This is a genomic window from Carnobacterium sp. AT7 (genome assembly GCF_000171855.1).
Lineage (GTDB): Bacteria > Bacillota > Bacilli > Lactobacillales > Carnobacteriaceae > Carnobacterium_B > Carnobacterium_B jeotgali.
Genome location: NZ_ABHH01000010.1, coordinates 1 through 57671, shown reverse-complemented (window position 1 = coordinate 57671; position 57671 = coordinate 1). Strand labels below are relative to the sequence as shown.

Below are 57671 nucleotides of genomic sequence, written 5' to 3'. Positions count from 1 at the left end.
GAAGACATTAAAACAGGAAAACCAACACGCGATAAATACATTGAAAACTATAAAACAACGTTAACCAATTTAGGAGAAGCTGGAATTCCAGTTGTATGTTACAACTTCATGCCTGTTTTTGACTGGACTCGTTCTGATTTAGCTTTCCCACTTCCAGATGGTTCAAATGCCTTAATCTTTGATGAAGAGCAAGTAAACAAAATGGATCCTCGTACACTTTCTTTACCAGGTTGGGATGAAAGTTACAGTTCTGAAGAAATGAACAACTTAATGGATGAGTACAAATCAATCGATGATGAAAAACTTTGGGAAAACTTAGAGTACTTCATCAAAGCAATTATGCCAACAGCTGAAGCTGCAGGCGTTAAGATGGCTATTCACCCGGATGATCCTCCATACAGCATCTTTGGCTTACCACGTATCATTACTGGACAAGCTGCATTGGAGCGCTTCATTAAATTGTATGACAGCGAATATAACGGCGTTACGTTATGTGTAGGTTCATTTGCATCAGATCCTAAGAATGACGCAGTAGCAATCTTAGAAAGTATGTTAGAAAAAAATCGAGTTAACTTTGTTCACGCACGTAATGTTAAATTGATGGGCGGAAAATCATTCCAAGAATCAGCTCACTTATCTGAAATGGGTTCAATTGACATGTACCGTGTGGTTAAAGCGTTAAGCGACCACGACTTTAAAGGTGCTATCCGTCCAGACCACGGACGTATGATTTGGGGCGAAACGGGTAAACCAGGATACGGTTTGTTCGACCGTGCGTTAGGTGCAACTTACCTTAATGGTTTATATGAAGCAGCTCAAAAAGCTAAAGCTGACGCAAAATAAATAAAAGCTATTAGATAATAAATAAAAGCTATTAGATAATAAATAAAAGGAGGAAATAAAAATGACATCACCATTCACACATGACTTAACAGGTAAAGTAGCAGTAGTAACAGGAGCTGGTGGAGTACTATGTTCTTTCTTCGCTAAAGAATTAGCTCGAGCTGGGGCAAAAGTAGCATTATTAGATTTAAATGTTGAAGCAGCTCAAAAATACGCTGATGAAATCGTTGCTGCTGGAGGAGAAGCTAAAGGATACAAAGCAAACGTTTTAGAATTAGAAAGCTTACAAGAAGCACACGATGCAGTTGTTGCAGACTTCGGTGTTGCAGATATTCTAGTTAATGGAGCTGGTGGAAATAGTCCTAAAGCATCTACAGAAAATGAATTCCACGAAATGGAAGGAATGGAAGGCGTTAAATCATTCTTCGAATTAGACAAATCTGGAATCGAATTTGTATTCAATCTTAACTACCTTGGAACATTACTTCCAACTCAAGTATTTGCTAAAGATATGCTTGGAAAAGAAGGAGCTAATATCATTAACGTTTCAAGTATGAATGCTTATACTCCTTTAACAAAAATTCCTGCATACTCAGGCGCTAAAGCAGCAATCAGTAACTTTACAGAATGGTTAGCAGTATACTTCTCACATGTTGGTATCCGTGTAAATGCTATTGCTCCAGGATTCTTAGTAAGTAAACAAAACCAAGCATTATTGTTCAATGAAGATGGAACTCCAACTGCTCGTACACACAAAATCTTATCAAGCACACCAATGAACCGTTTTGGTGAACCTGAAGAATTGATTGGCGGATTGTTATTTTTAGCTGACGAAAAAGCTTCAAGTTTTGTTAATGGTGTTGTTTTACCAATTGATGGTGGATTCCACGCTTATTCAGGTGTATAATTAAAGCAATAAAACGATTACAATTCAAACTGAGAGAGGGACATAAGAATAGTTATATTCTAGTGTCCCTTCCTTGCTGTAAAGATTTTCACATTATAAAATGAGGAGTTTAATTATGGGAAAAAGTACATTTACTAAGAAAAAACAGTTTTTAATTTGCGTTGATTCAGATGGGTGCGCAATGGATACAATGAATATCAAACATGAAAAGTATTTTGGACCACTAGCTTCGGAAGTTTTTGGGATCAAAAATCGCGATGAATTCTTAGGAATCTGGAATCGTATCAATTTGTATTCAACAACTCGCGGAATCAATCGCTTTAAAGGATTGGTTTTAGGATTACAAGAAGCTGTTTCAAATGGAGAAGAAGTAGGCGATATTTCTAATCTAGTAAACTGGGCAGAAACAACTAAAGAACTGTCAAACAAATCTTTAGAAAAAGAAGTCGCAAAAAATCCAGTTGAAGATCTTAAGAAAGCTTTAAATTGGAGTCAAAAAGTAAATTCTGGAATTGAAGAGTTAGCTGGAAAAGATGCGCCATTTCCTAATGTGTTAGAAGTTTTAAATGAATTGCATGAAGTAGCGGATATTGCGATTGTAAGTTCTGCAAACAGTGAAGCTTTGTATAGCGAGTGGGAAAGACATCTTTTATTGCCACATGTTGATGTTGTTTATGGACAAGAAGCTGGAACAAAAGCTGCTTGTATCAATGAATTAAAAGCATATGGCTACGCTGAAGATGAAATTTTAATGGTAGGAGATGCTCCAGGAGATTTAAATGCTGCTCTTAAAAATGGTGTTTTATACTACCCAATTTTATTCGGTAAAGAAACATTTTCATGGAAACGTCTTTCAAAAGAAGGAGTTAAACACTTCACAGGTAAAACATATACTGGCGCTTATCAGGAAGCAGTTATTACTGAATTTGATGACTTGTTAAAACAATACTCATAAGAAAAATCCAAAAACCCGTGTAAACTAGTAATCGTTACACGGTTTTTTTTGTTGTTTATTAAATGACGGCTTAGATAATAGTGATAATGAAGAGGTGGACTATATACGAAAAATCACTATTTCTAGCAACAGAAAGATTATTGCTTTCTATATGAATAATATTGAATCTAGCATCAGTTCTAGCAAAGATCGCCACGTTTGTTTATCAATATATCCGTTATCAATTAAGATTACTTGTAATAGGTAATGATTTTTCAATAATATAATAGGAATAAATACTGTAAACCTTTATATAAAGAATTATGTTAATCTTCTAGTTTGACTGAAAGGCCCCATCCTGCTAAATTAAAAGAAATACTTCAACTGAAGCAAAGAGTAACATGGAGAAGCTAGAAGAAGTAGTTCTAGTTCTTTCATGAAAGATCGGCTTGGAAAGTATACGTTTGAACTAAAATAAACCAGAAAAATAATAGGTAATTAACTAATAGAAAGAAGAATGAACAATGAATACATTTCCTCAAGCAACGTCCATAGATCAAGTATTACGCTATATAAAAGAAAACAAGCTTACTTTTGTTTATATTTCAAAAGAAAATTGTGGTATCTGTCATGTTATTCAACCTCAAGTCCAAGAAATGTTAACAGAATTTCCAGCTATTAAGCCAATACAAGTTAGTGCAGATGATATTCCTGAGGTTGCCAGCCAATTCACCGTATTCACTGTTCCAGCTTTATTGTTATTTGTTGAAGGAAAAGAAGTAATCCGCGAAGCACGGTTCGTTGTGATGGAAGAGCTACACAGGAAATTTCAACGTGTGGTTGAGAATAGTTAAAGGTAATAAAAATAGCCTCACCTACTAAACTGCGCTAAGACAGCTGGAAGGTGAGGCTATTCTAGGTGACTAACCCATTAATTTTAGTTAGAACGAATCATGCCTCTTAATGTTTGAGGGTCAATCGGAGGATCACTTAGGATAGATCGAAGAGTATCTAAATCTGGCTCGATATTCCAAGTTAAAATACCTACTGGAAGATTATCATCTAAATAGTAAACAACTTTTCCGCCATCTACATCATCGATGAGTGTAGTTAATGAAGAATCTAATGTACCCATCGCCTTCCATGAAATAGAAAAGACGACAGAATAAAAGTAGGGAGTATACGTATAAGCCTCACCTGATCCAGCCATTGCTTTACCTGCTGCTTTACCAGATTTTCTGGCATGATCCACATGTTCTATCCGTGTTCTGCCTAAAATTTTATCCGGATAAAAGGCAATATCACCAGCAGCCCAAATATCGGGATCTTTTGTACGTAAGTATTCATCAACATATACACCATCTTCTATTTTAAGACCGCTTTGTTCAGCTAATGAAATACGAGGCGATACTCCTAAGCCGATAACAATTGCATCCCCTTCTACTGTAGACCCATCGTCTAGAAGAAGAGTGAATTTTTCATCCTCTTTTGTATAAGACTCTGCACGCCTGCCGTTTAAAAGTTCTACGCCAGCTTCTCGGAAAGATGCTTCATATTCTTTAGCAAGTTCACTAGGGAATTGGCTGCTACCTAAAATTTTATCTGGATAAATAAGGGTAACTTTAGTGTTGTTTTGAACCAGTCCAGCAGCTAATTCTGCGCCAATATAACCGCCACCTACAATAACGACATGTTGGTTGTTTCCTGAAAAATTACGTAAGCGTCTATAATCAGACCATTCTCTAAAGGCAATTACTTTTTCGTCTTCTGGGCCGTCAATTCTTTTTGGTTCTCCGCCGGTAACGAGCAGCAATTTTTTATACCCGATAGATGTGCCATCTTCCAACAAGACTCTATGATCTTCTCGCTCGATAGCTGTTACAGTCGTTTTTAATTTAAGTGTAGTATTTTTCGTTTCTTTTGTCGTATTGAGAGCGACTTGATCTTCTGTAAAGGTACTGTCCGTCCATAATTTTTTAGTTAAAGCCGGACGTGTATAAGGTTCATCGCTATCAGCAGAAAGAATGCCGATGCTGCCAAATGAATCTTGTTCACGAATACCTCTAGCAGCCGTATCTGCAGCCATTCCTCCGCCGATAATCAGATAATCATAATTGCTAGCCATAACTTGAGGATTTAATTTTTCGTTCATATAATCTGTCATTATATCGCACTCCCTTTTGGTTATTAAATTGTCGCAACGGAACCTGCATCTACGCGGTAATTCGAACCATTCACAAAAGAAGCTTTATCTGAGCAAAGAAAAGCAATTACTGCAGCTACCTCTTCTGCTTGACCACGGCGTTTCAATTCAAGATAAGGCCTTTTTTTATCTAAAAATGATTGGATAGCTTCCTCTTTTGAAACGTTCAATTCTTCAGCTCTTTTTTCCATCATCGCATCCGTCATTGGTGTTTCAATAAAGGCAGGTGAGACGGAATTGACTAGCAATCCTTCAAGGGCATAGGTTCTCGAAAGTACTTTTGACAATGCAAGAATACCGGCCTTTGCACAACAATAAGGGATCTCGTCATCATAAGGTTGTACAGCATCTTCAGAAGCGATAAAGACGATTCTGCCCCAGCCACCTGTTCTTAAATCAGGTAAAAATTCGTTTACCAAACGAACAGGACCAAGCAAATCTACTTCGATTGTATTTGTCCATCCTGCATCATCTAATTCGTGAAAAAGTCCTTGTGCACCGGTAATGCCTGCGGACTGAACTAAAATATCGATTTTTCCGACTTCTTTAGCAATTTTTTGATGAATCATTTTCAAATCATTTATACTGGTAATATCTGCTGGATAGTGAAAGACTTTATCTTTATAGCCTATTTTTTCAGCAGCTTGAGTTAATTTTTCTGGGTTTTTATCGGTAAGGACGACTGTAGCTCCTTCTTCTAAAAGAACACGTGCGGTCTCCCAACCAATACCCGAATCTGCTCCAGTAACTAATGCGATTTTTCCTGAAATGCCTAAATCCATGCTTATTCCTCTTTATAAATGGTAGTATAATATGTGTTTCATCATATTAATTTTAGTGGGATTAATAATTAACAAAGAACACCAATAGGGAAATTTCCATATTGATGCTCTTTTTTATTTATTCTGAATAGTGAATTTTGATAGTCTATACTGTTTTATTGTCTGTTAATGGGATCAGTTTTATCTATTGTGTCTAGTGTATCTGTTGTATCCAAAGTATCAGAAGGAAGAGGAGTAGCGTTGGTTTCCATTTTTCCTGATGGGGTGCTGTTGTCAAAGTCTTTTGCACCAGGTTCAACACCAAAATCATCTACTAGAACAACAATGGAACCGTTAGTTATGTCATCTTTAAAATCGCGTAAAACTGATTCATCAGCTTCGTATCCTTCGTCAGTTGAATTGACATCTTCATTATCATCGGCAGAAAAGATATGTTTCACTTTATCCATGAAAGACTCGTCATCTTGTCCATGCTTTTCAGAATGCTCTGTTGAAACACCAACATTTAAATCAGTAGGCAAAATATCAGCAGTTTCTCTGTTGGTGACAAGTGTGATCAATGTTCTATCATAGCCTTCAGCCACAACTTCATCAACAGCTGTTCTTGCTTCTTCTAACGTGAGGTAACTTCCTTTTACAAATTTCATAATATTCTATTCCTCCCTAAGATTTCTTTTGCTTGATTCATCTTTATTATAGAAGACATAAGAATTGTAAGCAAAAGAAAGGGTTTGAAAAAGGGCAATCACAATTTAGTCTGAGAAATTACTTTTCGGACTTCTTCAAGTGAATGGGTTGCAAAATCACCTGTTTTGAACATAACACTGACAAATAAAGCATCAATCAAACTTAGTTGTGTGATGCGAGACGTTAAGGCCTCAGATCGGTAGTCCGTTTCTTCAGCTGTTGATAACAACAATGCATCTGCAAACTTTGCTAAAGGAGAAAGTGAATAGCTTGTAATGATGATTATTTTTGCTTTTTTTTCTTTAATGATTTCAGCTAATTGAATAGTATCTTTGGTGATACCAGAATGAGAAATAATAATAGCGCAATCATTTTCAGTTAAGCGAGAAGCCTGCATCATTTGTATGTGAGAGTCTTGCATATACGTAGAATTTAATGGGGTGCGTAAAAATTTATGGTAAGCATCCATTGCAATGATGCTAGAGCCGCCAACGCCAAAGAAACCGACCGTTTGAGCACCAGTCAAGAACTGGACCGCTTTGATCAACTCTTGTTCATCCAATAATTTTTTTGTATCGTTTAATGACTTGATATTGGAGTCGAAAACTTTTTGAGCCATCAGTAGTTCGTTGTCTTCTTTAGAAATATTTTCATGAATAGATAGAGAGCTATTTACTTTTTCTGAAGCTAAAGCAATTTTGAAATCTTGAAAACCATTATATCCTAAGCGCTTACAAAAACGAAAAAAAGTAGCATCTGCGACTTGGATGGTATCTGAAATATTACTGATAGTCCCATGCATAACTTCTTCGGGATGTAAAAGAATAAAATCTGCAATCATTTTTTCTTTGCTGCTTAAGTCTCTATAAATAGATTTGATTTTCAAGTTGATATTTTGAGTCTTCATATTTTCCACCTGCTTAAAAGAGTTTATTTCAGTATACCATATATTCTATAAAGAAAAATATTTTTTTAAATAGTTGCAAAAAGAAAAAATATTTCATATACTGAAGTTATAAATACATAAGGAGTGGGAAAATTGGAAATTGGATTAGTTGGTTTAGGAAAAATGGGATATAATTTAGCCTTGAACTTACAAGAGAACGGACATCATGTTATAGGATATGACAGCTTTGAAACAGCTAGAAAACAAGCGGATGCAAACGGAATCGAAACGGTGAATGAGTTGAAAGAACTAGTTGCTAGCCTTAAAGAAACTAAAATTATTTGGATTATGGTTCCAGCGGGAGATCCATTAGAAAATGTTTTAAGTGAAGTCAATGAGTTATTAGGAGCAAATGATATCATCATTGATGGAGGAAACTCACACTACAAAGATTCTATGCGACATGCAGAAGTAGCTGCAACAAAAGGGATTCATTTCTTAGACATGGGAACATCGGGTGGTACGAGCGGTGCAAATGCAGGTGCTTGTTTAATGGTTGGCGGAAACTCAGAAGCATTTGCAGTAATTGAACCAATATTAAAAGGAATCTGTGTAGAAGACGGGTATCTGTATACTGGAAAATCCGGTAGCGGTCATTATTTGAAAATGATACACAACGGGATAGAATATGGCATGATGCAAGCCATGGCTGAAGGTTTTGAAGTGGTCGAAAAAAGTGAATTTGACTATGATTTGGCAGATGTGTCAAAAGTCTGGAATAATGGATCAGTTATCAGAAGCTGGTTAATGGAACTGGCAGAAAGTGCCTTCCAAAAAGACGCTCACCTTGATGAGATAAAAGGAATTATGCAATCTTCAGGTGAAGGGAAATGGACAGTAGAAGCAGCTTTGGATGCAAAAGTTCCTACGCCTGTAATAGCACTATCTTTAATGATGCGGTATCGTTCTTTAGAAGAAGATACATTTACTGGAAAAGTTGTTGCCGCACTTAGAAATGAATTCGGCGGCCATGAGGTCACAAAGAAATAAACGAATCAAAAAGAATTCCTATTTCAGATTTTGAGATAGGAATTCTTTTTAATTCAATAGTATTCAAAATAGGAAAAAAACTTGTCAATCTCCTTTTGACAAGTTTGTATTCAACAAATGTTGAAAGCGGAAACAAACACTTGTAAGATAATGCTATTAAGAAACAAAGGAATAAAAGGGGGAAATGAAAATGGAAGCTGTAAATAGTAAAGTAAGAATAAAAGAAAAAAAGAATATTAAAGTTGGTGCACAAAAAGTAGGGACTTTTTTAAGTAACATGGTTATCCCGAATATAGGTGCCTTTATAGCTTGGGGTATAGTAACCGCATTGTTTATTCCTAATGGTTATTTGCCAAATGAAAAGCTTGCTGAATTAGTAACACCAATGATTACTTATTTGTTGCCATTGTTAATTGGATATTCTGGTGGGAAAATGATTTCTGGGCACCGTGGAGGAGTGGTAGGAGCAGTTGCTTCAATCGGTGTTATCGTTGGAACAGATGTACCTATGTTTATTGGTGCAATGATTATGGGCCCGTTCGGAGGCTGGGCTATTAAAAAATTTGACGATATCTTTCAATCTAAGATAAAAGCTGGTTTCGAAATGTTAGTCAATAATTTTTCTAGTGGAATCATTGGTTTTCTATTAGCTGTTATAGGATTTTTAGGCATTGGGCCAGTTGTTTCAAATATAATGGTTTTTTTAGGAAATGGTATTGAATTCATGATTGATGCAAATTTATTACCATTAGTGAATCTTTTTACTGAACCTGGTAAAGTTATATTTTTAAATAATGCAATTAATCACGGAATTTTAGGACCACTGGGGGTTGAACAGGCGGCGGAAACAGGAAAATCAATCTTATTTATTCTATCTGGAAACCCTGGGCCTGGTTTTGGTGTTTTATTAGCTTATATGTTATTTGGTAAAGGAACGGCCAAAGCTTCTGCACCTGGTGCTGCAATCATCCAATTTATTGGAGGCATACATGAATTGTACTTTCCTTATGTATTGATGAAGCCTTTAATGATTTTGGCAGTCATGGCTGGTGGTGTAGCTGGAACCTTAACGTTCACACTATTTGATACCGGATTAGTTGCTACTGCATCTCCTGGTTCTATTCTTTCCGTTATTGCGATGACACCTAAAGGAGAATACTTGCAAATTTTAGCAGGTGTTTTAGCGTCAATTATAGCGTCATTTATTGTTGCCATGCTTATTTTAAAAGCAGATCATTCCGAAAATGAAGACTTTGAAAGTAATGTAGTCAAAATGCAAGATATGAAAGCTGAATCAAAAGGTACAGTTTTAAATCAAACGACTGTCAGTCCCCTAACTGAATCGAAAAACGTTGAACAAACAATTCGTTCAACAAATGTTAAACGAATTATATTTGCTTGTGATGCAGGAATGGGGTCCAGTGCCATGGGTGCCTCAATTTTAAGAAATAAAGCAAAAAAAGCTGGGTTGGAAATACCGATTACGAATGCAGCAATCAGTGATTTAGAAGATGAAGAAGGAACGTTAATTATTACGCAAATAGAATTAAATGCCAGAGCAAAACAAAAAACACCAAACGGAGTGCATGAAACAGTAGATAACTTCTTAAGTAGTCCTAAATACGATCAAGTTATTGAAAGTTTGCTTCATACTTGATGCTATAATGGCAGAGCAAGAAAAAAAGAGTGTAGGAACGAGGGAAAGAAGTGTATTTTTCAATCAAAGAAAAGCAACTATTAGAATTGCTTTTACTGAATAAAACAGGAATTTCTTTGGAGGTTTTGGCTAGAGAAATGGAAGTGAGCAGTCGAACCATTTATCGCGAACTTGCTATAGCTGAAGATACGTTGTCTCTTTATAAAATTGCTCTTAAAAAAAAGTTAGGCACAGGTTTTTATCTAAGTGGTGAAAGTGAACAATTAAAGCGATTGAAAAAAGACTTATTAAATACAGATCTGATCTTTGATTCGAAAGATCGTCAAAGTTATCTGATTTGTCAGTTGTTGCTGACAAAAGACAACGTTAAATTAGTAGGATTGGCACAAGATTTTAATGTCAGTCTAGGAACCATTACCAATGATTTAACCAAAATTTCTGAAATTATCGAAGAGTTTCAAATGACTTTACAACGCGGAAAAGGAAAGTCTGTTACTATCAAAAGTGATGAAGAATCTTTACGGCTGATAGTTAGCGGTATTATTACTAGCAAATTGAATGAATACGAGCTTCTTAATTTTTTTCAAAACGAATATGATGAAGAATATTTTGAGAAAGTAAAGAAATCTAGAATGCCTTTTTTATCACTACTAACGTATCGTTATTTTAAATTAGCCACTCAAGTTACCTTTCGAATGAAACAACACTTTTTTGAAGATATATCAAATAGTGGACTAATGCAATTTATCGTTATTTTAACATTGATTAGTATGCGTTTATCAGAAGAGAATCAACTAAACGATGTTCATTTTGAAGAAAAAGAAAATTCTGTTCTGACTAAAGAGATAACAGATTATGTGACTAAAGAGATTTCTCAAGAATCAGGGTTGCAATTTTCAATATTAGAGCGAAAATTTTTGAAAAAAGCTGTAAATGGTGTGCGTTTTTTCCAAAAACAAGATTTATTTTCAGCGGACTATAATATAGAACTCACTTATCAAGTTAAAGAATTTATTCAACTAGTTGAAACAGAAGTTCATTGGGAATTTAGCAAAGATCATACACTTTTTTCTGGTTTGTTGTCACATATGGAATCTTTACTGAATCGTACAAATACATCAGTTCTTCAAGTAGAAGACAGTTTGTACGCAACAATTCGGGAACGGTATCCTGAAATTTATAAAGGGGTTTTAAAGGGGCTAGCCAGTGGTTTTCCAAATAAACGTTTTTCAGAAAATGATTATATTTATCTCGTTATTCACTTTGCTTCTTCTTGGGAAAATGATAAGAAAATATATGGTCTAAAAGCAATGGTTATTTGCTCCAGTGGAATCGGAACTTCGAGGATATTAGAAAACCGATTGACTAAACATTTTAATGAGTTGAAAGAAATAACGATTGTTTCTCTTTCTGAGGTGAACGACTACCAGTTAACTGATTTCGACTTTATTTTTTCAACTATTTTCTTACCACAATTTTCGGTACATTACCATTTGATTACTCCAATGCTTTTGAGTGAAGAGTTAGTTAAAATTAAAGAATTAATAGATGAACGTATTGAGCAAAAAAAACAATATACATTAACCGATTCACTAAAAGAAATAAATCAAGTGAGTAATGACAAGGTACCTAAAGAAAAAACATTAAAAGAAATACATCATTTATCTAAAACAGCCTTAAGTATTTTAAATTATTTCTCAATTGAGACTGTTGTTGAAAATCGGCCTCTAGAAAAAACACTTTTATGGATTTGTCGTCAACTACAAGATATTGGCATTTTAACAGAAGCAGAAAATGTGCAACAAAAGTTAATCGAACGAGTAAATATGGCTCCGGTAGGAATACCGGGGACTCAAATGGGATTGTTTCATGTGAGGAATACGGCTGTGGCTTCCAGTTATTTTGGCATCTATGAATTAGAACGAGAGATACCTATCATAGGAATTGACAGGAAAGAGATGTGTTTGAAAAGATTATTGATAATGGTAGCACCTTACCCGTTAAATGTAGTTGAACGTGAATTGTTAGGCTTGGTTAGTAGTATGGTAATTGAAAATGACAGTACTACAGCTTTATTTGATAAAGGTGAGGAAGAAGAAGTTCGGAAGAAAATCGAAAAGGAATTTAAAGCCTATGTACTAAGAAAGACTCATTAAAATAGAGGAGTGAATGGAAATGGCAGAATTGACAAACGAATTGATTGAATTAGGAGCAACAGCCAAAAATAAAGAAGAAGCTATTCGTTTAGTAGGGAATTTATTGGTTAAAAGCGGAGCAGTAAATAAAGAGTATATTGAAAGCATGTTGGAAAGAGAAAAGACTGTATCTACTTACATGGGAAATTTTATCGCTATTCCTCATGGGACAGACAGTTCAAAAAAAGATATCTACAAAACCGCTATTTCGGTAGCTACTTTCCCATATGGGATCGATTTTAGTGAAACCAGTGATGAAAACAAAGTCTTTGTTTTATTTGGTATTGCAGGCAAAGGCAATGAACATTTAGACTTGTTGTCGTCTATTGCTATTTTTTGTTCAGAAATTGAAAATGTTCAAAAATTGATTGCAGCTAAGTCACCAGAAGAAGTGATTGAATTACTGCAAACAGCAAATGAATAAGGGTTAATAAAAAAGAATAATGAGATGAAATCCAGTAATTGAAAAATAAGATGTGAAAAGTGATGAGACGAGTTTAGTAAAACTCGCTTCATTGCTTTTTTTGTCGAGAATACAAAAAAAGTAATGAAATTAAATTATACTTCTAGTTGACTAAAGGAACGTATGTTCGTATAATTTAAAAGAGATGAGGTGATAAATATGGAAAAAGGAATATGCTTAAAAGGTTCAGTAGAAAAAATTAAAGTTTTGAAATTAGAAGAAGCTCCTTTGATACGGTTTACATTAACCGTTAACGAGGCATATAAGGAAAACTGTCTGATTAAGTCAAATGCATTAAATTTTCTATATCTTGTCACCGAAGGAAAAACAATTGTTCTATTTGGCAAGAGAAACAAACGAAATCAATTTGTAGTGCAAAAATACTATATAATGTAAAAGTTATATTTGAGAAATAAGGTGAGTATGATGAAAATTTTAAAAGAAGGTATGTGGAAAAGACCGATAGAAGCAGCTGATTTATTGGAAAGGAAAGGTTGTGATCATTTCACATTGCTAGAAAATGATGTGCAAATTAGTGGAAGGTTTTATGAATTGTGGTGGTACTCTTATCAAGATGAAAACCATATTTTAGCTAAAGGAAAACAGTATCCTTATTTTTTACATTTTTTTCTCTTAGAAGCAGGCGATGCATTTGAAGCGAATGATTTTACAACGTACATAAAAACGGGCGAACTAAAAGCACAACAACCAAATTTTTTTGAAGAAATTATATAATTATGGAGCAGTTTCAGAAGTGTGAAAGCAATTATTTTTTTTACTAGACCAGATAAAGTATACTGTTAACAAAGATAACAATTCAGTTGCTTATGCAAAAAAGTGCCAACTGATTATGGGGTGAAAAAAATGTTCACAGACAAACGGTTAACAGAAGCATACAAAAAGGCTAGAGTAGAAGAATTCGATGAGAATTCTAAATATATATTTTTTAGTGATAGTCATCGCGGAAATGGGAATATCTCAGATGAGTTTACAAGGAACCGCAATATTTTTCTGCATGCTTTAAAATATTACTATAAACATGGGTATACTTATGTAGAAGCAGGCGATGGAGATGAACTATTAGAGTATTCAGATTTTACGTATACAAAAAATGCCCATAATGAAGTATTTGATATAATTAAAAAATTTTTCGATGATAATCGCTTAATAAAATTATACGGCAACCATGATATTGCGTTAAAAAATCCTAAATTTGTTGAAGAGAATTACTATACAAATTACGATGAATACACAGAAGAGTTTTTTGATTTTTTAAAAGGTCTGCAACCTATTGAGGCACTTGTGCTGAGATACAAAAAAACAGGACAAGAAATTCTAACGGTACACGGACATCAAGGCGATGCTCCAAATGACCAGTTCGCCTTTTTTACGATGTTATCCTTAAAATTCTTTTGGCGTTTTCTTCATGGATTTGGTATTCGAAACCCGTCAAGTCCGGTAAAAAATGTCACCAAAAGACATAGAATTGAAAAAAACTTCAATAAATGGATTCAAAAAAATAAAGTCATGCTTATCTGTGGTCATACTCATCGATTTAAGTACCCAAAAAACAAAGAGCTTCCCTATTTCAACACAGGTTGCTGTGTTTATCCTACAATTATTACAGGAATTGAAATAACTGAAGGTCAAGTCCGATTAGTACGTTGGGAAACTAAAGTGAGTAAAAAAGGTGTTTTGACGATTGAAAAAGATACTATGCGAGGACCAGAACCAATCGAAGAATTTGATATGCGGTTGGAAGGATGGAACAGAGATAATGATGTTTTATGAAACAAATTATACCTCAAGAAATGATAATGAAAACGTTTAGTTAGATGAAAACAGGAAAAGTCAATAAGAAAATAAAGTTTTTTTGATTTTTTCTGAAAATAGGAGTATACTGGCAAAATGAAACACAACGTATAAGGCAGAAGGGTCTTCCTTTCTCATACGTTGTGTTTATTATATTGTCTCAGACCACTTAATGTTAAGCGATTGAAGCATCGTAGATTTGTTTGATAGATTCTTTTAATAAAGCATTAAAATCCTCGTCTGATTGACTAACACTTAATCCCTCGGATAAAGCTCTTGAAAAACTAGCGATTAGTCCGTGGTTATGTGTTAAAGCTTCATTAGCTTTTTCACGGGTATAACCACCAGAAAGAGCGACTACTCTTATAACTCTAGGATGATCGATCAATTCTTTATAAAAATTATCAATCGTTGGGATTGATAGTTTTAACATGACGTTATCTGATTCGCTTAAGGCGTCTAGCTGAGTCAAGATTTCATCTTTTAAGAGAGATTCGGACTTCTCCTTATCGGTACTATTAATATCCACTTCTGGTTCAATAATTGGAACAAGCCCGGCTGCAATAATTTGTTTTCCAACTTCAAATTGTTGGTCAACAACTTTTTTTATAGCTTCAGGATTTGCTTCTTTAATCAATGAGCGCATTTTTGTTCCAAAAATATGGCGTTCATTTGCTCGTTTTAATAATTCATCTAAGTCTGGATTAGGTTTCATCAATTGAACACCGTTAGTTTCTTCTGCTAATCCTTTGTCAATCTTCAAGAAAGGAACAATACCTTTCTTTTCCCACAAATAATCAGCTGTATAAAGGTCTTCTACTTTGCGATCCATTGTTTGTTCGAATAAGATAGCACCTAAAATTGAATCAGAACTAAAAGCAGGAGAAGTCATAAGACGTGTTCTCATTTCATGAACGAGGTCATACATTTCTTCTTCACCAGAATACGTATCTGAGGCGATACCATAAAGCTGTAAAGCTGTTGGTGTGCTCCCGCCACTTTGGTCTAATGCTGCAATAAAACCTTGTCCATTTTTCATTCGTTCAAGTTGTTCTTTTTGCATAATTTCAGCTCCTTAGATTAGTTTTAAGAACAGTAAATAGGAAAGCTCAACCCAATGAAGGGTAATGAACCTTTCGTTAATAAGTATAGCACTTCATAAATTATATTGAAAAAATAAGCTATTATCGAGTACTTTTCCTTTGAGAATTTATATAGAGGAAAAAGAATAGGTTATAAAAATTGAATAAAGGGGAAAAAAACATGATTCAAGAAGAAAACCAAAATATGTCATTTGCACAAGTTATATCTATTTTAGGAGTTATTTTAATGGGGTCTTTTGTGACCATATTAAATCAAACACTAATGAGCACGGCTTTACCAAGTATTATGAGAGAATTTTCAATTACAGCAACTCAAGGGCAATGGTTAACAACAGCTTATATGCTGATTAATGGTATCATGGTACCTATTACAGCCTATCTGGTAAATCGATTTACCACCCGTCAGTTGTATCTCTTTTCAATGATTGTTTTCTCAATTGGTACATTTGTGGCAGCTACTTCTAGTGTCTATGGAGTACTGATTGCTGGGCGTATGATCCAAGCGGTAGGAGCAGGGATTATTTTGCCGTTGCAAATGATTGTTGTATTGTATATTTTCCCAATTGAAAAAAGAGGATCAGCAATGGGCTTAATTGGTTTAGCGATGAACTTCGCTCCAGCTATTGGACCGACCTTTTCCGGCTGGGTAGTACAAAATTACCATTGGAACATGTTGTTTTACTTTATCTTACCATTCGCTATTATAGATGTGATAGTGGCCATCTTTGTTTTGAAGAATGTTGGAAAAACAGGTCGTCCTAAACTAGATTTAATAAGTGTCATTTATTCCACATTAGGTTTTGGTGGCTTACTATTTGGTCTTAGCAATGCCTCTTCACATGATTTTATAAGTGTTAACGTAGCATTGCCTATAGTTGTGGGAATCATTTCTTTAATTCTATTGGTTAACCGTTCCAATCATTCAAAAGAACCGCTATTGAATTTCGGTATTTTTAAATACAGAGGCTACCGTTTAAATCTTATTATTTCTTTCGTACTAACGGCTGGAATGTATGGTGCTATTATGTTATTGCCAATCTATTTGCAAAATATACGTGAAATGACACCGATGGAATCAGGAATGACTTTGTTACCAGGAGCAATTGTAATGGCTGTTATGAGCCCAATTACTGGTAGAATGTTTGATAAATACGGATCAAAAAGATTAGCTATGAGTGGATTAACTTTGGTAACAATTGGAACGTTTATCATAGGACTAATTGATTTAAACACGCCAATAGTTTACATTGTTCTACTTCAAGTGGTTCGGTCATTAGGTTTTGCATTAACCTTAATGCCAATCCAAACAGCAGCTTTCAACGCGGTTCCACTAGAGCTTGCTTCACATGCATCCGCAATGTTTAATACTCAACGACAATTAGCTGGATCAATGGGAACAGCATTATTTGTAGTTGTGATGACGGTTGTTTCTCAAAATGGTGTATCACAACACTTGCCATCTGAGTTAGCTGATTTAGCAGGATTTCAAACAGTCTTCAAATTAGTGGGAGTATTCTCATTGGTAGCCTTTATTATGACGTTATTTATTAAAGAAAATCCTTATTTACCTAAAGCGAAATTAGCAGAAAATCATTAAAGACAAAAAGCTCGAAACCATTATATTAATGGCTTTGAGTTTTTTTATGAAACCTAATTTAGTGGATGACGTGAAAATTAGCAAATGTTTCAGGTTGGATATTTGAGTGGTTTTTAAAATAATCTGCAATAAGTTCAGTCATATCAACGGTGACTTCTTTAATAATTTTATCAGCGCTAAACATATCGTAATTTCCGCCGCCGACTGCTCGATACTGATTGATGACGACCTCTAATTCATCATTCGCTTGAATGGCTTTTCCATTGTAAGTGAATAGGCGAATGCGTTCACCAAGCGGAAGCGAAATATCAATTGTATACTCAATCCCCGCATACATATCGTAATTGTATTGCTGAGCTTTTGGGTACAGAAAAGCAGGACTAATCTCAAGTTGTTCATCTGCCGATAAACTGAAATAGTTGGCAGATTTTTCTAGCGCTTGTCGTAAATCTTCACCAGTTACACGTACTACTGCAAGAGTATTGGGGTAAATATAATTGGTGACAATATCACGCATAGTTACAGTCGGTCCAAAACCTTTGCTGTGATTTGTAAAAAGGGCAGTACCAGATATCGTTGTTCCAGTAGCCTCCATTTGAACTTTATGGATGAAATCAATATAAGGGTGACCGGTTAAGCGAACTTGAAAAGGGTCTTCTATCCACATGTTGCCGTCGATTGTGCCAATATTTTGATCTAGCCAATCTTCAATTTCTGCTTGAAAAGCATGATGGTTTTTGTCCAGAGTAGGGTCGATAGGCGTATCCGCAACAGAAATTAACTTAGCCTCTTTAGAAAGTATAGTTGCTTTTCCGTCCTGTTTTTCAAGAGTTAAGCGAACTTGTCCAAGATGATGACCCTTTTCACCAGGTTGAATAATGGCCACAGAAGACGCTACAGTGGCAATTTCTCGATGCTGGTGTCCAGTCAGTAAAACATCTATCCCAGGAATATTTTTTAAAAGTTCGTAACCTTCATTTTCACCAGTTAAAACTTCAGTTGGTTCTCCAGTTTCTAAGTCTTTTTCGAAACCACCATGGTAACTTACGATGACAACGTCAGCCAATTCTCGTAATTTAGGGACATATTCTTTTGCACAAGCAACAGCTGATTGAAAAGACAATCCATTAATAGAATTTGGTTGTTCCCAATTTGGAATGTATTGGGTAGTTAATCCAAGTACGGCTACAGTAAGGTCATTAAATTGAAAAAGCTCGTAAGCTTGTCCAAATGCAGGCTGTTCTTTAATATTTAAAATATTAGCACACAAAATGGGGTAGTTGAGCGTATCCACTGCTTTATTTAAATATTCTTTTCCGTAATTGAATTCGTGATTTCCTATTACTCCGACATCAAATCCAACATCATTTAGGATAGAAGTGTAAGGTGAAGGTTGCTGTATTTGCTTAGCAGTGTAGTAGGTAAAAGGGGAACCTTGTAAAAAGTCTCCATTATCAATCACTAGTACCGGATCGGTATTTTTTGCTTTAATTTTTTTGATAAGTGAGGCAACTTTTAACAATCCAAATGGCAAGTCTTGTTGCCTTTGTTTATAATCGGTGGGGTAAACATACCCATGAATATCGCTTGTTGATAAGATTGTTAAGTTCATTTGTAAAACTCCTTTTAAAATACTTTCGTTAACCTTTAACCAGTCTTGCTCTCATTTTATTAGAGAAGAACTCTACTAGCAAGATAAGAACAATCAAACCAACGAGAATAGAACCTACTTCGTTCCAACGATAGGAATTCATCGCAAAAATTAAAGGTGCGCCAATTCCTCCAGCGCCAACCAACCCCAGTATGGTAGCATCACGTAAGTTCATATCAAAACGATAAATGGTAATGGATAAGAAATTAGAAAAAAGCTGAGGAATAATCCCAAAGCGAATTTTCTCAAAGGTCGTGCACCCCATTGAAGTCAATGACTCTAAAATACTAATATCTAAATCTTCGATAATATCTACATATAATTTTGAGACCATACCGATAGATGTAATAGACATCGTCAATACACCGGCAAATGGCCCTGGACCAGTCACGCGGATAAACATCAGACCGTAGACTAAAGCAGGAACAGTACGGATAACAATGACAACTAAGCGAACAATGTAAGCAATGGGTGCTGGTACTACACTTGGAGCCATAAGAAAGGCAATCGGGATAGCCAAAATTGCTCCGAATATAGTACCTAAAAAAGCAATACAAATGGTTTCAAATAACAAATAAAGCACACCACCAGTAGTTAAGCCGAATAATAATTCGAGGTCTGGATTCATAAGACCCCTAAAAATATTTGATGCGATGGTTAACCCACTTTCATTCAAACTTTGTACTTCAATAGAAGAAACGGACCAAATAAAAGCTACCAGTAAGATAGTAGCAATACTTATCCAGTAAAAACCTTTTTTTGGTTCATTTTCAAATTGATTTTCAATCATTTCAGACATTGGCTACACTCCTTATTGTAATTTCTTTCTAAAATATTCACTGATTCGTTCAATAATAAAAACAGTAATAGCCAAAATCACTAGGATCATGCCTACGCTAGAATAATCACGCCAGCCAAGTCTTTCATTTAAAAGCAAACCAAGTCCGCCAGCTCCAACATAGCCTAGTATAGAAGCGTAGCGAACATTTCCCTCGAAACAAAATAAAGAAGTTGAAAGATACGTTGGTAAAATTTCTGGAACGATAGCGTGGCGAAAAGACTGAAGTCTAGTTAAGCCCATAGATTCTAGCGCTTCAAAAGAACCCATATTAATGGTTTCAATTTGTTCGTACAGTAACTTTCCAATGTAAGATAAAGTGAATAAAAAAATGGCAATCGTTCCAGCCATGGTACCTAATCCAAAAACAAAAGTAGCAATCAAAGCGGTGACTAGAGTAGGCAATGTTCTCAAAACACTCAAAATAAATTTGAAAATACCTGCTGTAAATTTACTTTTGATGATATTGGAGGAAGCTAAAATAGCAAAAATTACGGCGACTAACGAGCCAAGCAACGAACCCACTAAGGACATCTTGATGGTATCCAACAATGGTTTCCATATATTAGGCAAATAATCGATGTTCGGTGGAATCATCTCTTTTAAAATAACAAAAAATTCTTGCCAACGATTTAAAAGAATACTGAAGCTAAAACCCGTTACATTTACCGAAATAACAAAGCCGATTATAATCAAAATAAAGATAAATGGTGTTTTGCTTCTTTTTTCTTCAACGACTTTATTATTAGCCAGTATAATTTTTTTAGGTGGAAATAATTTATCATAAATCATCATTTTTTAAGATCCTCCTAAGATTGTGGTTGTAGAGTGGGGTGTATGGTTAACTCATCTTGAGATTGGACATCACCATAAATGCTATCTAAAACAGACTGGGTAACTTCACTTGCTTTACCATCATAAACCACTTGTCCTTGTCGGATTCCAATAACTCGATCTGCATATTCCAAAGCTAATTCAACATGGTGAATATTCAAAAGAATCGACATATTTGTCTCTTTATTTATTTTTTTAAAATCATCCATTACTTGTTTAGCGGTCACAGGGTCTAATGATGCAACAGGTTCATCGGCTAAAATAATTTCTGGTGATTGGGCAAGAGTCCGAGCTAAAGCCACGCGTTGTTGTTGACCCCCTGAAAGTTGGTCAACACGCATGTAAGCTTTATCTAAAATACCGACTTTATCTAAAGCAGTCAAAGCAGTGAGTTTAGTTTCTTTAGGAAAAACCCCCAATATTTTTCTCCAATAAGGCAATTCAGGAACAGATGATAGCAATACATTATTTAAGACGGTTGTTCTAGTCACTAAATTAAATGATTGGAAGATCATCCCAACTCTTCGACGGTATTGTCGAATCTCTTTTCCTCTTAAGGCGCTGACATCGATAGTATTAACGATTAATTTGCCGCTATTGATGTCATGCATCCGGTTGACGCAACGAATAAGAGTTGATTTACCAGCACCAGATAAGCCAATAATAGCTACAAATTCTCCTTGTTCGATTTTTAAGTTTACGTTCTTTAAAGCCGTTACTCCATTCGGGTATGTTTTATTCACATCAATAAATTCGATCACTGTTATCACTAGTCCTTTCCAAAAATAAAACTATGAAAAAGCAGAATGACCTACTTTTTTCACAGTTTCATTTGGTTTATTTTAAGTTAATAAAGCTAATAGGGATTATTGAATGCCTAAATCTTGGACGATTTTTTGAGCGGCTCTTTCATCATCATAATCAGCATCTTCCGTTACTTGATAACCTTCATGACTATAAACAGAAATCACCTTTTTACCTTCGTCCGTATCAGCGATGTTAATAAAGGCTTCTTGTAAAGCAGTTTTCAATTCTGAATCCATTTTCTCAGAGTTTTTGCTGACACTAATCGTATCATTGTAGATGCCAGGAGTTACGCCTACTACAGCTGTTTCATCCCAGATGCTTTCTGTTCTACCATATTCTGAAGTCCACGTATCTTCGTAATCTCTTCTGCCATCAGCAAAGGTAACCAAAAGGTCAACTTGTTCAGAAGCAAGACGGGCAAATGAACTTCCATATGAATCAGCTTGAACGACTTTATCTAAGTCTGTAATTGATTTTTTAAAGTGTTCATTTAACCATAATGTTGGGTAAATATAACCTGCTGAAGAAGAAGAAGACATTACACTCCAAGAAGCACTGTTCATATCTTCAAAAGTTAATTCCTCGCCACTATTGATTTTAGCAGCTAATTCTTGTCCTTTTTCAGAAGGGCCTGCGATAATCAATGAACGGTAAGAGGTAACTTGTTCATCCGTTGGTTCAGTAGGAGCATTTTCATTCCAGTCAGCTGGATTATCAGAATCAATGCTTAATCCGGCTCTAGTAGAAGTTAAAATTACCTCAGCACCGTCATCGTATAGTACATATGTGCCACCTGGTATAAATCCAACGTCTAACGTTCCAGCTGAAAGAGATTCCCCAACAGCCTCATAGTTGGTCCCAACTGTGATGTCAACTTCTCCGATGTCATAACCTAGATTGGCCATTTCGTTAATCAACAAATCTTTTAGCGGCTCTGTTGCAGTAACGATTTCTTCAGGATCTCGTGAAGGAACAAATCCAACTGAAAGTGTATCGATTTTGATTGTTCCATCTGTATTTGAAGCTGACGTTTCGCTACTAGCTGCTTCATTTCCACATCCAACCAATAGTCCCGCTAGTAAAGCTGCGCCTATGTACTTACCAAACTTCTTGTGCATGTAATTGAATCCCCCTATGATTTTTGTTTTTACAAACATTTAACACATTTAACATTGTATCATTCGTGTTATTTAAAAGATAGCCTTTTTTTAAAATATATAAAATAGAAACGTTCGGTTATTACACTATTTTATTAAAAGATATCAGTCATTTGAATTTGAAATAGTGATTTGCCGTTGAAGTTAGTATAAAATACGAACGTTAATTTAAAATGGATTTTTTATATTATTTGTGTAAATGATTATTTAATGATTGTAGTATACGAGTGATATTCTTGACAACTTTGTAGCAAGAGTATATAGTTAAGAAACAGAACGATTACAAACGTAAACGAAAAATGAAAAGGAGAGGATAACATGGATAAGCATCAAGATCATAATAAGATGGACCACAATAACAAAAATCACAGCAAAATGGATCATAGCAGTATGAATCATGCTGGTGGACATGCAGGACATCACGCAATGATGATAAAAGATTTTAAAAAAAGATTTTGGGTTTCCTTGATTTTAGCAATTCCTATTTCCCTATTATCTCCAATGGTGCAAATGCTTTTTGGATATGAGATTAATTTTTTGGGAGATGACCTCCTTTTGTTTGTTCTTTCAACGGTTCTTTTTTTCTACGGAGGGAAACCTTTCTTGACTGGAGCATGGGGTGAACTGAAATCACGCACACCAGCAATGATGATGCTTATCTCGTTAGCCATTATTACAGCATATGTTTATAGTACATTGACCACTTTTTTTATCTCTGGTAGTGATTTTTTCTTTGAACTTGCTACTTTAATTGTCATTATGCTTCTAGGCCATTGGATCGAAATGAGATCAGTGATGGGAGCTTCAAAAGCTTTAGAAGCGTTAATAAAATTAATGCCAAAAGAAGCACATAAAATTGATGAATCTGGAAATATTATGGAAGTTACAATAGAAGATTTAAAACCTGGTGATAGAATTCTCGTTAAGTCAGGTGAAAAAATTCCTTTAGATGGCACCATTTACGAAGGTACATCGACTGTTGATGAATCTATGTTGACTGGAGAATCTGTACCAATAGAAAAAAATCCTGGAATGAATGCAATCGGTGCATCAGTGAATGGAGAAGGGGTATTAAAAATCAAGGTCAATAAAGTTGGGAACGACACCTATCTTGCTCAAGTTATTCAGTTGGTTCGAGATGCTGAAACAACAAAATCTAAAGCTCAAGGATTTGCTGATATTGCGGCAAAATGGCTCTTTTATGTAGCCGTTATTGTAGGACTACTGACGATTGTTTATTGGTCCGTCACAGGCGATTTTGATTTTGCTTTAGAACGGATGGTAACCGTATTGATTATTGCTTGTCCACATGCATTAGGATTAGCAGGTCCTTTAGTTACTTCAAGATCCACTTCAATTGCAGCTAGTAAAGGATTATTGATCCGCAATCGTATTGCTTTTGAAGGAGCACATAAAATAGATAAAATCGTTTTTGATAAAACGGGTACCTTAACAGAAGGCAATTTTGGTGTAACCGATATTCAACCTGCTAATGGTATAAGCAAATTAGAGTTACTAGCTTTGGCTTATTCTGTTGAAACACAATCGGATCATCCTATTGCTAAAGGCATTGTTAAAGAAGGAAAAGAACAGAGATTAGAAATCGATGATGTGAAAAATTACCGTAACCTAGCAGGTAAAGGGTTGACGGCTACTATCAATGGTGCCGAAATTTCAATTATCAGTCCGGGAGCGATGAAGAATAATCAATTCTATTTTGATGAAAAAGAATATGAAACATTGGCTCAACAAGGAAAGACAGTAGTATTTATTTTGAAAAATTACGAATTACAAGGGATGATCGCATTGGCCGATATCATTAGAGAATCCTCTTATAAAGTGATCAAAGAATTGAACGATTTAGGCGTTGAAACAATTATGATGACCGGAGACAACAAACGAGTAGCCAATTATGTAGGCGGAAAATTAGGACTCTCACAAGTAATTGCTGAAGTTCTTCCTCATGAGAAGTCCAAGTATGTGTCAGAATTGAAAAAAAATGGTAAAAGAGTTGCCATGATTGGAGACGGAATCAATGATGCTCCAGCGTTAGCAGAATCTGATGTTGGAATTGCGATTGGAGCAGGTACAGATGTTGCTCTTGAAACAGCCGATATTGTTTTAGTGGACAGTGATCCAGCAGATGTCTTGGCTATCATTAAACTATCTAAAGCTAGTTACAAAAAAACGATTGAAAACTTTATATGGGCAGCCGGATACAATATCATTGCTCTTCCGCTAGCTGCAGGTGTTTTGATCAATCAAGGCATTTTAATTACACCGGCAATTGGAGCAGTTGTGATGTCTTTAAGTACCATTATTGTGGCGATCAATGCTCAAATGCTGAAAGTTGATTAAGAAAAGATGCAATTAAACCTCATTAGTCTAGGAAAAGATGGAATAATTGTTTTCAACTCCTATTCGCCTTAAACTTAACTAATAGAAAGCAATTTTCGATTAAAAAATCATAGTAACAACAAGTAAGATAGATTGAAACTTGAAAGGATGGGAAATGAATGAAGAACAGAAAAATTTATTTAACGGTTGCAACTTTAGCTACAGCGTTAACCTTAGCAGCATGTGGAACAGGAAATGAAGAAACCGATACGGCTTCTTCAGAATCAAGCAGTTCAACAAGCATGAACATGGAGGGTATGATGCATAACGATTCTGGTGAAATACCAGCGGATCTTGAGAAAGCTGAAGATCCAAAATATGAAGTAGGTAGTACAGTGGTCATTCAAGCTGACCACATGGAAGGAATGAAAGGTGCTGAAGCTACGATTGTAGGGGCTTTTAATACAACTGTATACGAAGTTTCCTATCAACCAACGACTGGTTCAGAAAGAGTTGAAAATCATAAATGGGTCACACAAGAAGAAATTGAAGAGGCTCAAGATGAAGTGATCGCAAATGGTACTGAAGTAACATTAAAAGCGGATCATATGGAAGGAATGGACGATGCGCCGGCAACGATTGAAGCTTCAGAGACAACAACCATTTATATGATTGATTATGAACCTACAACAGGTGGCGATACAGTTAAAAATCACAAATGGGTAACAGAAAAAGAACTTTCTGAAGACTAAACAGTTGAAAAGTTGATTTTTCAACTAAAATTAGAAAAAGAGCTTTAAATCGAGATGATTCATCTTTGATTTAAAGCTCTTTTTTGAGTGATACTTTTGAAATAAGTGACTGTCGCAATCCCAATTTTGGGTGGGAAATTTCCCGGGAAATGGAAAAAATACCCATTAAGGAACGCTGAGTTTTTTAACGGGTTGAGTATTGAACCTAAAAAAACCAAATGCTATAGTTTGTTTATGGAAGCGATTTCATAAAAATGATAAGGAGATGAAAAGAACATGATGCAAAAATTACAGCGATTTGGTGGCGCGATGTTTACTCCAGTGTTATTATTTGCCTTCTCAGGTATTATATTAGCTATTGCTATTATGCTTCAAAACACACTGATTGTAGGAAGCATCGCAAATTCGGGTACGATGTGGGCAAACTTTTGGTCAATTGTTGAATCCGGTGGTTGGACTGTATTCAATCAAATGGAGTTACTATTTGTTATTGGTTTACCTCTTGGATTAGCTAAAAAAGCTAGTGGAAGAGCAGCTTTGGAATCTGTCGTAGTTTATATGACATTTAACAACTTTGTTGGAAAAATTCTTGATTTGATGGGGCCAACATTTGGCGTAGACTTCACTCAAGAAGCCGGCGGAAACAGCGGAATAAAAATGATTGCTGGAATTAAAACATTAGATACCAATTTAATTGGTGCCATTCTAGTTGCTGCAATTGTTGTCTGGTTACATAACCGCTTCTTTGAAACTAAATTACCAGATTTCTTAGGTATTTTCCAAGGGTCTTCGTTAGTGGTTATGATAGGATTTTTCCTCATGCTTCCTTTAGCCTTTTTAACAGCGTGGGGCTGGCCTATTATTCAAGGATTAATTAGTTCAATGCAAGGTTTCTTAGCCTCATCAGGAACACTAGGTGTCTGGTTATACGTATTCTTGGAACGATTATTGATCCCAACTGGAATGCATCATTTCATTTATCAACCATTCATTTATGGTCCAGCAGTTGTTGAAGGTGGGATTACAGCTTATTGGCTGAATAATTTAAGCGATTTTGCTTCCTCAACTGTTCCACTTAAAGAACTATTCCCAGCTGGTGGATTCGGATTGCACAATGTTTCGAAAATCTTTGCTCCTCTTGGGATAGCAGCAGCATTTTACGCAACAGCGGATTCTGCTAAAAAGAAAAAAACATTGGCTTTATTAATCCCAACAGCTTTAACAGCTGTACTTGCAGGAATCACTGAACCATTTGAATTTACTTTCTTATTTATTGCACCACAATTGTTCTTAATTCATGCGGCTTTAGCAGCAACTTTGGGAGCAACTGTTTATGCCTTTGGTGTTGTGGGCGATGTAGGTAGCGGATTGATTACAATGGTGACACAATTCATCATTCCCATGTCAATCAATCATCTTGGGACAGTCTTAACGTTGATTGGAACAGGACTAGCATTCAGTGTTATTTACTTCTTTGTCTTCCGTTTTGTTATCTTAAAGTTTGATATTAAAACACCAGGTAGAGAATTAGAAGAAGAAGTTAAGATGTATTCTAAAAAAGACTACCGTGAAAGACAGGCAAATGGAAAAACAGCTCCAGCAGGCGGTGCTTATGCAAATAGTGCAGCTCACTATTTAGTAGGACTTGGCGGTACAGCTAATATTGCCGATGTAACTAATTGTGCTACGAGATTAAGAGTATCCGTTAAAGACGAAAACCTTGTTAAAGAAGATGGCTTCTTTAAAGCAGCAGGCGCTCATGGAGTTGTTCGTAAAGGTAAAGCGTTCCAAGTGATTGTTGGATTAGATGTTCCCCAAGTAAGAGACGCTTTTGAAGATGAAATGAAAAGAGATCCAATCGTAGTAGATACTGATAGTCAAACAGAACCAAGCGTTTAAAAATAGGAAATATAAAGGAGTAGATAAAGATGACTTTAAAAAAACAATCTATTTTAGTAGCAGGTGGCGGAAGCACATTTACACCAGGAATCATTATGATGTTGTTAGAAAACTTGGAAATATTCCCGATTCGCCAAATCAAGTTTTATGATAATGATGAAGAAAGACAAAAACAAATCGCAGATGCTGTAGAGATCGTTTTGAAAGAACGTGCTCCTCAAATTGAGTTTTTAGCTACTACTGACCCAGAAACAGCTTTTACAGATATTGATTTTGTAATGGCGCATATTCGTGTAGGAAAATACGCGATGCGTGAACAAGATGAAAAAATTCCTTTGAAATATGGCGTGATTGGTCAAGAAACATGTGGACCAGGCGGAATCTCTTATGGCATGCGTTCAATTGGAGGAGTATTAGAACTGATTGATTACATGGAAAAATACTCACCAGATGCGTGGATGCTGAATTATTCGAATCCAGCAGCAATCGTTGCAGAAGCGACTCGAAAATTAAGACCCAACAGCAAAATCATTAATATTTGTGATATGCCCGTTGGAATTGAACACCGTATGGCTGAAATTTTAGGGTTGAAGAGCCGTAAAGAAATTACGGTTCGTTATTATGGCTTAAATCACTTTGGTTGGTGGACCGATATTCGCGATAAAGACGGCAATGATTTGATGCCAGCGATCAAAAAACACGTTGCAGAACATGGTTATGTTACTCCAGGAGAATTAGAAGGTGTTCCAGGTGAAGACATTGAACCAAGCTGGATGCATACTTACGGCAAAGCAAAAGAAACGTTTGCTTTGGATCCGAATACTTTACCAAATACGTACTTGAAGTACTACTTGTTCTCACAAGATGAAGCTGAAAAAGCTAATCCTGAATACACTCGTGCAAATGAAGTGATGGATCACCGTGAAAAACAAGTATTCTCTGAATGTAATCGTATTGCAAATATTAAAACAGCTGAAGATGCAAAATTAGTTACTGATGATCATGCTTCTTATATCGTTGATTTAGCTAGAGCAATTGCATACAACACCCGTGAAAGAATGTTACTAATCGTACCAAATAATGGTGCAATTGTTAACTTTGATCCAACAGCTATGGTAGAAATTCCTTGTATTGTTGGTTCGAATGGTCCTGAAATGATCAATCAAGGAGAAATCCCTCGTTTCCAAAAAGGATTGATGGAACAACAAGTAGCCGTTGAAAAATTAGTCGTTGAAGCATGGGAAGAAAAGTCTTACCAAAAATTATGGCAAGCACTAACTGTCTCTAAGGTTGTGCCGAATGCTCGTGTAGCTCGACAAATACTAGATGACTTAATTGTAGCTAACAAAGACTTCTGGCCTGAATTAAAATAATCATATGCTATAATAATGTATACAAAAAAATGGAGAGATAACCGACTCCATTTTTTTGTACATTGTTAATAGTAGGGAGAGATTTAGTTGGACTTAGAAGTACTTGTTAATCAACACTACCATGAACTAAATGAAAACGATTTACAAATCATATCTTATATTATGAAGCATAAAAATGAGTGTCAAACGATGCCGATTGTTGAATTGGGTCAAAAAACTCATACTTCGAAATCATCCATTGTAAGATTGGCAAAAAAATTAGGCTTTTCAGGATTTAGTGAGTTTAAATACAGTTTGAAAAATGATTCCGAACAAGTGCAAAGGAATGAGACACAAGTGAATTTCAGCTCAATGCAAAGTTTGGATAGTCAGGCAACTTCAAAGTTATTCAATCAAACCGAATTAACGCCGATTTTAAAAGAAATTCATGGTGCTAAACGTATTTTTTGTTATGGAACAGGTTGGGGTCAAAGAGATGTTTTGTCTGATTTCAGACGCAATTTTGTACCGTTAGAAAAGTTTTTTATTCTTCTTTCTGCTCAAAGAGAATTGCAAATGGCTGTAGCATCAACAATCACAGAAGATGATTTGTTGATTGTTTTATCATTAAGCGGCGATATCCAAGAAGCTAAAGACGAGATGAATATGCTTAAATTGAAAGGGGTTCCGATTTTGTCGATCACTAATTTAAGAAACAACAAATTAGCGTCTATGGCGACCCATAATCTTTATTTTCAAGCAACATCAATCCCATTGAATGGAGAAGATATTTTTTCGTTTTTACCGCTTTTTCAAGTCACTGATTCTTTATTTAGAGCCTATTTTGATTATTATCAACAAAATAAAGATGAAAGGTAGGAACACTAAGATGAAACAAAGTTTAGCTAGTTTGCAAAGTAAGTTTGAGCCATTTTTCTTTCTACGTAGTTATTTGATTTTAGCACCGGTTATCTTTTTTGTGTACTTTGCTGTGAATGCTAATTTAAGTGGAGAAGCTTTCTCAGTTTACTTGACGAGTCAACCTATGAACCCTGTAATGTTGTTAATGGCATTGCTGTCACTATTTTGGTTTGTTATTTTATCAGCTGCACAAAATCAGATTAGTCAGAAAGTTTGGCGAGGAACCATGCTTATTTTTATCTGCAGCAATGTATTGACTGGAAATATTATGGCCATTATTTTAGGTATTATGACGATGAAGCAAAATGTGGAGCTGAAAGCTGCTGAAGAAGGAACAACTCCTCACTTAGCGGTTATCCTTTTTAGTATTAGCGGCTTTTTAGCAGTATTGTCGGCATTTGTTTGTTTTGCTTTTATTCGGTTGACTCTGATTTAACATTCAAAGAACAAAGAGACTGGAGTTAAGGTAGCAATCTGTCCCAAAAAGTTCATTGCAAAAATGCAATGAACTTTTTTGGCTTTAGACAACTGCTCGGGCGCATTTTCGTCTAATAGCGATTCCTTTGTTTCTTTTTATGACAACTAACGTCCGTTGGTTGCATGAACAAGTGAAGCGCAAAATGAGTCTCACTGTATCATGCAACGGTTCTGGACGATACAGTGAGAGATGAAAAGGACTTCACTGTATCGTCCAAGCTAGTTGCACGTTAAAGTGGAGCAGGAAATGGGACTCACTGTATCATGCACGGTACAAGAACGAGGATAAAAGTATGTTGTTTTGTTTGGAAAGGTCATAAAAAGGGTTGAATATGTAAACGAGTTAATTAAGTGTTATAATAAGTTTCGTAATAAGTTATCAGCTTCAAAAAGAGGAGGATATTAGATGATTTATACCATTACATTAAACCCAACTATCGACCGGTTATTATACCTTGAAGAGATATTGACTAAAGAGAAAAACAACCGCTTGGAGAGCGTTGCTTATGACTTAGGCGGTAAAGGGCATCATGGTTCTTATGCTATGAGTAAATTAGAAGTAGAAAATCAAGCATTAGGTTTTTGTGGAACAACAAATAAAAGGCAACTAGAAAAAATATTGGAACAAAAAAATATTAACCATGACCTAGTGGATGTTTACGGTAAACCAACTAGAGAAAGTTATGTAATAGTAGAAAAAGGCGTTAGCGGCAGCATTCTTATCACTGAAAGAGGATACGAAGTTTCAAGTTACGATAAATCGTTGTTAGTAGATAAAGTTGAAGAAAAAGTAAAACCTGAGGACACTGTATTGATTGCAGGTTCCATGCCTCCAGGGTTTGAGATTAAGGATTTAGAACAGCTAATAACTTTACTAAATAAAATAGGCTGTTTTATTGCGTGTGATCTCTCGGGTGAAGCATTAAAAGCTGCCGTAAAAGCAGGTGTGAATTTCATTAAACCGAATCGATTTGAAATACTAGAACTTGCCAATCATGGGCAATCGTTGTTGGATACTGTAAAAGAATTAACAAAAACGATTGATTACGTCATCGTTTCGCAAGGTGGTTCAGGCAGTTTATGTGGACATGGAAACGAGTTTTACCAAATTAGTCCTCCGACTATCGTTGTTAAAAATGATACAGGAGCTGGGGATTGTTTTGTAGGTTCTTTTTTAGCCAGTTTAACGCAGAAAAAAAGTTTTGTAGACTCTCTAACGTTTGCTACCGCGTGTTCAGCGAGCAAAGTTCAGCACATTGATAGTACGTCATTTAGTGTAAAAGACGCTCAAAACTTGCAAAAAAAGGTACTAGTAGAAAAAGTGTAGCAAGAAGGTTTAAAGCCCCAAAAAATGGTCTACTGAATGTAGTCAACGAAAAGCTGGTCCAAAGTAAACGGTTGACATTCATTTTTCACATTGTTACAATGAATTCACTTTAAGAGGTGAGCGCTCACCATTAAAGAAATAAAAAAAATTAAAAGGAGGAAGCTAGAATGAAAAAGATGAACTGTTTAAACATGTTGTGTTGTCCATGTTGTATGAACCACTCATGTTATCAGTCATCATCTTTCTTAGAGCTTCTTTCTGTCTAAACATATAAAGGTTAGCTCTATAATCAATTACAAGAGAAATAGTCTATTTTTTTAGGTATAGGACTCTCGTAATTTAGTCTAAAGATGAATCAACTGTGCATGAGTGTCTATCGCTCATGCACTTTTTTTGTGCAGATTATTCAATCAATTAGGAGGAAAATAAAAAATGTTAGCAAATAGTAAACGAATAAAAAGGCCAAGCCTCATGTTACAAGTTGTTATTGGAGGATTGGCGGGTATACTAATCGGTTATTTCAGTAAAACACTAGGTCTTCAATTAGAAATACTTGGCACAGTTTTTATGAACTTGATTCAAATGATTATTGTACCGCTTATTTTTCCGGTCATTATTTTAGCGATAGTTAATATTAGTGATGCAAAAACTTTTGGAAAAGTAGCAGGTAAATCATTTATCTATTTCTTCACGGTTACTACAGGGTTGATTATTCTTAGTATTTTGGCTGGAAAGTGGACTGGGATCGGCAGTAACTTTCAAACAGGGGCTATTTCTACTGAATCGCTGGATGGCATTGCAAGTGGAATCGACTTTCAAAGCTTTTTCTTGAGTATTGTACCGAGTAATATTTTTCAAGCTTTTGCAGAGGGAAATCTATTGCCAATCATATTTTTTGGTATCTTTCTTGGTTTGGCTTTAGTATCTATCGGTGAAAAAGGGCAACCGGTTATTTCATTTTTTGAATCGTGGTCTCAAGCGATGTTTAAGATGGTAGATTATGCGATTTCTTTCGCACCCATTGGGGTATTTGGATTTTTGGCCTATGATATAGCCGCATATGGGATAGAAAATCTATTTTCTTTAGGACAATTTGTCTTATTTACGTACCTAGCATTCATAATCATTATTTTGATTATCTTTCCAATCATTGCTTGGTTTTTCCATGTTCCTTACTTTACAATGCTAAAAGAAATTAGCGATTTAGTCGTAGTTGTATTTACGACAGGAAGTTCAAGCGTTGTCTTGCCTTCTTTAATTAATCGCTTAAAAAAATTTGGTGTATCGCCATCTGTTTCTGCTTTTGTAACACCACTGGGCTATTCATTTAATCTAGGTGGAGCATGTGTTTACATTAGCTTAGCGACCATGTTTATTGTTAATATTTATGATGTAACACTAGGATTTGGCGAAATAGTTGCGTTGGTTTTATTTTTAACAATCGTTACTAAAGGAATCGCGACAGTTCCTTCAGGAGCGGTAGTCGTATTATTGGCGGCAGCGACACAACTTGGTCTACCTGCTGAGGGAGTGGCATTGATGGTTTCAGTCGATTTCTTTATCAACATGGGCCGTTCTGCCGTCAACGTGGTAGGGAATGCTTTAGCCCCCGTTCTTATTGCTCAGTCAGAAGACGCATTTGGATATGATAAACAATCAGACTACAAAAAAGAAGTAGCTGAAGTAAGCAAATAAACAATGCAACTTAAAATGGATATGAGGAGAGAATAAAATGAAGAAAATTTATATTATTCATGAAAACAATGATTGGACGAGACATTTGACAGCGCGTTTAGACGAAATTAATGCACCTTATGAATTATGGGACTTATCTGATGGGTTGATTGATATTCAAGAAGAACCACCGGAAGGAATTTTTTATAATCGTATGAGTGCTTCATCTCATACTCGCGGACACCGTTATGCACCTGAGTTAACAGATAATCTTTTGACTTGGTTAGAAAGCCATAATGCTACTGTGTTTAATGGGACAAAAGCCATTGAGTTAGAAGTAAGCAAATTAAAACAGCATTTAGCCCTACAAAAACAAGGTATCCAAACTCCTGAGACATATGGGGCAGTTGGTAAAAAGCATATTCTTAAAGCAGCTGAAAAACTAAATAAATTTCCTTTTATTATCAAACACAACCGTGCAGGAAAAGGATTAGGAGTCCGGTTACTAAATTCTATTGAAGAATTAAAAACGTATGTTTATGGACCAGAATTTGAAGATTCAATTGATGGAATCAGTTTAATTCAAGAATACATTAAGCCAGCTGATGGAACGATTGTCCGTTCTGAATTTATTGGCGGGAAGTTCTTTTATGCGGTGAAAGTTGATTCAAGTGATGGATTTGAGTTGTGCCCAGCAGACAGCTGCCAAATTGGGGATGTGCCAGTAATCAATAAGTTTACGATTATTGATTCCCTACCGATTGACCAAATTAAGCTGTATGAACAGTTTCTAAAGGAACAAAAAATTGACGTTGCGGCTGTTGAATTTATTTTTGATGTTAATGGAGTAGCGTATGCATATGATGTAAATACAAATACCAACTATAATGCAGATGCTGAAAAAATGGCTGAAAAATATGCGATGTTAGAATTGGCAAAATTCTTAAAATCGGAACTTGAAAAAAGCTAAACACTAAAAAAGAGAATGACCTTTTTAAACACAGAAAACAACTACAACTTGAGGCTGATTTTTAGTCATTAAAAGCACATTTGTGTCAAAATTTGGTCTAATTTGGTATTATAGCAGTAAGGAGATGATACTATGAAAATGAAATTAAAAGTAGGAATGATTAGTGGAAGTGCACTTATTCTTTTGGCTGCATGTGGTGGCACAGATACGACAACGAATGATTCAGCAACTTCGACAAAAGAATCAACTGCTAATTCAATGGCAAGTTCATCAACAACAGAATCAGCTAGTTCTGAATCATCTGCATCTAAAAACTTTGAAGGGAAAAGTTTTTCAGTAACCTATGAACAAGCTATTGCTGATTTCCAAGAAGCTTATCCAAACGCTGCTATTTCTTCAATTGACTTTGACAAAGATTTTGGTAAATACACATTTGAAATTAATGGTTTCGATGATACGCAAGAAATTGAATGGGAAGTAAATGCTGAAGATGGAAAAGAAACAAAAAACAACACAGAAAAGAAAGATGCAGACTTTGATGATCAAGAATTGATGGTCGATGATTTAATGGCTATTGATGAATTAATTACCAAATCTGAGAAAGAAGCTCCAAATGCTGTACTTGTTTCTTGGAACTTAGAAGCAGATGATGACACTAAAACACCATTGTTTACAGGTGAATTTGAAGAAGGCAACAATGAAGTAGATGTGCATCTGAATGCTGAAACTGGTGAGTTCTTATCTGTCGAAAATGACTGATAGTAAGAAATGATTCCAATATAAGGTGAAAAAAATTTTAATAAAGCCTCAAAAAAACTAGATGAAATAGATTAGTTTTTTTGAGGCTTTTTCTTTGTTTTAAGGCTACCTTTCAATTTTTTTAGGATGAGAAGATGGGTGATGGAAAAAAACTTTTTGCCCGTCTAAAGTAAGCTATCAAGTGATAGCTAAAATGAAAAAATATGTTATAAATTATAAGATTATTCATTAAAATTACTCATTACCGAAATGACAAATAAAATGTCTATTTTACCTTTCTACCTTTATTACTATTGATTAATTTTTTCTGCTTTTTTCAATTCAGGACTAGCAATTATCGTTCTGTGAGTGTTTTAATCATCAGGTGGTTGTTATTTTCAGAAATAAAAAAAATGACGACTGAAATGATAGCTTGGAGGATAAAAGCTCATAAAGTAGAGAAGTATATTGGTCCTTCTAATTTATTATCCCAATCAGAATTTGCTAATCGAATAAAGTTTATTAGCACGAGTACTCAAAGAGGAATAAGACTCAGTAACTTAATAAGTAAAATAGTTGTTCTTTATCTACAGTAAAAGCCAATCCATTCCTATAAATTTAGGAATAGATTGGCTTTTACTATGGAATTAAATAGGCATTATTTTTCTAATAAAAACTGCACTGAAATGGCATCTGGACCAGCATGAGTCATTACACTAGGACAAGCATAAGACACCATGGGTTCAACATGTGGAAAAGTTGATTTTAACATAGCTAAAATAGTGGTTGAATAGTCGCTCATACCAATGTGAGTAAAACCAATGGCATGAACTTTTTTTGGAGCATCATGTAAAGTCTGACAGATTTCTTTATAGCGTTTTACGATAGATTTCGTTCCGCGTCCTTTTGAATCTGAATGCAGTTTCCCATTAGTCATTTGTAAAGTTGCTTTGATATCCATTAGCGAAGTCAATTTACCCATCGTTTTTCCGATACGACCGCCTTTTATCATGTTCTCAAGGTTGGCAATGCTGATATAGAGAATAGTTCTTGATTTGATATCTTCTAAATGAGTTAATAGTTCTTCCATTGTCGAAGCAGTGCTGGCAAATTCAGCTGCAGCAAGAACTTGAAACGCTTGTGCGCGAGCGCAAAATTCAGAGTCGATAACGGTTACTTTTCCATTTGATAAACCGGCAGCTTGATGAGCCGAATGAACAGTCCCACTTAACGTTTCAGTTACATGGATAGATAAAACTTCACTACCATCAGCCGTTAGATCGTTATACGCTTCCAAAAATTTCCCAACTGGAGGTTGAGAAGATTTTGGTAACTCAGATGATTGTTTCATTTTTTGTAAAAATTCTTCATTTGTTATTTCAATCTCATCATGATAAACCACATTATCAATCATAGAGGATAGTGGAACAATCGTAATACCATAGCGAGATACTTCTTCTTCAGTTAATTCAACAGTTGAATCGGTTACAATTTTTAATTTGATTTAATGTTCTCCTTAAAACTAGTTATAATCTGAGTATATCGTAAAATCTATAAGAATAATATCATTTATTCTCAGATAGTGAGTTATGTCAAAAAAACGCTCTTTTTCATTAAAATGAAAAGAGCGTTTTTTAAGATTGTTATCGTTTAATTTGTTTGAGTATCATCAATAGAAGCATATTTGAAGCTGCGACTACCGAAAACAGGACGGTAAATATCTTTTACAAAAGGTTTTTCAAGGTAAGCTTCTGCTGTTTGGTAGATTGGAACGTCAACATAATGTTCACCCAAGGCTACTTTTTCAATTTCAATCAGCGTGTTCCATCTTGCTAAGGCATCATCGTATTGTTGATTGCTTTGATCTACAAGTGCGTCGATGTCTTCAAATGAATAATTACCACGATTAATATCGGTATCAAAACGTTCAACAAAGTTAATTGGATCCGCGAAGTCAGCTAACCAATAAGAAGTAGCGATTTGGTAATTACCCGATTTGATATTATCTAGTCTTGAGTTATCAGGCATTTGACGAATGTCAATTGTTAATCCAGGTAAGTTATTTTGCAATTCACTTTGTAGGAATTCAGCTAACTTCTTACTGTCTTCAGAATCCGAAGTTGTTAACTCTAGTGTAACAGTGTCTACACCTAATTCCTCTAAGCCAGCTTGCCAAGCCGTTTGGGCTATATTGACGTCATATTGTACAACATCCCCAGCATCTTCACGGAAATCAGCACCTGTTTCAGGGTTCTTAGCCAAGCCGTTTGGAACATGTCCGAAAATAGAGTGAGACCCGTTTAAGAGTACATTATCAGTAAATCCCTGACGATCAATGGCATAAGTTAAAGCCTTACGAATATTCTCATTCGCTAATTCGGGAACATCATGATTGACCTCGATGTAATAGATCCAGGCTTTGTCATTCGTTTTAAAATCAGGATTTTCTGTGTATTGAGCGACAAAATCACCGGATAAATCAATAGAATCTAACTCGCCAGACTCATAAAGATTAAGTCCAGTTCCCACTTCTTTGACGACTTGAGTATTGATTTCGTCAAGTTGAACGGTATCTTTATCCCAATATTCATCATTTTTCATGTATTTCCAAGAATCTCCTGAAGCAGAATCCCAATCCGCCAATGTAAATGGTCCATTATAGATAGCATTTTCTGCATTTAAGCCATAGTTTTCACCTTTTTCGGTTACAAAAGCTTCATTTTGTGGGAAATAGCATGGAATTGTTAAGACATCGAGAAAATAAGGAACGGGTTTTTCTAATGTTACTTTTAATGTTTTATCGTCAAGTGCTTCAACACCCAATGTATCTACTTCTGCTTCACCATTTAGGATAGCTTCAGCATTTTTTACAATACCTGAAAACAAATAAGCATATCCGGATCCATTTTCTGGATTCACCATTCTTTTCCAAGCAAAGACAAAATCATCGGCTGTAACAGGTGTGCCATTTGACCAGTTCGCATCATCGCGTAGCGTAAAGGTGTACGTGACACCATCTTCAGAAACTTCAGGCATATTGGCTGCATTGCCTGGAACTAAATTGCCTTCTAAATCATACGTAACCAAACCTTCATAAACATTGTTCATCGGTGTAAAGTTTGTAGTGGATATAGTTGTATCCATTGTATCCATTTCTGATTCAGCTGCAAGTTGTAAAATTTGCTGTTCTTGACCAGTATTACCATTCCCTTTTTCATCATTTCCGCATGCGCTTAACACTGCAAATGACGTAAGGGCAACTAATCCAATTTTATTAAAATGTCTTCCCATATTCATTACCCCCTTAAAATCATTCCATTAATTTTTCTATACCAATTTGCTCTTGTTCTATTGTAGCACTTAAGAGCTTTTTTTGAATAGTAATTGAGACTGAAAGTGAGGAAAAAATAGAAAAACGTATTCTTTGGAAGCGGTTGTTTTATTTGATATGATTAGGACAAGCAAATAGCAAAAAAATTGAGAGGTGTGGAGTGATAATGAAAAAAATACAAGGAGCTTATCCAACGCTAGAAGAAACGGTAAGTAAAATTGATGAATTACTAAAAGAAGGACATAGAGGGGATAACATTACTGTAGTAGCAAAAAAAGAAAAAATAGAAGCCATTCATGCTGAAACATTGGCTGAAGTGGATGCTGTTCTAACCAATGAAAGTAAACCTTCAGTATGGGAAAAGGTGAAAAATATTTTTTCAAATGAAGATGAAGAGGATAATCCACTAAAAAAATACGGGTTTGATAAAAAATCGACTGAAACATATAACACAGCTATTAAAAATGGAGAATATGTGGTGCTGGTTGATGATGAAACCAATCATACGACATCAAATGAAGGAACCAAACCAATTGTAACTGTACCAGCGGGTAATACGATGGTTTCGGGGACTGACGGGAACCCTATCCTACCTGGAGTTGTGGTGAAACCTGAAGGAACAAATGCTACTTTTAGTGATTCAAACCAACCAAAAAATCACTAATGTTGGTTAAAACTGTACTAGTTACTAAAAAAGTTGCACAGCAGTGCGGCTTTTTTTAGTAACTAGATAAATAAATGGAGGAGATTGGATGTTGTTTGTCATTGATATGCAAAATGATTTTGTGGATAATGAAAAAGGCATTTTAGCGGTACCGAATGCCGCAAAGATTGTACCAAAAATTATTGAGGAAATTCATCGTCAAGAAGAAAAAGGGGAGCCTATTTATTACACAATAAACCAGCATGATTTAGAAAATGATCATCGTTCGGATGAAGAAAAAAAGTGGGGTATGGCATTATTTGGTCCGTTAAAAGCAGCTTTGAAAGAACATAAAGGCATTAACAAGAAATTTCATGCTATTTCACCTGAAGATGCAGAAAAATTAAGAAATATGTATGAAGATGATCCGGATAGAGTCATTGATTTTGTTGGAGTAGAAACCAATGTATGTGTATTGTCCAATGCCATCATGCTCCACAATTCTTTTCCGCTTGCAACTGTTAGAGTATTGGAAGATTTATGTATAGGAACGACTGAAAAATTGCATGAGGAAACATTGGATGTAATGAAAAGTTTAAAAATAGAAATCAACTAATGTGAGCATTAACGATGATATTTCTATTTTAAAAAAAGAATAATAGGTTCATTATGGTGGGATGAAAAAAAGATCTGTGGTAATCTTTTACTGTAATTAAAAGAACTGCAGACAGTAGACATAAACATATACCTTGTTAGAAAAGGTTTGGATGAGTAGGAGTGGTATCTGATGCTAGTGAAGTATAGAAATGCTTACAATAAAGTTGCCTTAGGTTTGGTGTCTTATATGCCAAAAGAGCATGATTTAAAGCAACTCCAAAGAACGATGCAACGCTATGAGCAAAATCCTAATTGGGAGATGTATTTATGGAAAGAAGCAGAAAAATATATTGGAGTAATCGGAATTAACGTTCAAGAAAATGAGTTCTTGATTCAACATTTAGCGGTTCTTCCTTCTTTTAGAGGAGAAGGAGTAGGCAAAGCCATGATAAATGAAATACAAAAGATACATGGTGGCTATAAAATGGCAGCTGTTGAAGAAATAGAAGCGTTCATAGAAGCTATTTATTAGAGGTAGAAAAATGATGAAAATAAATGTTTTCAGTAATAGGAGCGAATGTTTGAAAAGCCACTGTTTATTAGTCTAAATGATGGCTTTTTTGAATGGCGTAATTGATTATCTGAAAACCAATGAAAAGAACGAGCAGTACCAACTACATAGTAGTTTATCTTGACAATCCCAATCGAATAATTCATGCTGAAGAAAAAGAATCGGGTAGTTGGAAAGGGAAAAACAATGAATCCATTATTTAGAATTATCTTAAAGTTACTATCTTCACCAAAAATAGATATGCAAAAGGATTACGTTTGGGTACGAAGAATGCAGCAAATTTTTTCGGCGAAACCAAAAAAAGGGTACCGTATATTGGATAAGAAAATTTATTCAAAAGATCAAACGCATGATATTCCGGTGCGTATTTTTTATCCTAAAGAACCATTAAATGACGATGTTTTAGTTTTCTTTCATGGAGGAGGATGGGTGATTGGAGACATTGACACCTATACAACGGCGTGCATCAATATGGCAGATTTGACTGGAAGAGTTGTTTATTCAGTTGATTATCGATTAGCTCCTGAATATCCTTATCCATCAGGCTTAGAAGACTGTTACCGGGTAGCAGAGACGCTAATGACTCATTTGGAACTAAGTGGGATGATGGAAGCTTCGCAAATTACGTTAATTGGAGATTCAGCGGGTGGGAATTTAGCTGCTGCTGTTTCGTTAATGTTGAGAGACAAAGGAAAAATTGTTCCGACTAAACAAATTTTGCTTTACCCGGTTACTTATTGGAACCATACAGAAAGTTCTCCATTTGAATCTATTCGCACAAATGGGTATAAATATGGATTAACAGCTAAAAAGGTCCAAGAATACATGGAAATGTACGAACCTAATTTAGCGGAGCGTAAAAATTCTTATGTCGCACCCCTGATGACAAAAGACTTAACACATCAACCTAAAACATTGGTCATTACAGCTGAATTCGATCCGTTACGCGATGAAGGGGAAATGTATGGAATAGCGTTAAGAGAAGCAGGAAATGAGGTAGTAATCCAACGTATCGGTGGAGCCGTACATGGTTTTATTACTTATCCAAGATTTGCTGAATCGATGACAGCCACTTATGAAGCTATCAATATTTTTTTGAATGAAGATTAAACAGTAAGGGGAAATTTAGTAGAGCAAAGGAGAGGAGAATATGAAACGGAAAAATTGGGTTCGACTGGATAATGCGTCTAATATTTTTCTCGCAGCTATGACTGATTTTGACACAAAAGTCTTTCGACTAAGTGCAGCCATGGAAGAATCAGTTGATCCAAAACTGTTGCAAGAAGCATTAGAACTTACGTTAGAAGCTTATCCCCTATACCGTAGTGTTTTGCGACGTGGAGTATTTTGGTATTACTTAGAAGAAAGTGATCTTAAGCCTCAAGTCCTATTAGATGAACAACCTCCTTGTTCTCAGTTGTATCACTTTGATCGTAAAGAATTACTTTTTCGAGTAGTGTACTATCAAAATCGGATTCATTTAGAAGTTTTTCATGCTTTGTCAGATGGAACAGGAGCATTGTGGTTCTTTGAAGATTTACTGAGTGAATATGTTCTTCTGCAACAGGCTCAAGCACCTTCTGACATAAATAAGGAGAATTCTCGCTTAGAACGCACCAGAGAAAATGCAAATGTAGATAGTTTTATCCAGTATTTTCGTCATAAAGGGCAGCGCAGTTACACAGATGCTGCACAATCGGCTATTCGAAAGTTGGCGGGCGCAAGCAAGACCGTTGGTAAATTTGCACTGCGTTATGGAAAAAAGTTCATCCAAAATGAACCAACATCTTTAGAAAATAAAAAGAAAAAAAAGAAAGTGTATCAAATCAAAGGCAAACGAACCATTGATAACCGAACGCATGCCGTTGAATTAAATATGCCGGTCCAATCTGTTCTAACATTAGCACATGAACAGCAGGCTTCTCTTACGACTTATTTAACAGCTTTGTTTATTGAAGCAATTCGCAAAACAAATCCCGCTGTACAAGACGGGATGACGATTGCGGTTTCGGTTCCGGTCAATTTGAGGCAATTTTATTATTCAAATTCTGCCAGAAACTTTTTTAGCACGACACGTTTGGAATATACCTATGACCCTGCAGAGGAAATCAATTTAGCAGCTATTTGCAAAACGCTTAAGGAACAATTGCAACAACAGCTTAGTCCAAATAGTTTGGAAACCCGATTGAATAAGCTGATTTCCTATGAATTTAACCCTTTTACGCGTGTAATCATTCGTCCAATCAAAGATGGTCTGTTAAAAGTAATCAATTATTTTAACAACCGCGGGTTAACTTTTGCAATGTCTAATTTAGGAAAAGTTCAGTTGCCCCAAACCATTGATGAGAAAGTTCATCAAGTTTATTTTCAAACATCTGCCGTAAGACCGCAGTTCTGTGTCGTCAGTCATCGAGATCATTTATCCATTTGCCTAAATTCGCCATTTATTGATACAACGTTATATAAGCAATTCGTTAGAGATTTAACCGCTCTGGGAGTTCCAGTGACCATTTCAGCTAATAAAATAGCTGGTCCAGAATTGAGAGGTGAGGAAGAGTGAATTATTGTCAAGCATGTAAAGTGTCTGTTAATGGGGATTGGTTAAATTGCCCTCTTTGTCATCAGCCTTTGGAAAAGGGTTCTGAACCGCCATTGCCTAATCCTTATCCAGATATTCCTTTACGGTTTAATAAGAAACAAGTTATGAGGATCTTAACGATAATCTCTCTTGCGACTATCAGTATATCCTTAATCATTGAATTGTTCTTTTTACATTCGCCCAAAGGATTGAATATTGTTTCATTTGGTATAGTGAGTATGTGGCTCGTTGTTTTAATCATTATTCGCAAACGTCGAAATATCGCTAAAAGCATCGTTTATTTAATTATTTCGCTGTCGCTATTAAGTATTTATTGGGATTATGTAGAGGGGTGGTCCGCTTGGTCTACCACTCATGCTGTGCCAATGATCTGTATTTTTGCGCTTATTGCCATGTATATCGCTGTTCGTTTGGTGAAAGTAGAAGTAGAAGATTATATTGTGTATTTATTGTGTGCTGCGATGATTGGCTTGATTCCGGCTGTTTTCCTATTTTTCGATTGGGTAACGACTCCTTTACCAGCCTGGTTGTCAATTGGCTTCAGTACGGTCATGTTGATTGTGACTTTTATTTTCTATCGAGGAGAAGTATTGCGAGAGTTGGAGAAGAGAATGATGGTTTAAAATTTAAGGGAGCACGTTTTTTTCTGAAAAAGGAAAAAACGTGCTTTTATATTGGCATTTATTTTTGAAAAAAATGGAAAATAACCATAAATTTGAGAGCGGATTCTTTGAAGTGTAATAAAAAATAAGGTGACGGAGAAGAAATGATGGTAAGAAAAGATGTTCATTCATAAAAAAGAATTACAATATTATGCAAAATCTGACAAGTCGGATCCACTTATGGCTCGTAAGATGTAAGAAATTCTAGGCGGACAGTAGGGTGAAATTTCAGTAGCTATGCAATACTTGTTTCAAGGATGGAATACAAGGGGAAATGGTAAATACAAAGACTTGATTTTAGATACTGGTTCGGAAGAAATCGGACACGTGGAAATGATTGCAACAATGATTGCTCAATTACTAGATGATGCTCCAGTCGATCCTCAAGAAAACGCATTTGAAAGTGATCCTGCTATTGCAGCTGTTATGGGAGGCATGGATTTACAACATGCTATCGTAACAGGTCTTGGACCCACTGCAAAAGATTCAAATGGCGTTCCTTGTAATGGTTCATATATTACTGCAAGTGAAAATTTACTTGCTGATTTTCATTCAAATATTAATGCAGAATCCCAAGGACATCTTCAAATGGCGGAACATTTATCTATAAAGATGAGCCAGAAGTGTTGGGAGAAAAACCTGTTTTAAAACCCGCACAACCTAGCTTACACAATACAGTTGATAAGGATATTAAGAAATAATGGATTAAAGAGAATAACTTCTTCTAACAGGATCTTACTGAAATTTCTGTTAGAAGGAGTGATTTTTATAAAAAAATCACTCCATTAACGTTGTAGGCTAATGGAGTGAGCGTTATTTTTATGTGGTTGGACTATTAGTTTATAAGAAAAAAGATTCTTTTTCTGCTAAGTATAATAGTGATTTAAGAAATATGAGAAAGTTGTTTTTGCATTTCTAACAAATCGATGCGACGAACTTCTCTTGGCAAGAAACGACGGATGTCATCATCGTTGAATCCAATTTGCAATCTTTTTTCATCGATTAAAATAGGGCGACGAATCAAACTTGGTTCTGCTTGGATTAATTCTAATACTTCAGACAATGAAAGTTGATCTAATGGTACATCTAAATTTTGGAAAGCTTGTGAACGGTATGAGATAATATCTTCTGTTCCATTTTCTGTCAAACGTAAAATTGCTTTAAGTTCTGAAATAGTTAAACTTTCATTGAAAATATTTTTTTCAATAAAAGACAGGTTATTTTCCTCTAACCATGATTTTGCTTTACGACATGAAGCTGAGCTAGGTGTTGTATACAATGTAATCATTTTATTCACTCTCCTGTTTATAATTAAACTAATTAATAATTGCTAAATAAAATTGGAATTCGTTTACAAGTAGTATCTTACTATGTATTTGTACAAAAAGCAACAGCGTTTGTCACAATTAGTTCACAATTTTGTGACATTTAGACTAATTTACTGTAAATAATGGTAAACAAAAGGTTTTTAAAGACGAGAAATTTTGTTTAAAATGAACCCTGTGTTAATCTGATAAAAAGAAGGAATAAACTTTAGGGGGGGCAAAGAGATGAAAGTCGCCGTTATTGCAGCCACAGGAAGAGCGGGTAGTTTGATTGCAAAAGAAGCAAAAGATAGAGGTCATAAAGTAACTGCTATTGTAAGAAATGCAGAAAAGTTAGCAGATAAAGAGTTGAAAGTAGTTGAGAAAGATTTCTTTACATTAACTTCAGAAGATTTGAAAAAATATGATGTAGTAATTAATGCATTTGGTACAGGAATGGAACAGGAACAAGCTGTTAAACACGTACAATTTGGTCAAATTTTAATTGAAGCATTAAAAGGTGCCCCTGGAACAAGATTGATTGTAGTCGGCGGAGCAGGTAGTTTGTATGTAAATGAAGAACAAACGATTCGTGTGATGGATACGCCAGACTTACCAACTTTTTTTCAGCCGACAGCTATTAATCAAGCCAAAAACTTAGCAGATTTAGAAAAAACTGACGACATAACATGGACGTTTGTCAGTCCTGCTTTAGATTTTGATGCAACAGGTAAACGAACGGGCAGTTACCAAGTTGGAACTAACCAAGTTATCGTAAACTCAACAAATCAAAGCTACATCAGTTATGCAGATTTTGCGATTGCCATTGTGGATGAAATGGAACAAGTAACACATAAAAATGAACGATTTACCGTTGTTTCTGAAGCTGAATAAGAATGAATGTAAATAAGGCCTTGTTTTATAAAAAGTAAATTTTTTTTGAGTGAATCAGGTTTAGCCGACTATTTGAAAGTAAGTTAAACGAATCATCTTATTCCATATTCGCTTTTTCAACAGCGGTCATCATCGCTTCAGGTTTGTCTTGCCATTCCAAAAAATTCCATTCGATGACCGAAAAAGGCATCTGTGTAGAACCGACGAGCACCAGGAAAGTTATAATCCTATTCAAATGGAATAGCGTGTTCTTTTAGACGGTTTCTTTACAGTAAATGGAATCGTATCTTTTGAATAAGAAAGATAGATATGCCATAATGAGCTCAAAATGGAGGGATGCAATTATGGCTGACGAGCGTGATAAAGCTTTAAAAATTATTAAAAAAAATAATGTAGGAACGTTGTCTACTGTCTCAGAGGGTAAACCAGTATCTCGTTACATGACTTTTTTTAATGAAGGATTCATTCTTTATACACTGACGGATAAACGCACGCATAAAGTAGAAGATTTGGAAAAGAATCCTTATGCGTTTGTTTTATTGGGCTATGATACAGGGTTATTGAATAACAAATATGTCGAGATAGCTGGTCAAGTTTCCATTACTGAAGATCAAGCACTGATTGAACATCTTTGGAGTCCGTATATGAAACTCATTTTTGACGGAAAAGATGATCCAAATATCGTAGTCTTGAAGATCCAACCCGATACAGTTACTCTCAGAGGAACAAAAGATGCTGAAGTGCTATCAATTGATCTAAATTAAATAGAAAATAAAAAAGGAAGGTAAAAAGCAGCTGCTTTTTACCTTCCTTTTTTTGTTTAATTCAATTCAGCTAACTGGTAATCAATTGATTCAAGGCGATTGACCAATGAATCTTGCAAATCTGATGCGATAAAGTACAACTCATGCATAGCTCGACTACAAATAGTATACGCAGTCGATAAGTCGTTGGAAGAAGTAGGAGCCGAATAATGGAACAGGGCAAATACACTATCAAATTCCAATCCTTTAGCTAATTGTATGGGTATAACAATAACAGGATGATGAGTATTATCCGTATCTTTCAGTACTAAATTGCTGCCAATGCCAGCATGTGCTAATTCTTGGTAGAAGCGCTCAGCTTCTGCATAATTTTTACTGATAAAGGCCGTACGAAAACCGGCTTTTTTATTTTCAGCAACTTTTTCTTTTACATAGTCCAAATAATTCTCATGAGTGGCAGTTAAAATCATTTCGGGTTTTTTACCTTCGCGGAAATTGGCTTCTATAGCAGAATGATTTTCTAGAAAACGGTTTGAAAATTGGATAATCTCATTTGTTGACCGGTAACTTGTTAATAATTGATAGCGCTGAAAAGAGCTGCCAGTGAAAATGGTGTCTAAGTCGTTGAAAGAAAGTCGCTTCATTAAAATATTTTGATTGAGGTCACCGCTTAGAACAAAATGTGCTGTTGGGTAAAAGTCTTTTAACATTTGCAATTGGAATGGAGAGAAATCTTGTACTTCATCTAAACAAATGTATTTAAATTTAGTGCTGCTAATCGGTCCATGCATCAATTGGAACAAACTGTAAAAAGCATCCATATCTTCCAACGCTAATTCTTTATGAGCGATGTTCGTTACTACTTGTTGAATGTGGTCTGTCCACATGTCTTCAGTAATTGAAAATTCTGCTAAGGAAAGCAATTTTGGAACAGCTTTTAAGAAATGAACATATTGGTGTTGATAACGGATAAAACTTAACCGTTTAATTCTTTTGATAAGAGGTGAATAAGCGGTCTCTATAATCGAATCAATCAAGGTTTCTTCAGCCTTTTGTTCATTTTTCGATTCACTTTCGTGTAGGCGCAACTCACTATCAGACATTGAAAGTAAAACATCTTCCACCCATTTAGCTGTTCGTTGTGTCTGTTTAAGTTGCTCGATTTTTTGTAACAACAAGGTTTGCAGCAAGGCTAACTTGCTAGCTAAAGTACCGTTGCTTTCGGTGCTGTAAAATTGTTCTTTAATTTCTTCTTTTGAGATAATGATTTCACCTTGGAAAGATAGCGAAGAAAAACGCATGTAGTCCGTTTTCAATCGATCAGTATAGCGTTTTAACGCTTCTGAAAATTGCAGACTTCCTTTAAGTAAAGTGACTTTAGACAATTCTTCATCTTGGTTGGAGATGAGAGTGAATTTTGGAACTCTTTGATTCATAAATTCAGGGAACGTATGGCTGGTCACATTCATTTCACCTAATTCAGGCAATACTTGAGAAATATAGGTTTGGAAAATTTTATTGGGAGAGAATAAAATAATTTCAGAAGCTTTTAATTGATCTCTGAATGTGTAAAGTAAATAAGCAATTTTTTGCATCAAGACGACGGTTTTTCCAGAACCCGCAACGCCTTCAATCAAGGTGATTTTGGCAGAATTATCCCGTACGATTTGATTTTGTTGTTTTTGAAGAGTTGAAATAACAGCACCCATTTGATAAGTGGAGCGGTCTTCTAATGCTTCAAGCAAATAAGGATCGCCCATCACGTTATCGGTATCCAAGAGTTGAATAATTTTTGCCTGACGAATTAAAAATTGACGTTTTAATTCAATCAGAAGTGTTAACTTTTCTTCGCCAATTTTCAACGGAATCGTGTCGCCTACATTGCCTTCATAATAAAGCGAAGCAATAGGTGAGCGCCAATCCACCACTAAGTTATCGTATTCATCAAATACAGAGCTAATGCCGATATAGATAGTTTCTTGGCCCAATTCATCTTCATAATCGATTCGACCGAAGTAAGGATCGTCGACCATTTTTTCTAAAGCCATCACGCGATTTTGATTTTTAAGGAGTGTTTTGCTGCGGATCATTAGGTCTTGTTCAATTAAGCGTAATTCACCAGCTGATTCCCACATGCTTTCACTTGACCCTTGATTGATTTTAATTTCACCAGATTCTTTTAAGCGTTTTTTTTGTTCAGCACTATCGTGTACGACGGTTTTTTTTAATTGATCTAGTTCAGATTGAATTTTTTTGACAACGGTTTGAACACGTTGTTGTTCCATAGATAAGCTATCGGTCAATGAAATAAGCTCCTTTCAAAAGCTGGAAATAAAGAAAGATTTGGTTCAACTCATTTTAAACGCAACTAGCAGTATACCACCGAAATAGTTTGATTGCTACAAGGGGGATTAATTCTAGTTTAAAGAATTTTAATTTGCAAGAATATACACTTTTTAGACGATTAATTCAGTTAATATGAGGAAAAGTGAGAAAAAGATGATAAAAAGGTTAAAATTCAGGGTGGGTTATGGTAAGATGACAATACTTTAATTTATGGGGGTATAGCAATGAAAATCAATAAAAAAGGGGCATTGTCTATCGGACTTACCGTAACGACTGTTTTACTTGCAGCGTGTGGTGGATCTAATGGCGATACAGACTCAACGAGTAAAGATTCAACAAAAGGGGAAAATCAGGCAACAGACCAGAGTATTTCTGTGGGTGTGTTAAATGAATTATCGACTGGCGATACATTGCTTGTATCCGATATTGGAACAAATACTGCAATGAGTCAATACTTAGAAGGCCTATACCGATTGGATGAAAATAATCAGCCAGTTCCAGCCCTTGCAGAAGAAACAACGGTCTCAGAAGATGGGTTGACGTACACATTCAAATTGCGAGAAGATGCAACTTGGTCAAATGGCGAACCGGTTACAGCTCATGATTTTGTGTATGCTTGGAGACAAGCTGTGAACCCTGAAAAAGCCGCTCCGTATTCATATATGTTTACATCTATCGTAAATGCTGAAGAAATCATCAATGGTGAAATGACTCCTGAAGAATTAGGTATAGAAGCTGTTGGAGACTATGAATTTACCGTGCAGATGACTGTGCCGGTATCTTACTTTTTAGGTGAAATGGCTTTTCTGCCTTTCTTTCCTCAAAATCAAGCATTCGTAGAAGAGATGGGTTCAGAATATGGTACGAGTAGTGACACAACTTTATATAATGGACCATTCATTTTAACTGGATGGGATGGAACGAATCAATCATGGAGTTATCAAAAAAATGAAGACTACTGGGATGCGAAAAATATAACCTTAGACAAAATTGACGTACAGGTCATTAAAGAAGTTTCGACGGCACTCAATTTATTTGAATCTGGTGGATTAGATGATGCTATTCTTTCAGGTGAAAGTGCCAAACAATACGTGGATAATGAAGCATATGTTGTAGAGCCAGAAGCCCGCACAAACTATTTGCAATTCAATTACACCGATGTGCCAATGTTTTCTAATGCTAAATTGAGAGAAGCTTTCTCTTTGATATTGGACCGTGAAGAATTAGCCAATACGATTTTAGGAAATGGGTCACTTCCTGCAACCGCATTTGTGCCACATGATTTTGTAACAAATCCAGTTACCGGCAATGACTTTGCAGATGATGCAGGTGATTTTTTAACGTACGACAAAGAAAAAGCTAAACAACTTTTTGATGAAGCTAAAAAAGAACTGGGAGTCGATACCATCGAAATCGATTTGCTTGGAGATGACGATGAGGCAAGTAAGCTGGTTGGACAATACATTCAAGGTGAATTGCAAAATAACTTTGAGGGGCTAACGATCAATTTGAGTAATGTGCCTAAAAACAATCGAATCGAAAAAGGACAATCAGGTGATTTTGATATCATTCTAGGCGGATGGGGAGCTATTTTGCCAGATGCAATCAATTTATTGGATATCATGAATAGTGAGACAACATTCAATGTCGGACCTTACAAAAATGAAAAAGTTGACCAATTATTAAATGATGCCGAAACAGTAAATGCAAATGATCCAGAAGCCCGTTGGCAAAATATGCTTGATGCTCAAGCAATTATGTTAAATGAAAAAGGATTTATCCCTTTATACCACACAGCCGAAGTACATTTGCGCAATCCGAAACTAAAAGGTGTTGAAGTGCATTCTGTCAGCGCTCGTTACGATTACCGCAATGCTTATGTTGCAGAATAGGAGATGCTAAGAAAATGGATGAACAGTTACTTAAACGTTTTGTAAAATATGCTAAAGTCAATACGCGGTCTGATATGAACAGTCAGACCGTTCCAACAACTTATGCACAAGTAGAATTTGCTTTGAAGTTGGCGGAAGAGTTAAAAGAAATCGGGTTAGAGGAAGTCGAATACAATGATGCTAACGGTTTTGTGACAGCTACTTTGCCGAGCAATCTAGCTCATGACGTTCCTGTTATCGGGTTTATTGCTCATATCGATACGGCTGATTTTAATGCTGAAAATATTCAACCACAAGTTCACGTGAATTATGATGGCAACGATATTGTGCTTAACAAAGAGCTGGGTATCGTGATGACAACAGCTGAATTCCCTCAATTAGCGCATTACATTGGGGAAACAGTGATTACAACAGATGGAACAACCTTGTTAGGAGCAGATGATAAAGCCGGTATGGCTTCGATTGTTACTGCGATGGAGGAATTTATCCAGCACCCAGAACTTCCTCATGGCAAAATACGCGTTGCTTTTGGGCCAGATGAAGAGATTGGACGCGGCGCATTGTTATTTGATGTTGATCAGTTTCAAGCTGATTTTGCTTACACTTTAGATAGTGGAAGGGTTGGCAAATTTGAATACGAAACGTTTAACGCGGCTCAAGCCGAATTAACGATTAAAGGGACCAGTGTGCACCCTGGAACGGCTAAAGACAGCATGGTTAATGCTTTATTAGTCGCAGCTCAATTTGCTACGGCATTGCCTCAAAAAGAAGTTCCTGAAAAAACGGAAGGTTATGAGGGTTTTTACATGTTGTCCAGCCAAGTTGGAACGATTGACGAAGTTAAAGCAACTTATATCATTCGGGACCATGATAAAGCAGGATTTGAAAAACGCAAGCAACACTTCGCTGCATTAGTCGATCAATTCAATCAGACATTTGATCAGCCACGTATTGCGATGAAGTTATACGATCAATATTACAACATGCGCGATATCATTGAAAAAGATCTTTCTATTGTAGAGTTAGCGTTAAATGCTTACCGAGCATTAGGAATCGAACCTGATGTCAAACCATTTAGAGGTGGAACAGATGGCAGTATCATCACGTATAAAGGCTTGCCTACACCAAATATCTTTACCGGTGCTGAAAACTTGCATGGCAAATACGAGTTTGTATCAGTTGAAGGTATGAAACAAGCTGCTCAAGTTGTGATCGAGATCGCTCGCATGAATGCAGAATAGTTTACGGACCATAAAGTATTTTTTTATGGTCCACATGGTAGTTAAAAGGAGTTTGCATACAGTAAGAGCAGAAAATTTAGGTTCATAGGGTAGTTAAAAGGGATTTAGGTACCGTAAGTGCAAATTTTTTAAATCTATACAGTACTTAAAAGTAATTTATACGCTATAAGAGTAGTTTTATAGCACTAAAAAGGCTCATTTAATGAGCCTTTTTTGGTTAGTCTGTAAAAAAAATTGCAACCACCAATAAATCAGTAGTGTATACTAGATGAGTAGTTTAGTTGAATAAATTAATTTAAATTAATCCAATGAAGGAGTGCGATAAAATGGCACAAGAAGAACTGAAAAATAGATCTGAGGTTTCTGAAGCATTAACATGGGACCTTACAGGCTTATACCCAACAAAAGAAGCTTTCGAAGCTGCAGTAGAAGATATGAAAGCAGCGGTCAAACAATTTAGTACGACTTATGAAGGGAATTTAACGGATGCTAAAATGATCTCTACGGCTTTAAAGCAATATAGTGAAATCATGCAAACAGCAGACTGGACAAATCATTATGCCTTTTTGCCAGCTACTACTGATTTGACGAATCCTGAAAATACTGGTCTGTCTCGTTCAATGGATAATGTACTAGCCGAAATTGGCGCTCAATTATCCTTTTTCGATTCAGAATTAAAAGCAGTAGATACCGCTATTTTAGATCAAGTTGAAAAAGAAGAACCTCAATTTGCTTCTTTTATTCGCCACATTAAAGAAGACAAATCGATTCAATTGGATCCTAAAGTAGAAAAAGCTTTAGCTCAACTTTCACCAGTTCTTGGCGCTCCTGAAGCGATTTATGAACAAGCTCGTTTGGCGGATATGGATTTTGGAACATTTAATGTTGCAGGAAAAGAATATCCACTAAGTTTTGTTTTGTATGAAGACCATTATATGTACCATGCAGATACAGCTATTCGTCGTGCTGCGTTTGAACAATTCTCTACCGTCCTTAGCAAATACCAAAATGTTGTAGCAGCGGCTTATTACACACAAGTTCAAAAAGAAAAAACAATCGCTACCATGCGTGGCTTTGATTCAGTAATCGACTATCTTTTATACGATCAAGAAGTTGACCGCGAGCTTTATAATCGCCAAATCGACAGCATCATGAATGATTTAGCTCCTGTAATGCAAAAATACATTACTCATGTTAAAGAAATCAATGGGTTGGACAAAATGACTTATGCCGATTTGAAGATTGATTTAGACGCTGATTACTCATCAAAAATCACTGTAGAACAATCAAAAGAGGTTGTGGCAGATGCATTGAGCGTTCTAGGGCAAGATTACATTGACCGAATTATGAAAGCTTATCCAGAACGCTGGGTAGATTTTGTGCAAAACAAAGGGAAATCTACTGGTGGATTCTGTACGTCACCATATGGCAAACACCCTTATATCCTAATGTCTTGGAATAACCAATTGTCCGATGTATACACATTGATCCATGAAATTGGTCATGCTGGACAAGGAATTCTTTCTGGGGAAAACAACAGCATTTTGGGAGCAGAACCGTCTCTTTATTTGATAGAAGCTCCGTCAACCTTCAATGAATTGTTGTTAACAGAATCGATAAGACGTAAAAGCGAAGATCCTCGTGAACAACGTTTTGCCTTATCTAATATGATTTCAAACACGTATTTCCACAACTTTATTACACATTTATTGGAAGCAGCTTATCAACGTGAAGTTTACCAATTAATTGATGAAGGAAAAAGTTTTGATGCTGCTCAATTAAGCGAAATTAAACGTTCTGTATTGAACAAATTCTGGGGAGACGCAGTTGAAATCAATCCAGGAGCAGAATTAACGTGGATGCGCCAAAGCCATTACTATATGGGATTATACTCTTACACGTATTCTGCAGGATTGACGATTGCAACTCAAGCCTTCTTGCGTATTAAAGAAGAAGGACAATCAGCAGTAAATGAGTGGTTAGAATTCCTAGCCCTTGGAGATCAATACCGCCCAGCTCCAGCTGCAAAAATTGCTGGTGTTGATATTACTACGGATAAACCTTTAGCGGATACGATTCATTATTTAGATGAATCAGTGGATACAATCATTGCATTAACCAAACAATTAACCGATTAAGAAAAAATTTTTAGGCAAATAGGCTGGTAAAAAGTCCTAGCCTAAGTAAAAAACTCATTCTTTTTTGATGGTCACTTTATCCATCAAAATAAGAATGAGTTTTTTAGTTTACCCGCTTAATGAATTTAATATAAAAAGCCTTTGCGATTATCGCAAAGGCTTAAAAAGGGGGTAAGTACTTATTTATGGGGGTAAATAAGTAAGAAAAGAAAAAGTTTTAGGATTGGTATGACTTTAGTATAAACGGTCAATATGAATTTTTAATGATTGTTTCTTTCTATTTTGTGACAACGAATGAAAGAAAATGTGAATTTTTTAGGAAGAAAAAAATTAATTGATTTAGGACATTACAAGCGTGTAAATAGTAAATGCTACAAAAGCGATAATTAGTAGATTAAGAATAAATAAGATAATCGTAAAAGCTTGATTTCTAGCTTTCGCCGATAAGAACATTGATCCAATATTCAATAACACTGCAACAATAAGTACGCCAAGAAAAACGGGAAAACTAAACAATGAAAATTGATTTTGAATAAGAATAGAAACAACAGTTAATAGGAAAGAGATGGAAATTAAAATTGTTGGCCATTTTTGGGTATTTTTTTTAGTGTTGTACATGAGTAAGAACTCCAGTCTTTTTTTATTTATTGCCGATAAGCCTAAGTATACAATTTGGTATTCCGCTTAACAACCGTTTCATGAAAGATGACTTATTTTTGTAAGAAAGGTAATGAAATTAGAGGACTAGAGTTAAAGGTGAAAGATGGTTTAGTAAACAATGTTGACAGTACAAATGATAAATTCAATTAAAATGACCGACTCCATATGGAATCGGTCATCAGAAGGCTAATTTTTTCTTTTTGTCTTAATAATACTTTGGTAGAGAGAAGAAAAAGCTGCAAATAGAATACCGGTTATGGGAAAGATGATCCAAGCAGTTCCCCAAGCATCGTAGACAAAACCTGCGATTAAATAAATAGCTGTAGCTAATGGGAAAACGACTCCGGCAATAGTATCAATTAATTTGCTGGCAATGACTTTCTCAGGTGTGTAATCTCCGAGTGAAAGAAGTTTTTCATAAGTGGAGTATAGAATGCCATAAAAGACAAACAAGAAAACACCAACTGCTATGAAACCTAATAAGAAAATTACGGACCAAGCATTGTCATCACCGAGAAGAACAATTGCCAACAATAAGGAGATAGGAGCTAGGATACAAAGAATTACACCAGAAGCGATGGCTTTTGCAAAACCAGGTTTAAACTCTTTCATTTCTCGATCCAAGTGGGCACGTGTGGCTGAATCAATTAGAACAACCTTTTTGTCAAGATTGTATTGTTCTTCTTTTAACCCAAAAACAATGAAAATACCAACTGCGATAGCAATAAATAAGAACAATGGAATAACCGATAATAAGTCAATTCTATCCATAGGACTTGAAGAATCAGTTACAAGACTAGCAATTTCACGGAATGTCAGCATCATAGCAGGGGAGAGAATACAAAGAGACACACCCGTTGCAATCGCAATTCCAAATTTTGTACGGTGCTGCATAAAGTCCTCAACTTGTGTCTCTGATAGCTGAACAGAATAGTTATCAACTTGTTCTGCATCGCTTTCTAAGTTGTACTCTTCAATGATTTCATCGATATTGCCAAATTCGGATAGAACCGTTCCGATAGCTTCATTCTCACTTATCCCATCTGCTTTCAACTGAAGGTATTTATCTTCCATATTAGTCAGCATATCCTCTTTAAGTTGCTGCATCTCAGAAGTCCGAGGCAAATTAACAAAAACTGATTCGACATAATTCTTAATCGTGTCCATAAATTTCACTCCTCCTCAATGAATTGACTGATGATATTTTTTGTATCCAGCCATTCGCTTACTTTCTCATGATAGGTTTGTCTGCCTAGGTCAGTTATTCGGTAGTAGGTCCGAGGTTTGCCATTGGTTTCAGTACTTGAATAAGATTCAATAAGTTCACTTTTTTCTAAACGATTAAAGGCAGAATAGAGAGTCGTTTCTTTCATAATGTATTTTCCATCAGTTAGTACCTTGATTGTATTTGAAATTTGATAGCCGTAAGAGTCTTCTTTCATCAAAATAGACAGTAGAATCAGACTATTAAATCCGCGCATGACATCACTTGATATCACCTCATCACCTCATTTTTTTACTTCATCTATCGTAGTAATATGAGTATACTTCTTTTACTACGACAGGTAAAGTAATTTGAATTAAAAAAGCAAATATCTTGAAAAAATTAAAAAGTTATATAATTTTCTTGTTTTTCTAGTGCGAAAAGCAGATAAAAAAATGGCCTCAGTTTCCTTTTTGATTCAGGAAAGTGAGGCCATTCTTTTTGTTTCTAGATAAATTATACTCGGGGTGTCTGATTTCGTCCGAAGACAAAACCTAAAGCTGCAATCACTAAACCAACTAAGATAATTAACGTTCCGATAATTGGATCACCTGATTTTACAGGACCAAAGTAACCAAATACTATAATAATGATACCAATTACTAATAAAATCTTACCTATACTATTGAACATAATATCTACCTCCAATACAGTCTTTGATTTAATGAGTATAGCAAAAAATAGCGAAAGAAAATACTAATAGGGTTAGTAAACAAGTTAGTAAAAAAAAATTAAAAAAAGTTGTAGCACTCTCTTGACAAGAGTGCTAAGTGGTATTATATTATACGTGAGCAAGGGATATACCTGCTCAAAAGGTTAAAAAAATTTTAGAAAGAGGGAGAGATTTATGAGTAATTTATTTCCAGTAGGACGTGATTTCATGAATTTTGGCAAGAACTTTTTCGAGGATCCATTTGACCATTTACTAGCGCACACGGCTAATTTTAATGTAGATATTCGTGAAGAAGAGAACGCATATATTGTAGAAGCTGATTTGCCAGGTATGCCTAAAGATAGTATTCAGTTAAAATACGAAGATAATGTATTGTCAATTGGGGCAACTCAAGAAGAGAAGAAAGATGAAAAGGACGAAGAAGGCAACTACATCCGTAGAGAGCGCTCAACTAAATCTTTCAGTCGCCAATTTTTATTGAAAAACGTCAACGAAGAAACAATCTCAGCAGCATTTGATAATGGTGTTCTAACTGTAACATTGCCTAAGAAAAATTCTGAAGGCACGACACCTAAACAAATTGAGATTAAATAAAAAAACGAAACAAAAGAAGGTGTTGAGCAGATCAACACCTTCTTTTTAATTTATCGTCTATCAGTTCTTTTCAGTTAAGTAATCTATAGCTGCTTGAAGAATTTTTTGATCGTTTTCATAAGTGATTTGGGCTAATGCATCTGAAAAGCTTAACCAAGTACTGGCTAATACTTCCTCGTCTTGTTTAAGAATAGTCTGCTCATTGGCATACGCAATAAAATAAACTACTTCTTTCTCTGTGCCTTTATAAGGAGAGTAACGAACGACATGTCTGAATTGAGTATCTAATTCAACGCTTAAATGAGTCTCTTCCATAATTTCTCTTAAAGCTGTTTCTTCTTCTGTTTCATTGCCTTCTACATGACCTTTGGGAAAAGCCCAGTGTCCGCCGTTTTGGTGTTTGATTAGTACTACTTTAGGATTCTCTATATCTTTTGTGACAATCACAGCGCCACATGATTTTTCTTGGTTCATTGCTATTCCTCCAGTAAGATAAAGTCTTTTGATTAGTATACCAAAAGTAATGCGAAAAGGTGAGAGACGACGTTTTTTACAAATTGTAAGTGAAATATATTGAAAAAAGTCTGACATTCTTTTACCATTAGAGTATACTAAAAAAAATAAATGAAAAAAGTAGGAGAAAAG

54 protein-coding genes (1 of these 54 running past the window's edge) are annotated in these 57671 nt (G+C 35.5%); 35 read left to right on the top strand and 19 right to left on the bottom strand.

Annotation, left to right across the window (positions count from 1 at the left end; all coding sequences use genetic code 11):
• The 4 genes from uxuA to CAT7_RS05510 all read left to right on the top strand — a co-directional run.
• On the top strand, window positions 1–843 hold the 3' portion of the coding sequence (gene uxuA, locus CAT7_RS05525; RefSeq protein ID WP_007722960.1) for a mannonate dehydratase. The gene continues 207 nt to the left of window position 1, outside the view; only the last 843 of its 1050 coding nucleotides appear in the window; its start codon lies off the left edge, out of view; its stop codon occupies window positions 841–843.
• Between the two features lie 61 nt (window positions 844–904).
• On the top strand, window positions 905–1750 hold the full coding sequence (locus CAT7_RS05520) for an SDR family oxidoreductase (RefSeq protein WP_007722958.1): 846 nt from the start codon (window positions 905–907) through the stop codon (window positions 1748–1750).
• A 115-nt stretch (window positions 1751–1865) separates the two neighbouring features.
• Entirely contained in the window at window positions 1866–2705 is an 840-nt protein-coding gene (locus CAT7_RS05515; RefSeq protein ID WP_007722956.1) for an HAD family hydrolase, read from the top strand.
• A 503-nt stretch (window positions 2706–3208) separates the two neighbouring features.
• Window positions 3209–3538, top strand: a complete 330-nt coding sequence (locus tag CAT7_RS05510; protein ID WP_007722954.1) for a thioredoxin family protein — start codon at window positions 3209–3211, stop codon at window positions 3536–3538.
• A gap of 83 nt (window positions 3539–3621) precedes the next feature.
• Here the strand turns inward: CAT7_RS05510 and CAT7_RS05505 are convergent, their stop codons facing one another.
• From CAT7_RS05505 to CAT7_RS05490, 4 genes are all read right to left on the bottom strand, one after another.
• The gene (locus tag CAT7_RS05505) at window positions 3622–4848 is read right to left on the bottom strand and encodes an NAD(P)/FAD-dependent oxidoreductase (RefSeq protein ID WP_007722952.1); all 1227 of its coding nucleotides are present in this window, start codon (window positions 4846–4848) and stop codon (window positions 3622–3624) included.
• Between the two features lie 23 nt (window positions 4849–4871).
• On the bottom strand, window positions 4872–5669 hold the full coding sequence (locus CAT7_RS05500) for an SDR family NAD(P)-dependent oxidoreductase (protein WP_007722950.1): 798 nt from the start codon (window positions 5667–5669) through the stop codon (window positions 4872–4874).
• A 155-nt stretch (window positions 5670–5824) separates the two neighbouring features.
• A complete protein-coding gene (locus CAT7_RS05495; RefSeq protein ID WP_007722949.1) occupies window positions 5825–6316 on the bottom strand; it encodes a general stress protein in 492 nt (163 codons plus the stop codon).
• Window positions 6317–6414: 98 nt separating this feature from the next.
• Window positions 6415–7263, bottom strand: coding sequence for a MurR/RpiR family transcriptional regulator (locus CAT7_RS05490; RefSeq protein ID WP_007722947.1), 849 nt, complete (start codon window positions 7261–7263; stop codon window positions 6415–6417).
• Window positions 7264–7395: 132 nt separating this feature from the next.
• On the opposite strand from CAT7_RS05490, the gene gnd reads away from it, so the two are divergent.
• From gnd to CAT7_RS05455, 7 genes are all read left to right on the top strand, one after another.
• On the top strand, window positions 7396–8292 hold the full coding sequence (gene gnd / locus CAT7_RS05485) for a phosphogluconate dehydrogenase (NAD(+)-dependent, decarboxylating) (RefSeq protein ID WP_007722945.1): 897 nt from the start codon (window positions 7396–7398) through the stop codon (window positions 8290–8292).
• A gap of 190 nt (window positions 8293–8482) precedes the next feature.
• The gene (locus CAT7_RS05480) at window positions 8483–9949 is read left to right on the top strand and encodes a PTS mannitol transporter subunit IICB (protein ID WP_007722943.1); all 1467 of its coding nucleotides are present in this window, start codon (window positions 8483–8485) and stop codon (window positions 9947–9949) included.
• 50 nt (window positions 9950–9999) lie between these two features.
• The gene (locus CAT7_RS05475; protein WP_007722941.1) at window positions 10000–12105 is read left to right on the top strand and encodes a BglG family transcription antiterminator; all 2106 of its coding nucleotides are present in this window, start codon (window positions 10000–10002) and stop codon (window positions 12103–12105) included.
• Between the two features lie 19 nt (window positions 12106–12124).
• Window positions 12125–12568: a PTS sugar transporter subunit IIA gene (locus CAT7_RS05470; RefSeq protein ID WP_007722939.1), complete on the top strand. Its 444-nt coding sequence runs from the start codon at window positions 12125–12127 to the stop codon at window positions 12566–12568.
• 198 nt (window positions 12569–12766) lie between these two features.
• Window positions 12767–13003, top strand: coding sequence for a hypothetical protein (locus CAT7_RS05465; protein ID WP_007722937.1), 237 nt, complete (start codon window positions 12767–12769; stop codon window positions 13001–13003).
• A gap of 21 nt (window positions 13004–13024) precedes the next feature.
• On the top strand, window positions 13025–13342 hold the full coding sequence (locus CAT7_RS05460) for a hypothetical protein (RefSeq protein ID WP_198008041.1): 318 nt from the start codon (window positions 13025–13027) through the stop codon (window positions 13340–13342).
• 129 nt (window positions 13343–13471) lie between these two features.
• A complete protein-coding gene (locus CAT7_RS05455) occupies window positions 13472–14398 on the top strand; it encodes a metallophosphoesterase (RefSeq protein ID WP_007722934.1) in 927 nt (308 codons plus the stop codon).
• A gap of 196 nt (window positions 14399–14594) precedes the next feature.
• Here the strand turns inward: CAT7_RS05455 and CAT7_RS05450 are convergent, their stop codons facing one another.
• Window positions 14595–15482: a fructose bisphosphate aldolase gene (locus tag CAT7_RS05450; RefSeq protein ID WP_007722933.1), complete on the bottom strand. Its 888-nt coding sequence runs from the start codon at window positions 15480–15482 to the stop codon at window positions 14595–14597.
• 200 nt (window positions 15483–15682) lie between these two features.
• On the opposite strand from CAT7_RS05450, the gene CAT7_RS05445 reads away from it, so the two are divergent.
• Entirely contained in the window at window positions 15683–17119 is a 1437-nt protein-coding gene (locus CAT7_RS05445) for an MDR family MFS transporter (protein WP_007722932.1), read from the top strand.
• A 58-nt stretch (window positions 17120–17177) separates the two neighbouring features.
• Here CAT7_RS05445 and CAT7_RS05440 read toward each other — a convergent pair whose 3' ends face one another.
• The 5 genes from CAT7_RS05440 to CAT7_RS05420 all read right to left on the bottom strand — a co-directional run bounded on the left by CAT7_RS05440 (window position 17178) and on the right by CAT7_RS05420 (window position 22367).
• On the bottom strand, window positions 17178–18731 hold the full coding sequence (locus CAT7_RS05440) for a bifunctional metallophosphatase/5'-nucleotidase (protein ID WP_007722931.1): 1554 nt from the start codon (window positions 18729–18731) through the stop codon (window positions 17178–17180).
• Window positions 18732–18759: 28 nt separating this feature from the next.
• A complete protein-coding gene (phnE, locus tag CAT7_RS05435; protein WP_007722930.1) occupies window positions 18760–19569 on the bottom strand; it encodes a phosphonate ABC transporter, permease protein PhnE in 810 nt (269 codons plus the stop codon).
• 12 nt (window positions 19570–19581) lie between these two features.
• Window positions 19582–20403: a phosphonate ABC transporter, permease protein PhnE gene (phnE, locus tag CAT7_RS05430; protein ID WP_007722925.1), complete on the bottom strand. Its 822-nt coding sequence runs from the start codon at window positions 20401–20403 to the stop codon at window positions 19582–19584.
• Window positions 20404–20417: 14 nt separating this feature from the next.
• Entirely contained in the window at window positions 20418–21203 is a 786-nt protein-coding gene (phnC, locus tag CAT7_RS05425) for a phosphonate ABC transporter ATP-binding protein (RefSeq protein ID WP_007722923.1), read from the bottom strand.
• Between the two features lie 105 nt (window positions 21204–21308).
• A complete protein-coding gene (locus tag CAT7_RS05420) occupies window positions 21309–22367 on the bottom strand; it encodes a phosphate/phosphite/phosphonate ABC transporter substrate-binding protein (RefSeq protein WP_007722921.1) in 1059 nt (352 codons plus the stop codon).
• Between the two features lie 357 nt (window positions 22368–22724).
• Here CAT7_RS05420 and CAT7_RS05415 point away from each other — a divergent pair, with 357 nt between their 5' ends.
• From CAT7_RS05415 to CAT7_RS05370, 10 genes are all read left to right on the top strand, one after another.
• Window positions 22725–24764 carry a copper-translocating P-type ATPase gene (locus tag CAT7_RS05415; protein ID WP_007722919.1) on the top strand — a complete coding sequence of 680 codons (2040 nt, stop codon included), beginning with the start codon at window positions 22725–22727 and terminating at the stop codon, window positions 24762–24764.
• Between the two features lie 158 nt (window positions 24765–24922).
• Window positions 24923–25495 (top strand): YdhK family protein, encoded by a 573-nt coding sequence (locus CAT7_RS05410; RefSeq protein ID WP_007722918.1) that lies wholly within the window; start codon window positions 24923–24925, stop codon window positions 25493–25495.
• A gap of 276 nt (window positions 25496–25771) precedes the next feature.
• On the top strand, window positions 25772–27394 hold the full coding sequence (locus CAT7_RS05405) for an alpha-glucoside-specific PTS transporter subunit IIBC (protein ID WP_007722916.1): 1623 nt from the start codon (window positions 25772–25774) through the stop codon (window positions 27392–27394).
• A gap of 29 nt (window positions 27395–27423) precedes the next feature.
• Window positions 27424–28767, top strand: coding sequence for a 6-phospho-alpha-glucosidase (locus CAT7_RS05400; protein ID WP_007722914.1), 1344 nt, complete (start codon window positions 27424–27426; stop codon window positions 28765–28767).
• Between the two features lie 87 nt (window positions 28768–28854).
• Window positions 28855–29625: a MurR/RpiR family transcriptional regulator gene (locus CAT7_RS05395; protein WP_007722910.1), complete on the top strand. Its 771-nt coding sequence runs from the start codon at window positions 28855–28857 to the stop codon at window positions 29623–29625.
• Window positions 29626–29635: 10 nt separating this feature from the next.
• Entirely contained in the window at window positions 29636–30103 is a 468-nt protein-coding gene (locus CAT7_RS05390; protein WP_007722907.1) for a hypothetical protein, read from the top strand.
• Between the two features lie 447 nt (window positions 30104–30550).
• Entirely contained in the window at window positions 30551–31471 is a 921-nt protein-coding gene (locus CAT7_RS05385; protein ID WP_007722905.1) for a 1-phosphofructokinase family hexose kinase, read from the top strand.
• A gap of 432 nt (window positions 31472–31903) precedes the next feature.
• The gene (locus tag CAT7_RS05380; RefSeq protein ID WP_007722902.1) at window positions 31904–33166 is read left to right on the top strand and encodes a dicarboxylate/amino acid:cation symporter; all 1263 of its coding nucleotides are present in this window, start codon (window positions 31904–31906) and stop codon (window positions 33164–33166) included.
• Between the two features lie 37 nt (window positions 33167–33203).
• Window positions 33204–34115 carry an ATP-grasp domain-containing protein gene (locus CAT7_RS05375; protein ID WP_007722899.1) on the top strand — a complete coding sequence of 304 codons (912 nt, stop codon included), beginning with the start codon at window positions 33204–33206 and terminating at the stop codon, window positions 34113–34115.
• Window positions 34116–34247: 132 nt separating this feature from the next.
• Entirely contained in the window at window positions 34248–34874 is a 627-nt protein-coding gene (locus CAT7_RS05370; protein ID WP_007722896.1) for a PepSY domain-containing protein, read from the top strand.
• Between the two features lie 637 nt (window positions 34875–35511).
• On the opposite strand, the gene CAT7_RS05365 is transcribed toward CAT7_RS05370, so the two are convergent.
• Both CAT7_RS05365 and CAT7_RS05360 read right to left on the bottom strand, forming a co-directional pair.
• The gene (locus CAT7_RS05365; RefSeq protein WP_232208114.1) at window positions 35512–36345 is read right to left on the bottom strand and encodes a DegV family protein; all 834 of its coding nucleotides are present in this window, start codon (window positions 36343–36345) and stop codon (window positions 35512–35514) included.
• 158 nt (window positions 36346–36503) lie between these two features.
• Window positions 36504–38144, bottom strand: coding sequence for a peptide ABC transporter substrate-binding protein (locus CAT7_RS05360; RefSeq protein ID WP_007722883.1), 1641 nt, complete (start codon window positions 38142–38144; stop codon window positions 36504–36506).
• A gap of 206 nt (window positions 38145–38350) precedes the next feature.
• Here CAT7_RS05360 and CAT7_RS05355 point away from each other — a divergent pair, with 206 nt between their 5' ends.
• From CAT7_RS05355 to CAT7_RS05325, 7 genes are all read left to right on the top strand, one after another.
• The gene (locus CAT7_RS05355; RefSeq protein ID WP_007722880.1) at window positions 38351–38848 is read left to right on the top strand and encodes a general stress protein; all 498 of its coding nucleotides are present in this window, start codon (window positions 38351–38353) and stop codon (window positions 38846–38848) included.
• 88 nt (window positions 38849–38936) lie between these two features.
• The gene (locus tag CAT7_RS05350) at window positions 38937–39443 is read left to right on the top strand and encodes a cysteine hydrolase family protein (protein WP_007722877.1); all 507 of its coding nucleotides are present in this window, start codon (window positions 38937–38939) and stop codon (window positions 39441–39443) included.
• A 171-nt stretch (window positions 39444–39614) separates the two neighbouring features.
• Window positions 39615–39956 (top strand): GNAT family N-acetyltransferase, encoded by a 342-nt coding sequence (locus CAT7_RS05345; RefSeq protein ID WP_007722875.1) that lies wholly within the window; start codon window positions 39615–39617, stop codon window positions 39954–39956.
• 225 nt (window positions 39957–40181) lie between these two features.
• Window positions 40182–41105 carry an alpha/beta hydrolase gene (locus tag CAT7_RS05340; protein ID WP_007722872.1) on the top strand — a complete coding sequence of 308 codons (924 nt, stop codon included), beginning with the start codon at window positions 40182–40184 and terminating at the stop codon, window positions 41103–41105.
• A gap of 40 nt (window positions 41106–41145) precedes the next feature.
• On the top strand, window positions 41146–42555 hold the full coding sequence (locus CAT7_RS05335; RefSeq protein WP_007722869.1) for an alcohol acetyltransferase: 1410 nt from the start codon (window positions 41146–41148) through the stop codon (window positions 42553–42555).
• Window positions 42552–43217, top strand: coding sequence for a DUF6320 domain-containing protein (locus CAT7_RS05330; protein WP_007722866.1), 666 nt, complete (start codon window positions 42552–42554; stop codon window positions 43215–43217). The genes CAT7_RS05335 and CAT7_RS05330 overlap by 4 nt, the downstream gene beginning before the upstream one ends.
• Window positions 43218–43481: 264 nt before the next feature.
• Window positions 43482–43904 carry a manganese catalase family protein gene (locus CAT7_RS05325; RefSeq protein WP_442852116.1) on the top strand — a complete coding sequence of 141 codons (423 nt, stop codon included), beginning with the start codon at window positions 43482–43484 and terminating at the stop codon, window positions 43902–43904.
• Window positions 43905–44139: 235 nt separating this feature from the next.
• Here the strand turns inward: CAT7_RS05325 and spxA are convergent, their stop codons facing one another.
• Window positions 44140–44544 carry a transcriptional regulator SpxA gene (gene spxA / locus CAT7_RS05320; RefSeq protein ID WP_007722860.1) on the bottom strand — a complete coding sequence of 135 codons (405 nt, stop codon included), beginning with the start codon at window positions 44542–44544 and terminating at the stop codon, window positions 44140–44142.
• A gap of 262 nt (window positions 44545–44806) precedes the next feature.
• Between spxA and CAT7_RS05315 the strand changes: the two genes are divergently transcribed.
• Window positions 44807–45454 (top strand): NAD(P)-dependent oxidoreductase, encoded by a 648-nt coding sequence (locus CAT7_RS05315; RefSeq protein ID WP_007722857.1) that lies wholly within the window; start codon window positions 44807–44809, stop codon window positions 45452–45454.
• 344 nt (window positions 45455–45798) lie between these two features.
• Complete coding sequence (locus tag CAT7_RS05310; protein ID WP_007722853.1) at window positions 45799–46218, top strand: pyridoxamine 5'-phosphate oxidase family protein; 420 nt, start codon at window positions 45799–45801, stop codon at window positions 46216–46218.
• 56 nt (window positions 46219–46274) lie between these two features.
• Here CAT7_RS05310 and helD read toward each other — a convergent pair whose 3' ends face one another.
• Window positions 46275–48521: an RNA polymerase recycling motor HelD gene (helD, locus tag CAT7_RS05305; RefSeq protein WP_007722850.1), complete on the bottom strand. Its 2247-nt coding sequence runs from the start codon at window positions 48519–48521 to the stop codon at window positions 46275–46277.
• A 267-nt stretch (window positions 48522–48788) separates the two neighbouring features.
• Here helD and CAT7_RS05300 point away from each other — a divergent pair, with 267 nt between their 5' ends.
• The 3 genes from CAT7_RS05300 to pepF all read left to right on the top strand — a co-directional run bounded on the left by CAT7_RS05300 (window position 48789) and on the right by pepF (window position 53835).
• A complete protein-coding gene (locus CAT7_RS05300; protein WP_007722848.1) occupies window positions 48789–50456 on the top strand; it encodes a peptide ABC transporter substrate-binding protein in 1668 nt (555 codons plus the stop codon).
• A 14-nt stretch (window positions 50457–50470) separates the two neighbouring features.
• Window positions 50471–51697 carry a peptidase T gene (gene pepT / locus CAT7_RS05295; RefSeq protein ID WP_007722845.1) on the top strand — a complete coding sequence of 409 codons (1227 nt, stop codon included), beginning with the start codon at window positions 50471–50473 and terminating at the stop codon, window positions 51695–51697.
• Window positions 51698–52023: 326 nt separating this feature from the next.
• Window positions 52024–53835 carry an oligoendopeptidase F gene (gene pepF / locus CAT7_RS05290; protein ID WP_007722841.1) on the top strand — a complete coding sequence of 604 codons (1812 nt, stop codon included), beginning with the start codon at window positions 52024–52026 and terminating at the stop codon, window positions 53833–53835.
• Window positions 53836–54174: 339 nt separating this feature from the next.
• Here the strand turns inward: pepF and CAT7_RS05285 are convergent, their stop codons facing one another.
• The 4 genes from CAT7_RS05285 to CAT7_RS12400 form a co-directional block, all read right to left on the bottom strand.
• The gene (locus CAT7_RS05285; RefSeq protein ID WP_007722838.1) at window positions 54175–54453 is read right to left on the bottom strand and encodes a hypothetical protein; all 279 of its coding nucleotides are present in this window, start codon (window positions 54451–54453) and stop codon (window positions 54175–54177) included.
• A gap of 228 nt (window positions 54454–54681) precedes the next feature.
• Window positions 54682–55662 (bottom strand): permease prefix domain 1-containing protein, encoded by a 981-nt coding sequence (locus CAT7_RS05280; protein WP_007722835.1) that lies wholly within the window; start codon window positions 55660–55662, stop codon window positions 54682–54684.
• Between the two features lie 5 nt (window positions 55663–55667).
• On the bottom strand, window positions 55668–55994 hold the full coding sequence (locus tag CAT7_RS05275) for a PadR family transcriptional regulator (protein WP_007722832.1): 327 nt from the start codon (window positions 55992–55994) through the stop codon (window positions 55668–55670).
• 221 nt (window positions 55995–56215) lie between these two features.
• Window positions 56216–56392 carry a hypothetical protein gene (locus CAT7_RS12400; protein ID WP_007722830.1) on the bottom strand — a complete coding sequence of 59 codons (177 nt, stop codon included), beginning with the start codon at window positions 56390–56392 and terminating at the stop codon, window positions 56216–56218.
• Between the two features lie 214 nt (window positions 56393–56606).
• Here CAT7_RS12400 and CAT7_RS05270 point away from each other — a divergent pair, with 214 nt between their 5' ends.
• Entirely contained in the window at window positions 56607–57026 is a 420-nt protein-coding gene (locus CAT7_RS05270) for an Hsp20/alpha crystallin family protein (protein ID WP_007722828.1), read from the top strand.
• Window positions 57027–57086: 60 nt separating this feature from the next.
• Here CAT7_RS05270 and CAT7_RS05265 read toward each other — a convergent pair whose 3' ends face one another.
• A complete protein-coding gene (locus tag CAT7_RS05265) occupies window positions 57087–57500 on the bottom strand; it encodes a bis(5'-nucleosyl)-tetraphosphatase (protein WP_007722826.1) in 414 nt (137 codons plus the stop codon).
• Window positions 57501–57671: the final 171 nt, after the last annotated feature.

Excerpts from the sequence above, each read along its gene's own strand:
- CAT7_RS05500 (WP_007722950.1), bottom strand. The coding sequence starts at position 5,669 with ATGGATTTAGGCATTTCAGGAAAAATCGCATTAGTTACTGGAGCAGAT.
- CAT7_RS12400 (WP_007722830.1), bottom strand. The coding sequence starts at position 56,392 with ATGTTCAATAGTATAGGTAAGATTTTATTAGTAATTGGTATCATTATT.
- CAT7_RS05450 (WP_007722933.1), bottom strand. The coding sequence starts at position 15,482 with ATGCAAAAAGAACAACTTGAACGAATGAAAAATGGACAAGGTTTTATT.
- CAT7_RS05480 (WP_007722943.1), top strand. The coding sequence starts at position 8,483 with ATGGAAGCTGTAAATAGTAAAGTAAGAATAAAAGAAAAAAAGAATATT.
- pepF (WP_007722841.1), top strand. The coding sequence starts at position 52,024 with ATGGCACAAGAAGAACTGAAAAATAGATCTGAGGTTTCTGAAGCATTA.
- spxA (WP_007722860.1), bottom strand. The coding sequence starts at position 44,544 with ATGATTACATTGTATACAACACCTAGCTCAGCTTCATGTCGTAAAGCA.
- CAT7_RS05355 (WP_007722880.1), top strand. The coding sequence starts at position 38,351 with ATGAAAAAAATACAAGGAGCTTATCCAACGCTAGAAGAAACGGTAAGT.
- phnE (WP_007722930.1), bottom strand. The coding sequence starts at position 19,569 with ATGTCTGAAATGATTGAAAATCAATTTGAAAATGAACCAAAAAAAGGT.
- CAT7_RS05300 (WP_007722848.1), top strand. The coding sequence starts at position 48,789 with ATGAAAATCAATAAAAAAGGGGCATTGTCTATCGGACTTACCGTAACG.
- CAT7_RS05270 (WP_007722828.1), top strand. The coding sequence starts at position 56,607 with ATGAGTAATTTATTTCCAGTAGGACGTGATTTCATGAATTTTGGCAAG.
- CAT7_RS05455 (WP_007722934.1), top strand. The coding sequence starts at position 13,472 with ATGTTCACAGACAAACGGTTAACAGAAGCATACAAAAAGGCTAGAGTA.
- CAT7_RS05510 (WP_007722954.1), top strand. The coding sequence starts at position 3,209 with ATGAATACATTTCCTCAAGCAACGTCCATAGATCAAGTATTACGCTAT.
- CAT7_RS05340 (WP_007722872.1), top strand. The coding sequence starts at position 40,182 with ATGAATCCATTATTTAGAATTATCTTAAAGTTACTATCTTCACCAAAA.
- CAT7_RS05335 (WP_007722869.1), top strand. The coding sequence starts at position 41,146 with ATGAAACGGAAAAATTGGGTTCGACTGGATAATGCGTCTAATATTTTT.
- CAT7_RS05350 (WP_007722877.1), top strand. The coding sequence starts at position 38,937 with ATGTTGTTTGTCATTGATATGCAAAATGATTTTGTGGATAATGAAAAA.
- pepT (WP_007722845.1), top strand. The coding sequence starts at position 50,471 with ATGGATGAACAGTTACTTAAACGTTTTGTAAAATATGCTAAAGTCAAT.
- CAT7_RS05390 (WP_007722907.1), top strand. The coding sequence starts at position 29,636 with ATGAAACAAAGTTTAGCTAGTTTGCAAAGTAAGTTTGAGCCATTTTTC.
- CAT7_RS05265 (WP_007722826.1), bottom strand. The coding sequence starts at position 57,500 with ATGAACCAAGAAAAATCATGTGGCGCTGTGATTGTCACAAAAGATATA.
- phnE (WP_007722925.1), bottom strand. The coding sequence starts at position 20,403 with ATGATGATTTATGATAAATTATTTCCACCTAAAAAAATTATACTGGCT.
- CAT7_RS05360 (WP_007722883.1), bottom strand. The coding sequence starts at position 38,144 with ATGGGAAGACATTTTAATAAAATTGGATTAGTTGCCCTTACGTCATTT.
- CAT7_RS05440 (WP_007722931.1), bottom strand. The coding sequence starts at position 18,731 with ATGAACTTAACAATCTTATCAACAAGCGATATTCATGGGTATGTTTAC.
- CAT7_RS05445 (WP_007722932.1), top strand. The coding sequence starts at position 15,683 with ATGATTCAAGAAGAAAACCAAAATATGTCATTTGCACAAGTTATATCT.
- CAT7_RS05465 (WP_007722937.1), top strand. The coding sequence starts at position 12,767 with ATGGAAAAAGGAATATGCTTAAAAGGTTCAGTAGAAAAAATTAAAGTT.
- CAT7_RS05310 (WP_007722853.1), top strand. The coding sequence starts at position 45,799 with ATGGCTGACGAGCGTGATAAAGCTTTAAAAATTATTAAAAAAAATAAT.
- CAT7_RS05385 (WP_007722905.1), top strand. The coding sequence starts at position 30,551 with ATGATTTATACCATTACATTAAACCCAACTATCGACCGGTTATTATAC.
- CAT7_RS05515 (WP_007722956.1), top strand. The coding sequence starts at position 1,866 with ATGGGAAAAAGTACATTTACTAAGAAAAAACAGTTTTTAATTTGCGTT.
- CAT7_RS05505 (WP_007722952.1), bottom strand. The coding sequence starts at position 4,848 with ATGACAGATTATATGAACGAAAAATTAAATCCTCAAGTTATGGCTAGC.
- CAT7_RS05490 (WP_007722947.1), bottom strand. The coding sequence starts at position 7,263 with ATGAAGACTCAAAATATCAACTTGAAAATCAAATCTATTTATAGAGAC.
- CAT7_RS05405 (WP_007722916.1), top strand. The coding sequence starts at position 25,772 with ATGATGCAAAAATTACAGCGATTTGGTGGCGCGATGTTTACTCCAGTG.
- CAT7_RS05380 (WP_007722902.1), top strand. The coding sequence starts at position 31,904 with ATGTTAGCAAATAGTAAACGAATAAAAAGGCCAAGCCTCATGTTACAA.
- CAT7_RS05420 (WP_007722921.1), bottom strand. The coding sequence starts at position 22,367 with ATGCACAAGAAGTTTGGTAAGTACATAGGCGCAGCTTTACTAGCGGGA.
- CAT7_RS05415 (WP_007722919.1), top strand. The coding sequence starts at position 22,725 with ATGGATAAGCATCAAGATCATAATAAGATGGACCACAATAACAAAAAT.
- CAT7_RS05285 (WP_007722838.1), bottom strand. The coding sequence starts at position 54,453 with ATGTACAACACTAAAAAAAATACCCAAAAATGGCCAACAATTTTAATT.
- CAT7_RS05280 (WP_007722835.1), bottom strand. The coding sequence starts at position 55,662 with ATGGACACGATTAAGAATTATGTCGAATCAGTTTTTGTTAATTTGCCT.
- CAT7_RS05470 (WP_007722939.1), top strand. The coding sequence starts at position 12,125 with ATGGCAGAATTGACAAACGAATTGATTGAATTAGGAGCAACAGCCAAA.
- CAT7_RS05495 (WP_007722949.1), bottom strand. The coding sequence starts at position 6,316 with ATGAAATTTGTAAAAGGAAGTTACCTCACGTTAGAAGAAGCAAGAACA.
- CAT7_RS05410 (WP_007722918.1), top strand. The coding sequence starts at position 24,923 with ATGAAGAACAGAAAAATTTATTTAACGGTTGCAACTTTAGCTACAGCG.
- CAT7_RS05315 (WP_007722857.1), top strand. The coding sequence starts at position 44,807 with ATGAAAGTCGCCGTTATTGCAGCCACAGGAAGAGCGGGTAGTTTGATT.
- CAT7_RS05370 (WP_007722896.1), top strand. The coding sequence starts at position 34,248 with ATGAAAATGAAATTAAAAGTAGGAATGATTAGTGGAAGTGCACTTATT.
- CAT7_RS05375 (WP_007722899.1), top strand. The coding sequence starts at position 33,204 with ATGAAGAAAATTTATATTATTCATGAAAACAATGATTGGACGAGACAT.
- CAT7_RS05520 (WP_007722958.1), top strand. The coding sequence starts at position 905 with ATGACATCACCATTCACACATGACTTAACAGGTAAAGTAGCAGTAGTA.
- CAT7_RS05345 (WP_007722875.1), top strand. The coding sequence starts at position 39,615 with ATGCTAGTGAAGTATAGAAATGCTTACAATAAAGTTGCCTTAGGTTTG.
- CAT7_RS05400 (WP_007722914.1), top strand. The coding sequence starts at position 27,424 with ATGACTTTAAAAAAACAATCTATTTTAGTAGCAGGTGGCGGAAGCACA.